The 57,671-nt window shown below is 54.6% G+C and carries 58 protein-coding genes and 1 pseudogene (1 of these 59 running past the window's edge); 30 read left to right on the forward strand and 29 right to left on the reverse strand.

Features of this window, described 5'->3' with window-relative positions:
• The 5 genes from fliD to TX82_RS12375 form a co-directional block, all read left to right on the forward strand.
• On the forward strand, positions 1-1,599 hold a 1,599-nt coding region (gene fliD / locus TX82_RS12355), incomplete at its 5' end, for a flagellar filament capping protein FliD (RefSeq protein WP_042251229.1).
• A 46-nt stretch (positions 1,600-1,645) separates the two neighbouring features.
• Positions 1,646-2,077 (forward strand): flagellar export chaperone FliS, encoded by a 432-nt coding sequence (gene fliS, locus TX82_RS12360; protein WP_005011347.1) that lies wholly within the window; start codon positions 1,646-1,648, stop codon positions 2,075-2,077.
• 236 nt (positions 2,078-2,313) lie between these two features.
• Positions 2,314-3,474, forward strand: a complete 1,161-nt coding sequence (sucC, locus tag TX82_RS12365) for an ADP-forming succinate--CoA ligase subunit beta (protein WP_005011349.1) — start codon at positions 2,314-2,316, stop codon at positions 3,472-3,474.
• Complete coding sequence (gene sucD / locus TX82_RS12370; protein ID WP_005011351.1) at positions 3,471-4,340, forward strand: succinate--CoA ligase subunit alpha; 870 nt, start codon at positions 3,471-3,473, stop codon at positions 4,338-4,340. Before sucC ends, sucD begins: the two co-directional genes overlap by 4 nt.
• A gap of 80 nt (positions 4,341-4,420) precedes the next feature.
• Positions 4,421-4,624, forward strand: a complete 204-nt coding sequence (locus tag TX82_RS12375) for a zinc ribbon domain-containing protein (protein ID WP_042251233.1) — start codon at positions 4,421-4,423, stop codon at positions 4,622-4,624.
• A 3-nt stretch (positions 4,625-4,627) separates the two neighbouring features.
• Here the strand turns inward: TX82_RS12375 and TX82_RS12380 are convergent, their stop codons facing one another.
• Both TX82_RS12380 and TX82_RS12385 read right to left on the reverse strand, forming a co-directional pair.
• Entirely contained in the window at positions 4,628-5,074 is a 447-nt protein-coding gene (locus TX82_RS12380) for a DUF1841 family protein (protein ID WP_005011357.1), read from the reverse strand.
• A gap of 57 nt (positions 5,075-5,131) precedes the next feature.
• Positions 5,132-5,416, reverse strand: a complete 285-nt coding sequence (locus TX82_RS12385) for a hypothetical protein (RefSeq protein WP_005011359.1) — start codon at positions 5,414-5,416, stop codon at positions 5,132-5,134.
• Positions 5,417-5,644: 228 nt separating this feature from the next.
• Here TX82_RS12385 and TX82_RS12390 point away from each other — a divergent pair, with 228 nt between their 5' ends.
• From TX82_RS12390 to TX82_RS12425, 8 genes are all read left to right on the forward strand, one after another.
• Positions 5,645-5,959 (forward strand): hypothetical protein, encoded by a 315-nt coding sequence (locus tag TX82_RS12390; protein WP_005011360.1) that lies wholly within the window; start codon positions 5,645-5,647, stop codon positions 5,957-5,959.
• Positions 5,960-6,361: 402 nt separating this feature from the next.
• On the forward strand, positions 6,362-7,576 hold the full coding sequence (locus TX82_RS12395; protein ID WP_005011361.1) for a 2-oxoglutarate ferredoxin oxidoreductase subunit alpha: 1,215 nt from the start codon (positions 6,362-6,364) through the stop codon (positions 7,574-7,576).
• Positions 7,577-7,734: 158 nt separating this feature from the next.
• Positions 7,735-8,604: a thiamine pyrophosphate-dependent enzyme gene (locus TX82_RS12400; RefSeq protein WP_005011362.1), complete on the forward strand. Its 870-nt coding sequence runs from the start codon at positions 7,735-7,737 to the stop codon at positions 8,602-8,604.
• Between the two features lie 25 nt (positions 8,605-8,629).
• Positions 8,630-9,343: a 2-oxoacid:ferredoxin oxidoreductase subunit gamma family protein gene (locus tag TX82_RS12405; RefSeq protein WP_005011363.1), complete on the forward strand. Its 714-nt coding sequence runs from the start codon at positions 8,630-8,632 to the stop codon at positions 9,341-9,343.
• Positions 9,344-9,374: 31 nt separating this feature from the next.
• Positions 9,375-9,638, forward strand: a complete 264-nt coding sequence (locus TX82_RS12410) for a hypothetical protein (RefSeq protein WP_005011364.1) — start codon at positions 9,375-9,377, stop codon at positions 9,636-9,638.
• Between the two features lie 122 nt (positions 9,639-9,760).
• Complete coding sequence (gene ndk, locus TX82_RS12415; RefSeq protein ID WP_005011366.1) at positions 9,761-10,180, forward strand: nucleoside-diphosphate kinase; 420 nt, start codon at positions 9,761-9,763, stop codon at positions 10,178-10,180.
• 22 nt (positions 10,181-10,202) lie between these two features.
• Positions 10,203-10,712 (forward strand): hypothetical protein, encoded by a 510-nt coding sequence (locus tag TX82_RS12420; protein ID WP_005011368.1) that lies wholly within the window; start codon positions 10,203-10,205, stop codon positions 10,710-10,712.
• A 57-nt stretch (positions 10,713-10,769) separates the two neighbouring features.
• On the forward strand, positions 10,770-10,961 hold the full coding sequence (locus tag TX82_RS12425; protein WP_042251237.1) for an FmdB family zinc ribbon protein: 192 nt from the start codon (positions 10,770-10,772) through the stop codon (positions 10,959-10,961).
• A gap of 6 nt (positions 10,962-10,967) precedes the next feature.
• On the opposite strand, the gene TX82_RS12430 is transcribed toward TX82_RS12425, so the two are convergent.
• Positions 10,968-11,924, reverse strand: coding sequence for a glycosyltransferase family 9 protein (locus TX82_RS12430; RefSeq protein ID WP_005011369.1), 957 nt, complete (start codon positions 11,922-11,924; stop codon positions 10,968-10,970).
• An 81-nt stretch (positions 11,925-12,005) separates the two neighbouring features.
• On the opposite strand from TX82_RS12430, the gene TX82_RS12435 reads away from it, so the two are divergent.
• From TX82_RS12435 to TX82_RS12480, 11 genes and pseudogenes are all read left to right on the forward strand, one after another.
• Complete coding sequence (locus tag TX82_RS12435) at positions 12,006-12,431, forward strand: 6-carboxytetrahydropterin synthase (RefSeq protein ID WP_005011370.1); 426 nt, start codon at positions 12,006-12,008, stop codon at positions 12,429-12,431.
• A complete protein-coding gene (gene folE, locus TX82_RS12440) occupies positions 12,415-12,978 on the forward strand; it encodes a GTP cyclohydrolase I FolE (protein ID WP_005011372.1) in 564 nt (187 codons plus the stop codon). The genes TX82_RS12435 and folE overlap by 17 nt, the downstream gene beginning before the upstream one ends.
• A gap of 132 nt (positions 12,979-13,110) precedes the next feature.
• Complete coding sequence (locus TX82_RS12445) at positions 13,111-14,091, forward strand: PhoH family protein (RefSeq protein ID WP_005011376.1); 981 nt, start codon at positions 13,111-13,113, stop codon at positions 14,089-14,091.
• Positions 14,092-14,154: 63 nt separating this feature from the next.
• Positions 14,155-14,622, forward strand: a complete 468-nt coding sequence (gene ybeY / locus TX82_RS12450) for an rRNA maturation RNase YbeY (protein WP_005011378.1) — start codon at positions 14,155-14,157, stop codon at positions 14,620-14,622.
• A 29-nt stretch (positions 14,623-14,651) separates the two neighbouring features.
• On the forward strand, positions 14,652-15,140 hold the full coding sequence (locus TX82_RS12455) for an HIT family protein (protein WP_005011380.1): 489 nt from the start codon (positions 14,652-14,654) through the stop codon (positions 15,138-15,140).
• 12 nt (positions 15,141-15,152) lie between these two features.
• On the forward strand, positions 15,153-17,801 hold the full coding sequence (gene mutS / locus TX82_RS12460; protein WP_005011382.1) for a DNA mismatch repair protein MutS: 2,649 nt from the start codon (positions 15,153-15,155) through the stop codon (positions 17,799-17,801).
• 290 nt (positions 17,802-18,091) lie between these two features.
• A complete protein-coding gene (locus TX82_RS12465; protein WP_005011384.1) occupies positions 18,092-18,778 on the forward strand; it encodes a DUF4390 domain-containing protein in 687 nt (228 codons plus the stop codon).
• A pseudogene (locus tag TX82_RS12470) lies at positions 18,753-20,537 on the forward strand (sensor histidine kinase); the annotation flags it as partial. The gene TX82_RS12465 and the pseudogene TX82_RS12470, both read left to right, overlap by 26 nt.
• 98 nt (positions 20,538-20,635) lie before the next feature.
• Positions 20,636-21,064 (forward strand): sensor histidine kinase, encoded by a 429-nt coding sequence (locus TX82_RS16860; RefSeq protein ID WP_244875033.1) that lies wholly within the window; start codon positions 20,636-20,638, stop codon positions 21,062-21,064.
• Positions 21,065-21,219: 155 nt separating this feature from the next.
• Positions 21,220-22,584, forward strand: a complete 1,365-nt coding sequence (locus tag TX82_RS12475) for an aldehyde dehydrogenase family protein (protein ID WP_244875034.1) — start codon at positions 21,220-21,222, stop codon at positions 22,582-22,584.
• Positions 22,585-22,608: 24 nt separating this feature from the next.
• Entirely contained in the window at positions 22,609-23,031 is a 423-nt protein-coding gene (locus TX82_RS12480) for an Lcl domain-containing protein (protein WP_005011386.1), read from the forward strand.
• Here TX82_RS12480 and TX82_RS12485 read toward each other — a convergent pair.
• The 19 genes from TX82_RS12485 to TX82_RS12575 form a co-directional block, all read right to left on the reverse strand.
• Positions 23,024-24,658 carry a hypothetical protein gene (locus TX82_RS12485; protein WP_005011387.1) on the reverse strand — a complete coding sequence of 545 codons (1,635 nt, stop codon included), beginning with the start codon at positions 24,656-24,658 and terminating at the stop codon, positions 23,024-23,026. The genes TX82_RS12480 and TX82_RS12485 overlap by 8 nt on opposite strands.
• A gap of 54 nt (positions 24,659-24,712) precedes the next feature.
• A complete protein-coding gene (locus TX82_RS12490) occupies positions 24,713-26,818 on the reverse strand; it encodes a TonB-dependent receptor family protein (protein ID WP_222823018.1) in 2,106 nt (701 codons plus the stop codon).
• A gap of 40 nt (positions 26,819-26,858) precedes the next feature.
• On the reverse strand, positions 26,859-27,215 hold the full coding sequence (locus tag TX82_RS12495) for a MerR family transcriptional regulator (protein ID WP_005011389.1): 357 nt from the start codon (positions 27,213-27,215) through the stop codon (positions 26,859-26,861).
• Positions 27,196-27,495, reverse strand: a complete 300-nt coding sequence (locus tag TX82_RS12500) for an integration host factor subunit alpha (RefSeq protein ID WP_042252625.1) — start codon at positions 27,493-27,495, stop codon at positions 27,196-27,198. The genes TX82_RS12495 and TX82_RS12500 overlap by 20 nt, the downstream gene beginning before the upstream one ends.
• Before the next feature lie 55 nt (positions 27,496-27,550).
• Positions 27,551-29,641 carry an elongation factor G gene (gene fusA / locus TX82_RS12505; RefSeq protein ID WP_005011391.1) on the reverse strand — a complete coding sequence of 697 codons (2,091 nt, stop codon included), beginning with the start codon at positions 29,639-29,641 and terminating at the stop codon, positions 27,551-27,553.
• A 124-nt stretch (positions 29,642-29,765) separates the two neighbouring features.
• Complete coding sequence (locus TX82_RS12510) at positions 29,766-32,183, reverse strand: cyclic nucleotide-binding domain-containing protein (protein ID WP_005011392.1); 2,418 nt, start codon at positions 32,181-32,183, stop codon at positions 29,766-29,768.
• A 10-nt stretch (positions 32,184-32,193) separates the two neighbouring features.
• Positions 32,194-33,525 carry a ribosome biogenesis GTPase Der gene (gene der, locus TX82_RS12515; RefSeq protein ID WP_005011394.1) on the reverse strand — a complete coding sequence of 444 codons (1,332 nt, stop codon included), beginning with the start codon at positions 33,523-33,525 and terminating at the stop codon, positions 32,194-32,196.
• A gap of 9 nt (positions 33,526-33,534) precedes the next feature.
• Positions 33,535-34,902 carry an N-acetylmuramoyl-L-alanine amidase gene (locus tag TX82_RS15400; RefSeq protein WP_005011395.1) on the reverse strand — a complete coding sequence of 456 codons (1,368 nt, stop codon included), beginning with the start codon at positions 34,900-34,902 and terminating at the stop codon, positions 33,535-33,537.
• A 152-nt stretch (positions 34,903-35,054) separates the two neighbouring features.
• A complete protein-coding gene (locus TX82_RS12525; RefSeq protein WP_005011397.1) occupies positions 35,055-35,783 on the reverse strand; it encodes a metallophosphoesterase family protein in 729 nt (242 codons plus the stop codon).
• A gap of 18 nt (positions 35,784-35,801) precedes the next feature.
• On the reverse strand, positions 35,802-36,233 hold the full coding sequence (gene nusB, locus TX82_RS12530) for a transcription antitermination factor NusB (protein ID WP_005011398.1): 432 nt from the start codon (positions 36,231-36,233) through the stop codon (positions 35,802-35,804).
• Position 36,234: 1 nt separating this feature from the next.
• A complete protein-coding gene (gene ribH / locus TX82_RS12535; protein WP_005011400.1) occupies positions 36,235-36,699 on the reverse strand; it encodes a 6,7-dimethyl-8-ribityllumazine synthase in 465 nt (154 codons plus the stop codon).
• Between the two features lie 9 nt (positions 36,700-36,708).
• On the reverse strand, positions 36,709-37,944 hold the full coding sequence (locus TX82_RS12540) for a bifunctional 3,4-dihydroxy-2-butanone-4-phosphate synthase/GTP cyclohydrolase II (RefSeq protein ID WP_005011402.1): 1,236 nt from the start codon (positions 37,942-37,944) through the stop codon (positions 36,709-36,711).
• Between the two features lies 1 nt (position 37,945).
• Entirely contained in the window at positions 37,946-38,599 is a 654-nt protein-coding gene (locus TX82_RS12545) for a riboflavin synthase (protein ID WP_005011403.1), read from the reverse strand.
• Between the two features lie 2 nt (positions 38,600-38,601).
• On the reverse strand, positions 38,602-39,702 hold the full coding sequence (gene ribD, locus TX82_RS12550; RefSeq protein ID WP_005011405.1) for a bifunctional diaminohydroxyphosphoribosylaminopyrimidine deaminase/5-amino-6-(5-phosphoribosylamino)uracil reductase RibD: 1,101 nt from the start codon (positions 39,700-39,702) through the stop codon (positions 38,602-38,604).
• Positions 39,703-39,848: 146 nt separating this feature from the next.
• Positions 39,849-40,670: an OmpA/MotB family protein gene (locus tag TX82_RS12555; RefSeq protein ID WP_005011408.1), complete on the reverse strand. Its 822-nt coding sequence runs from the start codon at positions 40,668-40,670 to the stop codon at positions 39,849-39,851.
• Positions 40,671-40,679: 9 nt separating this feature from the next.
• On the reverse strand, positions 40,680-41,552 hold the full coding sequence (locus TX82_RS12560; protein WP_005011409.1) for a motility protein A: 873 nt from the start codon (positions 41,550-41,552) through the stop codon (positions 40,680-40,682).
• A gap of 3 nt (positions 41,553-41,555) precedes the next feature.
• Positions 41,556-42,458, reverse strand: a complete 903-nt coding sequence (locus tag TX82_RS12565) for an HD-GYP domain-containing protein (RefSeq protein ID WP_005011411.1) — start codon at positions 42,456-42,458, stop codon at positions 41,556-41,558.
• Entirely contained in the window at positions 42,374-42,904 is a 531-nt protein-coding gene (locus tag TX82_RS12570; RefSeq protein WP_005011412.1) for a response regulator, read from the reverse strand. The genes TX82_RS12565 and TX82_RS12570 overlap by 85 nt, the downstream gene beginning before the upstream one ends.
• 304 nt (positions 42,905-43,208) lie before the next feature.
• Positions 43,209-45,617, reverse strand: a complete 2,409-nt coding sequence (locus TX82_RS12575; protein ID WP_005011414.1) for an SUMF1/EgtB/PvdO family nonheme iron enzyme — start codon at positions 45,615-45,617, stop codon at positions 43,209-43,211.
• Positions 45,618-45,715: 98 nt separating this feature from the next.
• Between TX82_RS12575 and TX82_RS12580 the strand changes: the two genes are divergently transcribed.
• A complete protein-coding gene (locus tag TX82_RS12580) occupies positions 45,716-46,366 on the forward strand; it encodes a rhomboid family intramembrane serine protease (RefSeq protein WP_005011416.1) in 651 nt (216 codons plus the stop codon).
• Between the two features lie 270 nt (positions 46,367-46,636).
• Here TX82_RS12580 and TX82_RS12585 read toward each other — a convergent pair whose 3' ends face one another.
• On the reverse strand, positions 46,637-47,896 hold the full coding sequence (locus tag TX82_RS12585; RefSeq protein ID WP_042252643.1) for a competence/damage-inducible protein A: 1,260 nt from the start codon (positions 47,894-47,896) through the stop codon (positions 46,637-46,639).
• 158 nt (positions 47,897-48,054) lie between these two features.
• Between TX82_RS12585 and TX82_RS12590 the strand changes: the two genes are divergently transcribed.
• From TX82_RS12590 to TX82_RS12610, 5 genes are all read left to right on the forward strand, one after another.
• Positions 48,055-48,519 (forward strand): tetratricopeptide repeat protein, encoded by a 465-nt coding sequence (locus TX82_RS12590; protein WP_005011421.1) that lies wholly within the window; start codon positions 48,055-48,057, stop codon positions 48,517-48,519.
• A gap of 112 nt (positions 48,520-48,631) precedes the next feature.
• On the forward strand, positions 48,632-49,915 hold the full coding sequence (locus TX82_RS12595) for an MFS transporter (RefSeq protein ID WP_005011422.1): 1,284 nt from the start codon (positions 48,632-48,634) through the stop codon (positions 49,913-49,915).
• Between the two features lie 139 nt (positions 49,916-50,054).
• Positions 50,055-50,705 (forward strand): L-threonylcarbamoyladenylate synthase, encoded by a 651-nt coding sequence (locus TX82_RS12600; RefSeq protein WP_005011423.1) that lies wholly within the window; start codon positions 50,055-50,057, stop codon positions 50,703-50,705.
• A 74-nt stretch (positions 50,706-50,779) separates the two neighbouring features.
• Positions 50,780-51,160, forward strand: coding sequence for a holo-ACP synthase (gene acpS, locus TX82_RS12605; RefSeq protein WP_005011426.1), 381 nt, complete (start codon positions 50,780-50,782; stop codon positions 51,158-51,160).
• A 55-nt stretch (positions 51,161-51,215) separates the two neighbouring features.
• Positions 51,216-52,157: a lysophospholipid acyltransferase family protein gene (locus TX82_RS12610; RefSeq protein ID WP_005011430.1), complete on the forward strand. Its 942-nt coding sequence runs from the start codon at positions 51,216-51,218 to the stop codon at positions 52,155-52,157.
• A gap of 34 nt (positions 52,158-52,191) precedes the next feature.
• On the opposite strand, the gene TX82_RS12615 is transcribed toward TX82_RS12610, so the two are convergent.
• The 6 genes from TX82_RS12615 to flhA form a co-directional block, all read right to left on the reverse strand.
• Positions 52,192-52,602, reverse strand: a complete 411-nt coding sequence (locus TX82_RS12615; RefSeq protein ID WP_005011432.1) for a DoxX family protein — start codon at positions 52,600-52,602, stop codon at positions 52,192-52,194.
• Between the two features lies 1 nt (position 52,603).
• Complete coding sequence (locus TX82_RS12620; RefSeq protein ID WP_005011434.1) at positions 52,604-53,365, reverse strand: FliA/WhiG family RNA polymerase sigma factor; 762 nt, start codon at positions 53,363-53,365, stop codon at positions 52,604-52,606.
• Positions 53,366-53,378: 13 nt separating this feature from the next.
• On the reverse strand, positions 53,379-53,630 hold the full coding sequence (locus TX82_RS12625; RefSeq protein ID WP_005011436.1) for a hypothetical protein: 252 nt from the start codon (positions 53,628-53,630) through the stop codon (positions 53,379-53,381).
• Positions 53,627-54,451, reverse strand: a complete 825-nt coding sequence (locus TX82_RS12630; protein ID WP_237100788.1) for a MinD/ParA family protein — start codon at positions 54,449-54,451, stop codon at positions 53,627-53,629. Before TX82_RS12630 ends, TX82_RS12625 begins: the two co-directional genes overlap by 4 nt.
• Positions 54,452-54,539: 88 nt before the next feature.
• Positions 54,540-55,643, reverse strand: coding sequence for a flagellar biosynthesis GTPase FlhF (flhF, locus tag TX82_RS12635; protein ID WP_005011438.1), 1,104 nt, complete (start codon positions 55,641-55,643; stop codon positions 54,540-54,542).
• Positions 55,633-57,671 carry the 3' portion of a flagellar biosynthesis protein FlhA gene (gene flhA, locus TX82_RS12640; protein WP_042251255.1) on the reverse strand. It continues 52 nt past the right edge of the window, so 2,039 of the gene's 2,091 nt are visible here — the last part of the coding sequence; its start codon lies off the right edge, out of view; it ends in the stop codon at positions 55,633-55,635. Before flhA ends, flhF begins: the two co-directional genes overlap by 11 nt.

The following is a 57,671-nucleotide window of genomic DNA, read 5'->3' on the forward strand; positions in this document are numbered from 1 at the left end:
TTCAACACCTCGGAAGTGGTCGAGAAACTGATCGCACTGCAACAGCGACCCCTTGAAGCCAAGGTCTCCGACCGCGAGCTGGAGGTGGAAAAGCTCGACCTGCTGAAGGAACTCCGCGGTCTGCTCAACACCTTCAAGAGCACGGTGCGGCTGATGAACGTGCGCGACCGGTTGGTGTCCATCGATGGGACTTTCATTGCCGACACCACCGGGGGAGAAAACGCCCGCGTCGGGGTCACCACTACCCTCAACTCCCCGATTGGCAATTACAGCATCGATGTCAACCAGCTGGCCCAGAAAGGAATTGTACAATCCGACGACCGGTTCAGTTCGGCGTCCGACATTTACAGCCCAGGGTTTTTCGGTGCAGGTACGTTGGAAATTACGGTGGCCGGAATTCAAACCGACATCTCAATCACCAACACGGATACGGTGCAGCAGGTGGTGGATAAGATCAATGCCTCGGCGGCGGACGTCACAGCAAAAGTGGTGGATGACGGTTCTGGTGCAACTCCCATAAGCATCGTGATTGAAGGAAATAAGACTGGCTCCAGCCAGACCGTTTCCGCCTTTTTCGATGGACCTTTTGGATTCGGCGACAAGTTTTTCACCAGCATTCAATCCTCACAGGACGCCCTTTTCGACTTCGAAGGGGTTTCCTACGCCCGCAGTACCAATATCGTGAGCGATGTCCTGACGGGGACGACCCTGTCGCTCGAGGCTTTGGGACCCGGCACCATTCAAATCACACAGGATACCGAAGCCATTCGCGGCAAGGTGGACGATTTTGTCGAGCAGTACAATGCCATCCGCGCCTTCGTAAACGACAACGCCCAATTCGATCCGGACACGCTGGAAGCGGGTCCCCTGTTCGGAAATGTTTCGGTCCGCAGCCTGGAGCAATCGCTGGCCCGGCTGGTTTCCAGCGAAGTGCAGGGACTCAGCACTTCCTTCAGTTTTCTTTCCCAGGTCGGCATCAAGACCGGGGATGACGGCCTGCTGGAACTGGATGAAGCCAAACTGAGCTCGGCCCTGGCGTCCGATCCCACCGGCGTCGTCAACCTGTTCATCAACAGCGGTTCGGCGTCCAACCCGAACGTCACCTTCGGCAGTGCGGCCACCACCACCGAAGAAGGGACCTTTGAATTGCAGGTCACCGGCGGAGTGCCGGAGTTGCGCAAAGTTGGAGAATCCACCTTCGTCCCGGCTGTAGCCGGACCGGGCGACACCTTCATCGGTGCCGCGGGCACCACCGCGGAAGGCCTGGTGTTCAGCATCACCGCCGCTGAACTGGCCTCGGACGGCAACAAGGGAACGATCGAGGTGTCCCTGGGTGTGGCCGAAAAGTTGAACCGTCTTGTGACCTTCAATACGGACACCACACTGGACAGCCCGCTTCAGGGCGACATCAACACCACCACCGGTACCATTGAGGACCTGAACGAGACCATCCTGAAACTTGATGACCGGCTGGCTTTGTTTGAAGAAAACATCACAAAAGAATTTATCCGGCTGGAACAGCTTTTGGGTGAACTCGACTCCCAAAGAAGGGCCGTCGAGTCGTCTCTTGCAAACCTGCCGAGCCTGTTGAGCAAGTAATAACGGCGAACACGGACATCACGAAGAATTACAGGAGAGTGAATTCATGGCACGAAACCAGGGACCCAATCAATACCAGATCAACGAGGTATCCACCTCCAACCAGGGCAAACTGATTCTCATGATGTATGACGGGGCCATCCGCTTCGTAACCATGGCGATGGAATCGATGGACCAGAACGACGTCGCACACAAAAGCGCGTACATTCAAAGGTCGCGGGATATCGTGAACGAACTCATGGTTGCACTCGATACGGACAAAGGCGGTGAGGTGACCCGCAACCTGGAACGTTTGTACCAGTTCATTCTGCGCCAACTCACGCACGCCAACATCAAAAACGACAAAGACGCCCTGCAGTCGATCCTGCGGGTGATGACTCCGTTGCGCGAAGCCTGGGGTCAGATTCTGCGCCCGGAGACAAATTCGGAGTCCTCCGCTGGAGGCGCCTCCCAATCCGGTTTTGCGGCGCGCTGTTGAACCGCAACAGTTGAAACCATCCGTTCTTTCCTTCTGTTTCTCTCCCAATCTTTAAGAGACGCAACTGTTTGTTCGGTGCTTCCCGGCAAGCAACCCTCCCCTTTGGGGGAATCCCTGCCCGGATTTACAGCCGTCACGTTTTCACCAACTCCGCTTTTTTTTGACAACCTGCGAAAACCTGTGGTACAAAGCGGCTCCCACATTTGGAAACCTATTTAATTCTTTCAATTCAAACCATGAAAATTCACGAATATCAGGGCAAAGAGCTCTTCAGGAAATACAAGGTACCGGTACCGCGCGGCATACTGATTCATGACAAATCGGAAGCCGCAGCGGCAGCCCGGGAGATCGGCACCACGCCCGTTGTGGTGAAGGCGCAGATCCATGCAGGCGGACGCGGCAAGGGCGGCGGCGTGAAACTCGCGAAAAGCCCGGAAGAAGCCGAACAGCACGCCGGCAAAATCATCGGCATGACTTTGGTCACACACCAGACCGGACCGGAAGGACGTCTGGTCAAAAAGGTATTGATCGAAGAAGGCATGGACATCGTTCGCGAGTTGTACCTGAGCCTCATCCTCGACCGCGAGACCAGCCAGGTCATGATCATGGCCAGCGAGGCGGGCGGCATGGAGATCGAGGAAGTCGCCGAGGCCACACCTGAAAAAATCATCATCGAACGCATCGACCCGGTCATTGGCGTGAAGCCTTACCTCGCCCGCAAGATCGCGTTTGCGCTGAACCTGGAAGGCGAGGTGTTCAAGCAGGCCATTCCTTTCATCATCAACCTGTACCAGTGTTTCGTGAAGGAAGACCTGTCGATGCTGGAGATCAATCCGCTCGTCGTCACCGGCGACAATCGCCTGCTGGCGCTCGACGCGAAGATCGACATCGACGACAACGCACTGGGCCGCCACCCGGACCTGCAGGAGATGCGCGATCTCGACGAAGAGGATCCCAACGAGATCGAGGCCTCCAAGTACCGCCTCAACTACATTCAGCTCGACGGCAACATCGGCTGCATGGTGAACGGCGCGGGACTGGCCATGGCGACGATGGACATCGTGAAACACAGCGGAGGCGAGCCGGCCAACTTTCTGGACGTCGGCGGCGGTGCCAACGAGGAGATGATCGAGAACGCGTTCCGTATCCTCCTCTCCGACAACAAAGTCAAAGCGATTTTCATCAACATCTTTGGCGGCATTCTGCGTTGCGACATCCTCGCCGCGGGCGTGGTCGCGGCCGCCAGGAAACTGAGTGTGAAGGTGCCTGTGGTCATCCGTATGGAAGGGACCAACATGGAGGAAGGACACCGCATTCTGAATGAATCCGATATCAACTTCATCGTCGGCAATGGTATGAAAGACGCCGCGAAAAAGGTCGTACAGGCAATAAAATGAGCATTCTCGTAGACGAAAACACAAGGTTGCTGGTTCAGGGCATCACCGGCCGCGAAGGCATGTTCCATGCCGAGCAGTGCCAGAAATACGGAACCCAGCTGGTGGCGGGTGTGACCCCTGGTAAAGGTGGACAGAAAGTTCTGGACAACGTTCCGGTATTCGACACGGTCAAGCAGGCCGTGGACAAAACCAAGGCCAACGCATCGATGATTTTCGTTCCCCCGGCGTTCGCCGCGGACGCCATCCTCGAGGCGGCGGATGCGGGCGTCGAACTGATCATCTGCATCTCGGAAGGCATTCCGGTTTACGACATGGTGGAAGTGTACCGGTACATCCAGGATTCGGACTCACGTCTCGTCGGTCCCAACTGCCCGGGCGTCATTTCCCCCGGCAAGTGCAAAATCGGCATCATGCCCGCGCACATTCACAAAAAAGGGAACGTCGGCATCATCTCCCGAAGCGGTACGCTGACTTACGAAGCCGTGGGCCAGTTGACGGCGATGGGCATCGGCCAGTCCACATGCGTGGGCATCGGCGGCGACCCGATCATCGGCACCCGCTACATCGATGCATTGAAACTGTTCCAGAAAGACCGGGCAACCAAGGCCATCTGCATGATCGGCGAGATCGGTGGATCGGCAGAGGATGAAGCCGCGTATTACATCAAGAAGCACGTCACCAAACCGGTGGTGGGTTTCATTGCGGGACAGACCGCGCCCCCGGGCCGCAGGATGGGCCACGCCGGGGCCATCATCTCCGGTGGCCAGGGCACGGCGGAAGGCAAAATGAAGGTGATGAAAAAGTGCGGGATCAAGGTGGTCAAAAGCCCCGCTGACATTGGCAAAACCATCGCCAAGTGCCTGTAAGCGGCCACCCTCTCCCCACCTTACAAGCGAAACCTGCTCAAAAATAAAAACCCCTTGGGATGGCCTGCATCCCAAGGGGTATGAACTACACTCTCGAATGCCCCAATTGCGGGGCGCCCAATATCAATAAAACCGCGTGGTGCGAAAAGTGCCTGACGCCGTTTGACCCGCCGAAGGCCGAGAACAAGGAGCTGGACTGCCCCGTCTGCCAGCACATCAACGATTACACACTCGATCACTGCGAAGTCTGCCACGAACCCTTGAAGCCGGGTCAGTCGGAGTGACGGTCACCCCTCTTCCATCCCCTCCTTCGCCGCCTGCACCAGTTGCTTGATGCGTTCCTGGTAATCGAGGTTGCTGAAGTTGTCGCCGCGGCGAAACGTGGTGAAATACAAATCGGCGTAGACCGAGATGAGGTGATGCAGAACCTCATGCTGGTCGATGCCCATATCCACCAGGTCCTTGTAGGCCTGGGCCACGAAGTCCGGCGCTTCGTCGCGGATCTGCTGGTCCACGATGACGTGCAGGACGGTGTGGACGAAAGGATTGACCACCTTGCCTTCGATCTCCTGCGGGTACACTGCCATCTCACCCATTTCCCAGGCCTGGTCGAACTCCGGGTGCATGTCCATGATGTAGGCGATACTTTCGTCCACCTCTTCCATGTCCTTTCCCTGGTTTCGGTCGGCCGCAACGCGGAGAATGCGTTCCTGCGTTTCCTTATCGAATTTCATAAGTTCGCTCTCAAATCCGGTGTTTATCCCGACAGGGGACCCGGATGGAATATTAAATCAAGGGGTCTCAGAAAAATGGGAGCGGCGTTCGCGGCCCGCGGCACCGTACACCATAAAGACCCGTTTGCCCTGACGGACATGGTATTTGGCCCAGGCCGGAGACTTGCCATCGTAACTCGCCTCCGGGTCCTCCCCTTCCGCCTTTAAAAAGTCGGGGTAGTCAAGCCCGGCCTCAAACACGTCCCCCAGGAGTGCATCGGAGGTGAAGCCCTTGCCCGTAAGCCGGACTTTACTCAGGAATTGCTGGATCTCTGCTGGGTCGTTCAGTTCAATAGGTTCCATAGACCATTATCAAATCAATTAAGTTTCCGGATTAAGATGTCTCTGAGGAGAAAAGGATTGTGTTAATTTGTATTTCCAAAAAGATGAAGCCTTTACCTGAAGGCTTCATGTCTGGTATGTTGGGTACTCTGGAGTTTCCGGCCAGCCGGAAGCCTATCCTAACACAGGTTTTTGTTGCAGAAAACCGCCTGCAAACCATAAAGAACCGCTAACAGGAGCCTTTCCCTTATGCTGACCGAGGAAAACCTCGTGCTCACTCGTACGGAGCCGAGCGGAAACGGCAGTATTCAGTTTGTTTACCGCATTGGGAATTTGGGGGTCACAGCGGTGAACTTCCCCACAGAGGACATCACCCAACTGGAGTGGACTGTAGACGTGGTCAAGTTTCAGGATGGCGAAACCCTGCGTTACGAACTGTATCACGATACCGACCTGGCCAAAACCACGCTCAAGTTCAGAAATGACAAGGCTGTAAACGAGTTCCTCGAGAAAGCGTTCGCCCATCTGAATGAAATCCATTCGAAGCAGGAACAAAAGGGTTGAGCCCCGGGGACGGCCTGAAGGGACAAAAATTCACCTCTGGTCCTAAAAAACCCTGCAAACTGGCGCAGAGCCTGTCGCTCCGGAAACACCTTCCTCCCTCCTGAATTTAATTCAAATAGTTGAATTTATTGAGGTAAATTATTTCTCGAAACACCCCCCATCCAGAGTGAAATCCGGTGTGTGCGGAGTTTTTTTCAAACCTGTACAAAATTTAATTGAAAACCTTCAATTAAATTGTATTAGAGGGGCAAACATGGTAATTTGAACACCGCAAATCAGGTTGTTCTGATCTTCCCTGGAACAGAATCCCTCTTCCAGTTGCCCTATTAAATACTAAATAATAGCTTTAAAGCTAAGTATATTCAACATTTGGAATAAACATCATTGCGTTGAGGAGTCGTTATGACCGAGCAAACTGCAACCCAGAAAAAAGAAGAATGGGTCCCTAAAGGCGACTTGCAAAAAGTGGTCGACCCGGTGTGGTTGTTGAGAGAAGCGCCCCGTGAAACCGAGTTCATCACCGGGAGTGAGGCGGCCCGCGAGGCCATTCGCCGGGCCAATGTAGACATCGCCATCTCCTATCCTATCACCCCGCAGAGTGAAACCATGCAGCAGGTCGGTTACCTCTATGACGAGGGCTACCTCAAAGACTATTACCGTGCGGAAGAGGAGATCGGGGTCATGACGGCCATCGGCGGTTCTTCGAGGGCCGGTGTGCGTTCCCTGACGGCGACTTCCGGTCCGGGACTCATGCGCGGCATGGAAGCGATCGCTTCCTGGCCGGGTGCGCGGACTCCTCTGGTTCTGCTGAACATGTGCCGTGTCATCAACACCCCTCTGGCCATTCAGCCGGACAACATCGAGATTTCATTTTTGTTGAACACCGGCATCCTCCACGCCCATGCTGAAAATCAGCAGGACTTCTTTGACTATTCCCTGGCGGCGTTCATGGTGTCCGAAGAAGTGGATGTGACTCTTCCCGCGGTGGTATCGGTTGACGGTTTTTTCGTCACCCACGCTCGCGGCAAGGTGTCGATGCCTTCGCAGGAATACAAACTGCCGCCTCGCATCGGCTGGCGTTCGGCCGTACCGGCCATGGACAATGAAAACCCGCCGGCCCGGTTGTCCCGCGATGCTCCCATTCAGAAATCCAACTTCATCAGCTACCACATGCACGCCAGCTGGCAGCAGGAAGTTTTCGCCGCTGTCGAGCGTTCCGCCCGGCATTGGCGTAAATACCTGGGCGACCTGATTGAAGTCGTAAACCCGGACGCCGAAGAGTTCCTCATTGCTTCCGGTTCCGCTGTTTCCCAGTCGCGCGAAGCCGTTCGTCAGGAAGGTGAAGCCGGTCGCAAGGTGGGTCTGGTCAAAGTCAAGACCATTCGCCCGTGGCCCGGCCGGGAAATCATTGAGGCCGTTAAGAACGCCAAGCGAATTCTGATTCCGGAATTCAACCAGGCGGGCTGGCTGCACAAGGAAGTCTGCTCCACACTGTATGGCAATTGTGAAGCCGAAATTGCCTCTGGGCCTCGGGTTTATGGCGGCATGACCATGCCGACCGAGATGATCCTCGAGTGGCTGGATGCGGCCCGCAAAGGTACGGTTGATCGCCTGTAACACTGATGTTGCGTTAGCCGTACGAATCGTGTAGGCTTAGTTTTTTGGGACTTTGGCCCCGAAATTCCTTTTAAAAGACGCGTCAACCCTTGCAGGCTGAGGGTCTGAATAGAACTTAATAAAACTTTCTTAAATATATATAGAAAGGTAAATCAATTATGTCTCTCGAAACCGTTAAACCGTCTCCTGGTTTTGAAGATCTTCTCCCCGTTGAATACCGCGACCTCGTCAAGTACGGTCAGTATGGTCGTGAGGTGAAGGTTAGCGAAATGGGGAAGTTCAAGGAACTTCTGGAAGAGCATCCGATGTGTGCGGGTTGCGCGATGACCCTTTTCATCCGTCTCACCATGCTGGCATTGCCGAATCCTGAGCACACCATCAACGTCGGTACCGCAGGTTGCGGCCGTCTTGCTATTTCCCAGGCAAACATTCCGTTCATCTACGGTAACTACGGTGACACCAACTCCGTGGCATCCGGCCTGAAACGCGGCTTGGAAATTCTTTATCCGGATCAGTATAAAGACGTCATTGTTATGGCCGGTGACGGTGGTCTGATCGATATCGGCTTCCAGGCCCTCATGCATTCCTGGTTCCGTCAGGAAAAATTCACCACCATCATGCTGGACAACGAAGTTTACGGCAACACCGGTGGACAGGAAAGCGGTATGACCATGCAGGGCCAGATTCTGAAGATGGCCCCGCGCGGCAAGAAAACCGGCAAGATCGACGCTCTGGGGCTGGCCCGGGTTTCGAACTGTGCTTACATCGCACGCATCGCGCCGACCAACCCGGCCCGCGTGGTTCGCACCGTTCGTCGCGCCATCCTGATCGCGCGCGAAATCGGCCCGACCTATATTCAGGCCTACACCTCCTGCAACATCGAGTACGCCATTCCCACTCCGGAAGTCATGCAGGATGCCTTCGATGTCGAAAAAGAACGCTATGGTTTCCACGAGGAAATGACGGACGAAGCCAAGGCGTACATCACCGACCTCGAAAAGAAAGAAAAGAAAAGCCAAAGCTGCTAAAAAATAATGAGGAGGTTTTCAATCCATGCCACAAGAAGTCAAACGTTATAACGTCCGCATGGCCGGTATTGGAGGTCAGGGCGTCGTCACCGCATCTCACATCCTGAGCAACGCGGTTGTAATCGGTAAAGGGTACAGTTCCCTCGTCCCCTTTTTCGGTTCCGAAAAACGCAATGCTCCGGTTGAAAGTTATGTGCGGATCTCCAACGATGAGATATTTGAAATCGGGGAAATCGTCTTCCCCAACGTACTGATGATCTTTAGCGCTCAGGTCATCACGCTGGGTAAGTCGTACACCATGCCTTTTTACACGGGCCTGAAAGAGAACGGCATCATCCTGATCAACAACAAAGAGCCGCTCAAACTCATTCCCGATGAGGAGAAGGAGTTGGCAGATAAAAAAGCGAACATCTATTATCTGCCGGCGACCGAACTCGCCAATGATATTGCGGGGACCGACCTGGCCACCAACATGGCCATGTGCGGCGCCATATCCGCCATTTTTGGCATGCCGGACATGGACTCGATTGAGGCATCCGTAAAGGATCGTTTCATCGGTAAAGGTATCGTTACTTCCGGTGGTACCGCCTCTCTGGACAGCGTCATCGAGAAGAAGTTCGCCAAAAAGCAGAAGCTGCTTCAGGCGAACATGGACACCATCAAAGCCGCATACCAGTTCGCGGTGGACAACAAATGGGGTGTTCATGCTGATGCCAAAGAGAAACCGGTTGCCGTCTAAGGTAACTTTTTGAATTGGAGATTGAACAAGCATGTACTATATTGCAGAGGTAGATAAGGATAAATGCGCAGAAACCAATTGCCACCTGTGCACGACTTATTGTCCCGAAGCCAACTGCATCAACTACAGCGAGGAAGACAAATCCGCCTACGTTTCGGTGGACCGCTGTAAGTCTTGCGAAATCTGCGTTTACATCTGCAGAGACGTCGCCAAGCACAATGCCATCCAGATGAAATGGATCGACAATCTGGAAGATCGCTTCGTGATCAAACGGGTGGGAGTGGTTCAGCGCTGAACATCCTTAAACCTGTATTGGTTTCATAAAAGGAAAGGTATTTGGGGCTCCCCAATACCTTTTTTTTTCCCTGATATCCAAATTCCCCGTCAACTCATTCACCTAGAAGAACCGGAGTATCAATGGAAAGAACGTTTGCTATCATCAAGCCTGACGCTGTAGAACGCAACCTGATTGGCAAAATCCTGGAGCGCATCGAATCCAAAGGGTTCCGCATCGCCGCCATGAAACGGGCCAGACTGACCCTGGAGCAGGCCGAAGGGTTTTACCACGTTCACAAGGAGCGTCCCTTTTTTAAAGACCTGACCACCTATATGTCTGCCGGTGGTCCCGTCGTCCTGCTGGTACTGGAAAAAGACAACGCCATCACCGGCTGGCGGGAATTGATGGGTGCGACCAATCCCAAGGATGCCGCCGACGGCACCATCCGCAAGGAGTTCGCCGTGGACATTGAAAAGAACTCCGTGCACGGTTCCGATTCACCCGAAAATGCAGCCTTTGAGATTTCCTATTTTTTCAGTCAGACGGAAATTCTATCCTGAAGGCCCTGAAAGGGGGTAAAGCATGCAACGATCCCGATCCAACCCAGCCTCCCGCCTGTGGGCAGGCGGCCTTCTTATCTGGACCCTGGTTTTTGCGGTTTTATCCCCTTCAACAGCCCAGGCGCAGGACGAGCCGCGGCCGTACGTCCTTTACCAGAACTTTGAAAAGCACGGTATCGTGGCCTGGCCGCGCGACTTCATGCCGCCGGAACTCAAAGAATATATCGCCTCATTGGGCTTCAAGGAAGTCGACCGGGGTCTCGCCGTCATGCGTTTCGGCGAGGTCAACCAGAACGGAACCTTCATGATGCCGAAGGCGGTGCAGGAGAAATTCGGCATCACACGATTTATTATTCTCCAGATATTGAGCGACCGGATCGGTATAATGGTAGGGATATGGGAGCAGGAATTCGGACTGACCCTGCCACAAAAAGTGTTCAATCTGGACGAGGTCAAGGAGAACATTCCAAAAACTCTGGACATTTTCCGGGAACAGGAAGGCACCAAGCCCATCTTCTGGCAACAACCATGAAGCCGGGTGGAACTGCAGCGACACCCTGCCCGTCCCGAATAAGCAGGAGGCCAATTCATGCCCATTTACGAATACGAATGTGAAAAGTGCAAAGATAAAACGGAAGCCCTGCAAAAAGCAGACGACCCGCCTCTCGAAAAATGCGAAAAATGTGGCGGACCGCTTCATAAATGCGTGGGGGGCGGAACCTTTCACCTGTACGGCTCCGGGTTTTACACAACGGACAACAAACGGAAATACCTGAAATGACCTTCCTCAGTGGCGGGTGCGAATGGAAAGCAGCCGGCCCAGTTCCCTACTGACTTCGCCGGCACCGTCTTGGTCCGCCTCACTGGTTTTACGAATATCGACTACCCCTGTGTGCGCTCCCAATGGACGCCACATTTTCGGTTCCGTTTTGACAAACACGGCCAGGGTGGGCAATCCCAGCGCGGCAGCCAGGTGAGTCACCCCTGCATCGTTGCCCAGAAACCCTTCGGATTGGCAAAGCAAGGCCGCGCAACGGGTCAGGGAAAGATTTTCCCAGACCGGGAACCTGCGTTCCCGACAAAACGCATGCACGGTTTCGGAGATGGCCACTTCCGCGGGCCCCAGCAGGAACACCGGTAGCATTCCTTGCGAATTCAGCCAATCCGCCTGTTCACGGAACCGCTTGAGCGGCCAGTTTTTAGAAACCCCGCCGCTTCCGGGTTGAAGTACACAGATTCGAGGTGACGATGAAAGGCAAGCTAAAACCCGTTTTGCCTCCCGGACCTCCTCATCCGGAGCCTTCCAGCCCGGGGGCCATGAGAAGGGTGACGGCAGCCCTAAAAGCGTTTCCAGGTAATACCCGCTGACATGCTTGTCCGGACGGTGAGGGAATGGCGGGCGGAAGATCACTTCACCTGGGAGGCGTTGACGAAGCCGGTCGGCCACGGTACCGCCGTGATCCTGAATGAGAGCCACCACGCAATCGTAATCAGAAAGGAAACGCAGAGGCAGGCTATCGGTGTCATCACCATACACCCGCCACCATTGCAGGTCGTCGGCGGCGAAAGCCCGGTCAATGCAGTCAAAGCCTTCCATCAGGGCTTTCTGCCGGGCTTCGACCACCACATGGAGGCATTCGGGTTGTACAGAATGCACCGCCTGCAACAAGGGCAAAGTCATCAACACGTCGCCCAGCGCACCGGTGCGGACCACCACGATTTTTTTCCCGGACAGGCGATGCATATTACCCCGTCAAAAAGCTTTAAACCCTGAATTCCATTGACAATCCGGCCCCCCTCCAATAACATGAATGGAAGAAAACCCATGATTTATATAACACGAAAAGTAGAATTTTGCGCCAGTCACCGGCTGTTCAACCCAACCTTTTCTGACGAAAAAAACGCCCAGGTGTTTGGCCTTTGCAATAACCCCAACGGTCACGGACACAATTACACCATGGAAGTGACCGTCAAGGGGGACGTCGACCCAGAAACCGGAATGGTTCTGGATCTCAAGTTCCTCAAAAAGCTCGTCACCGAGGAGATCATCGACAAGGTTGATCATAAAAACCTCAACATGGACGTGGAGTTTTTGCAAGGGGTCATCCCCACTGCCGAAAATCTGGCTATCAAGTTCTGGGAGGTGCTGGAACCGAAAATCGGCGGCGGGTTGCTTCACCAAATCAAGTTGTACGAATCTCCGCGCAACTTCGTAACTTACAGAGGACAAGTCAGTGAAAGAGTTGATTGAAAAGCTTTTGCTCGAGCTGGGAGAAGACCCCTCGCGCGAAGGCCTGAAAAATACCCCCGAACGGGTGTCCCGTTCCCTCAAGTTTCTGACCGGCGGCTACTGGGTCAATATCGACGAACTGGTGAACGATGCCCTGTTCACCGATGCCAACACCGATGAGATGGTGATCGTCAAGGACATCGACATGTTCAGTCTTTGCGAACATCACATGCTTCCTTTCTTTGGTAAGGCACACGTGGCCTATTTGCCGGATGGAAAAATCATTGGTCTCAGTAAAATCCCCCGTGTGGTGGACGCATTCAGCCGCCGGTTGCAGGTGCAGGAAAGGCTGACCACTCAAATCGCCGACTGCATCCAACGCGTGCTCAAACCGAAGGGCGTCGCGGTGGTTATCGAAGCTCTTCATCTGTGCATGTCCATGCGCGGCGTGGAAAAACAAAATTCGTACACCACGACGAGCTCCATGCTGGGTTACTTCAAAACCAATCCCAGTACGCGCGGCGAATTCCTGAGCCTGATCAATGGCAGTCAACGATACCGTACCTGACCTTCTCCAGGCCTTGGCTAGGCGTTCCAACTCATTTAAAAATAGTCATTTACTGGATTCGGTATGCTTTGACATCCGCAACCAATCTCCATATAATGGATTCAAGGTCCATTTGATAAAGGTCGCCTTCGCTTGAACCACACCGCCTCCAGGGAATTGCTACTCGAAAGCACGGAATACATTCCTGAAATATTCGGCACCCAGGACACCAACCTCAAACAGATCGAAAAAAAATTCAACGTCCGCATCACCACCCGGGAAAACCAGATACGAATCAGTGGTGAACCCAATGAGGTGGAAGCGGTCGAGCGCCTGCTCGTGCAACTGCACGATATGCTGGCCGCGGGCCAACGTCTGGTCAATGGTGACATCAAGTTTGCCATCCGCCTCATGGCAGAAGACCCGGAAGTCGACCTAAAAGGCCTGTTCGGTGAACGCATTCCCGTATCTCCCAAAAAGGGATTCATCACCCCCAAGGGCAACACCCAGCGCAAAATGATCCAGGCCATCCGCCAGCACGATATCGTGCTCGCCATCGGCCCCGCCGGTACGGGTAAAACGTACCTCGCCGTTGCCATGGCGGTGGAGGGATTTTTGAAACGGCAGTTCCGGCGCATCATCCTCACCCGTCCCGCAGTGGAAGCGGGAGAGAAGCTGGGGTTTCTGCCGGGAGACATCGCTGAGAAAATCCAGCCTTACCTGATGCCGCTTTATGATGCGCTCTACGAGATGGTCGAGTTCAACCAGGTTCAGCAGATGATTGCCGAGGGGTACATCGAAATCGCCCCCCTCGCCTATATGCGTGGACGCACGCTGAACGACTCGTTCATCATCCTCGACGAGGCACAGAACTCGACCCGCGAACAGATGAAGATGTTCCTCACCCGGCTGGGTTTCCGCTCGAAAATGGTCGTCACCGGCGACATCACCCAGGTGGACCTGCCACGCGGCGTGCAGTCCGGTCTCATACACGCAAGAGGAATTTTGCAGGACGTCAACGGCATCGACCTGATCCAATTCGGTCAAAAAGATGTGGTGCGGCACGAACTGGTGAAGAAAATCATCGGTGCCTACGACCGGGCCGAAAGCGAAGAACCACCACCTTCTGAATGAAAACCCGTATTCCCTTCAAGACACCCGTTCCCCCGGTTCCACCCATCCTGATAAAATGACGCCATGCCCGTCCTTGTAAAAAACGACCAATCGGTCCACAAAATCGATATTCGCTGGATTAAAAAAGAAGCGCGGCGCGTGTTAAGTGCTCTGGATCTGGAGAACGAGGAACTCAGTATCCTGCTGACGGACGATGCCCGAATCCACGAGCTCAACCTCCAGTACCGCGACAAGGACCAGGCCACGGATGTGCTTTCGTTCCCACAGGATGAGGACGCTGTCAACGAAACCGGCGACCGCCTGCTGGGCGATGTCGTTCTCTCTGTCGAGACGGCGGACCGGCAGGCACATGACCACCATCTGTCCCTGCAAGAGGAGTTGATCCTCCTCCTCATTCACGGCATACTGCACCTGATGGGTTACGACCACGAAACGTCCCGGAAGGACGCAAGTTTCATGAAGTCCAAAACGCAGGAAATTTTTGGCCACATTTTCCCCGGCCGGCAACCTTCCGGAACCAGCAATTTCTGAATTTCCGGCCATCCGCCGGGAGAGTGAATATGGAAAACCTCTGGGCCCCCTGGCGCATGAATTACATCAAATCCGACAAAACCAAGGAATGCATTTTCTGCACCGGTCCGCAGGCAAATGACGACATGGGACGCAAGCTGCTGTTCCGAGGTGAATTCAGTTTTGTCATCATCAATATTTACCCGTATTCAAATGGGCACCTCATGGTGTCGCCCTACCGCCACCTGTCCTGCCTGACGGATCTGAGCCCGGAGGAGTTGGCGGAGATCGGCCTGCTCACGCAGAAGTCGATGAAGATTTTGCGCGATTCGTACCACCCGGACGGTTTCAACATCGGATACAATATTGGCAAAAGCGGCGGAGCGGGGTTTGAGGAACACATCCATTGCCACATCGTACCTCGGTGGACCGGCGACACCAACTTCATGCCTGTCCTCGCCGATACCAAGGTGCATCCGGAACACATCGAAGCCACATTTCAACGACTGTACCCCGTTTTTCAGGAACTCAAAATTTAGACGAATCCGGTCATGGCCAAAAACGCCAATAAGCAGAACCTGTTGGACGACGACACTCCCATGATGCAGCAGTACCAGAGCATCAAAAAGGAGTTTCCAGACGCCATCCTGTTTTTTCGCATGGGCGATTTTTACGAGATGTTCAACGAGGACGCGAAGGATGCGTCGAAACTACTTGATATCGCCCTCACCTCCCGCAACAAGAACAAACCGAATGCCATTCCCATGTGCGGAGTTCCGCATCACTCCGCCAATATGTATATCAGCCGACTCGTGAAGAGTGGAAAGACCATCGCCATCTGCGAGCAGATGGAAGACCCGAAGCAGACGAAAGGACTGGTACGCCGGGAGGTCGTGCGCGTCATCACACCCGGAACGGTTTTGGATGACAACCTTCTCGATCCTAAAAGCCATCACTTTTTGGTTTCACTTTATTTTGGCAAGGAACAGACGGGCCTTGCGGCACTGGACATGTCAACGGGCCTCTTCAAGGTTACGGAGCTTCCCCCCTCTGCAGAGAATTTACTTCAGGATGAGTTGGCCAAACTTGATCCCAAGGAAATCCTGATTCCGGAAAACACGGCAAACGGCAACGGAGCGGGTCCCCCGGCGCTCTCCGGCACGGGCTATTTCATCCAGCCGGTGGAGGACTGGATGTTCCACCACAGTCAGGCGCACCGCATATTGGTCGAACAGTTCAAAACCAAAACGCTGGACGGCTTCGGGTGCGAAGCCTGGCCCGCGGCTGTGAGCGCTGCAGGCGCCCTGGTCCAGTACCTGAAAGAAACGCAAAAGTCCGCGCTCCAGCACATCACCTCGTTATCCACTTTCAGCACGCAAGACTCCATGATGCTGGATCAGTCCACCATCAACAGCCTGGAACTGGTGCAATCGAGCGACGGCCAGCGCAAGCACTCCCTCCTGGGGCACCTTGACGCCACCTGCACTCCTTTGGGGGCCCGGCGGTTGAGGGAATGGATCTTGAAACCGCTTATCCGGCTGGAAGCCATTGAACAGCGCCTCGATCTGGTCGGCCACTACCGCGAGCACTTGCTGGAAAGAAACGACCTGCGCGAACGCTTGAAACACATTTTCGATCTGGAACGCCTCCTCGGAAAAATTTCCATGGCAACATGCACGCCGCGTGACCTGATCGCGCTAAAAAATTCCCTTCGAGCACTTCCGGAAATTCAAGAGATGATCGGTCGATGCCCCCTGCCTGCCATGAGTGCCATCCGCGATGGGTGGGATAATCTTGATAACTTGTATCAGGGGATCGACGAACAGATCGAGGACGACCCGCCACTCAATATCAAGGACGGCGGACTCATTAAACCCGGCTGCGACCAGGAGCTGGACCGGTTGAAATCCATTATGAAAGACAGCAACCAGGCCATCGCCAACCTGGAGGCCCGGGAAAAAGAACGCACCGGTATTCCGCAGCTCAAAGTCGGTTACAACAAGATTTATGGCTACTATCTGGAAGTTACAAAGAAAAACCTCGACCGCGTACCCGACGACTACATCCGCAAACAATCTTTGGTCAATGCCGAACGCTTCATCTCACCGGAACTCAAACAATATGAATCCGAAATCACCGGTGCCGAAGAAAAAGTGCAGATCATTGAACAAAGGCTGTTTCATGAGGTTCGGCAGTCTGTTGCTGCCGAGGGCGCACGTATACAGGCGATGGCGAAACGGATTGGAGAACTCGACGCCCTTCTCGGTTTTGCGCAAATTGCCCACCAGCAAAACTATTGTCGTCCGCAGATGGACGATGGCGACGCGCTTCGCATTCAAAACGGACGCCATCCGCTGGTCGAGTTAATCGATCCCAACCAACCCTTTATCCCAAATGATACCCATCTCGATTGTGATGAACATCAGGTCGCTATCATCACCGGACCCAACATGGCGGGCAAATCGACCTACCTGCGCCAGGTGGCGCTGATCGTTCTTATGGCTCAGATCGGTTGCTTCGTTCCTGCGGAGGAAGCGGAGATCGGACTGGTGGACCGAATATTTTCCCGGGTCGGCGCACAGGACCATCTGCAAAAGGGACAGTCCACGTTCATGGTGGAGATGAACGAAACTGCAAACATTCTCAACAACGCCACGCGCAGAAGCCTGATCGTTCTTGATGAAATCGGCCGTGGCACAAGCACCTTCGACGGCATCAGCATCGCCTGGGCCATCGTGGAGTTTTTGCAGGGCCCCGGCCATATCGGTGCCAAAACATTATTCGCCACTCACTATCACGAACTCACCGAGCTCGAAAGGTTGTTCCACAGCGTCAAAAATTACAACGTGCAGATCAAGGAGTGGAATGACCAAATCATTTTTCTGAGAAAGATTGTTCCCGGAGGCGCGGACAAAAGTTATGGAATCCACGTCGCGCGCCTCGCCGGCCTGCCGGAGCAGGTACTGCAGCGCGCCAACGAAGTGCTGTTCAATCTCGAAAACAGCGAGTACGATGAGGTTGGAACTCCAAAATTGGCGCAACCCCAACCGCCCGAAACCGGTCCCCAGCAGCTTGGACTGTTCGGGGAAGTGCCTCCCCCCCTGATCCAAATGATCAAACGGCTAGATTTGGATGACTTGACCCCGCGCCAGGCTCTGGAGAAGCTTTACGAGCTTCGCGACCTGCTAAAAAAAAGCTGATCTCCCAACGTTCAGCCCTTAAGCCGGATGTCCTTCAAAAACCCATTCAAATTCAAAGCCCTGAAATGGGGCTCGATTTCCCGCCCGGCACCCTCTTTCCATGACCTGATTCCAGACCTTCAATTCCAATATAAATTCAAATTTTGTAAATATTTACATCTTTTTAAAATCCTTTAAGATATATTACGACTGGGGGAAATTAATCGCTGGCTTACCTGTCACTTTCTGAATCCCCCCTGCTTCAAATTCCTTTATAGAATTAGCGATCCATTTTAAGGACAACTATTAAATTGTTGGCACAAACTGTTTCAGGATGCATCCGGCAGGGCATTTTCATTTTGCTTTGCATCGGCTTCATGGTGATTCCGGCGTGGGCCAATCCGGTTCTGTCGAATGTGACTCTTCGCTCGGATCATGAACAGATTCTGATGGATGGCACGCTTCACGATGCTTTTACAGACAAAATGATGGAAGCCCTGCACAGCGGTGTCCCATTGACATTCCATTATAAAGTCGAGCTTCGGCGTCATTTGAGCTTTTACCCGGACGAAGTGATCAGCCAAAAAACCATCACCCATACGGTACAGTACGATACCCTCAAAAAAACCTACGAGTTTTCTTCGCAGGGTGACAATATGGAACGTAAGGTGGTAACCCGCAAGGCAGATTTGTGCCGGGAATTGATGATGACATTGAAGGATATCCCCCTGTCCTCGATATACCTTCTCGATCCCGATGAATGGTATTATGTCCGCGTTAAGGCGGAGATGATCAACGATGACGGCCTCTGGTTCCCCTTCAACTGGTTGTTGTTTTTTGTACCGATCCACGATTTCGAAACTTCGTGGACTGAATCCAGTCTGATCCAAGTGGAACCCAACAAAGGATTCCCCGCGGATGCGACTCAACCTCTTCGGAGCCCTTCCGGGACGCACGGCGGGGGATTGAATAATGCCGTTCGAGCCTTTAGCAAATAATCCTTACGATTCCCACCTCACCGAAGACCAGCTTCGAAGGAAAAAAAATCGGGCCCGCCGCAATTTGGCGCTGATCATCCTTGCGCTTGGCCTGTTGTCCTATTTTGAGTTTTCCTACCTGCGTCAGCAAAACGCCACCATTTCGGACAACATCCCAGTCCTTCTTCTTTTCAACGTCATAATCATCCTCCTGGTCCTGTTGGTGACGTTGATTGCGCGCAACCTGACGAAGCTGTACAACGAACGTAAAAGCCTTATGATCGGGGCGAAGTTCCAGACAAAACTGATTCTTGCCTTTTTAACCCTGGCGCTTGTACCTTCGGTTCTATTATTTTTCGTAGCGAGCAAATTGTTCAGTTACAGCATTGGAACCTGGTTCAGTGTCCAGGTGGAACAATCCCTTCAGCAGTCCATGGAAGTCGCGCGGGAATACTATTCCCACGTGGAAAAAACCAACCTGTTTTACGCTAAAAAACTGGAGCAATTCATCACCAACAACCAACTCTATCTGGAAGACCGGCGCGACCAGTTGAGGCGGCTTACGGAAATGAAAGTTGAAGAATATCAGCTGGGGGGAATAATCATTTACGACCACGAGGGCCGCGTGGTTGTTTCCTACGCCAGCCGTTCCATGCCCGAAACTTATACAAACAAGGATTACTCAGACCTGATTCAGGAAAGCATGGCCAATGAAACCATCACCGAGCCCCGCTCGTTCACCAAGGGCAATTATATGGTGGTGATCACTCCCCTCATTCAGCGTCTGGAGGACAAGCCAGCCATTTGGGGTTACATTCTGACCCTTTCAAAAATTCCACAAAGCACGCTTTTCAAAATCGAAAGTATCCGTAATGCATTCGAAGAGTATAAAAAGCAGAGTTTTCTCAAGCTACCGGTCAGTGCGAATTATTTTGTCACTTTCATCTTGATGACACTGTTGATCCTGTTTTCCGCCATCTGGCTTGGGTTTTACATGGCGAGGGGTATTACGGTGCCCATTCAGGAACTGGCACAGGGAACACGGCGCATTGCCGAGGGCGACCTCAACTTCAAAGTGGATGTCGCCACCAACGACGAAATTGGCATGCTGGTCAATTCGTTCAACAGCATGACCGAGGAATTAAAACAGAGCCGTGTCAAGATCGACCGGGTACACAAAAACCTGAGCGACACGAATATCGAACTGGAGCGTCGCCGTTACTACACGGAAACCATTCTCGAAAATATCGGTGCGGGGGTGGTTTCCATTGATAAAACAGGCATCATCACCACAATCAATAAAGGAGCAAAACGCCTCCTTAAAATGGGCGATCGCAAGGTTTATGGCCGGAGTTATAAAGAAGCGTTTGACCCGGTTTTTCGAGATGCCATCCGCAACACCATTAAGCAAATCGATGTGAGCCAGCAGGAATCCTTTGAGAAAAAACTGGAATTGACCGTCGGTGACAGCACCCGCACCTTTTTGGTGAACATCAAATTCATGCGTGACAGTTCGGGAAAATACCTGGGGATCCTTCTTGTGTTTGAAGATGTGACGCAACTTATCAAGGCGCAAAAAATTTCCGCCTGGCAGGAAGTGGCGCAGGGCATTGCACATGAGATCAAGAATCCGCTGACACCGATTCAACTCAACACACAGCGCCTTCGTAAAAAATATTACGAAGACAAGAAGTCCTTTGCCAAGGTATTTGACGAGAGCATCCGCATCATCACGCAGGAGGTGGAAGGCATGAAGGACCTGCTGAATGAATTTTTAAGGTTTTCGCGTATGCCCACTCCCCGACCCCGTCCGGCATCCATCCACCAGATTATCGACGACGTTCACAAACTGTACAAAACCCATACAAAAAACCACACGTGGCCAAGGAATTTGATCCGGGAATTTCGCTTCTCAACATCGACCCGGAGCAGATCCGTCGCGTATTTATTAACCTTTTTGACAACGCGCTGGACGCCATTGATACCGGCGGCACCCTGCGGATCGCCACGCGAAAGGACAAACGGTCCGGCACAATCCAGGTTCATTTTTCGGATGACGGCAAGGGTATCAACCCGTCCGACCGCGACAAGTTGTTCTTGCCCCATTTCACCACCAAAAAACGTGGCACCGGTTTGGGCCTAGCCATCGTCACGCGCATCATAAACGAACATAACGGAAGCATTCAGGTGGCCGACAACAACCCGAAGGGCACGGTTTTCATAATCGAACTGCCGGACACTTCCACCCAGGCCGCCTCCCCGGGATCGCGGGAACCCGCCCTGCCCCGCACCGCTCCCCCTGCCTGAGCCCTTTTCCACAACGGATTTACACATCTTTCCAAAATCCGGAATTTTTAATAGAATATAGAATCATAGCCATTGATCATCAGGATGGAAAACCATGACCAAAAACATGATTTTTAATAGGTAAAAAATGGACCGGGGCCGTGGAAACGGTTCCCGTGACCAATCCATATACCCAGGAAGTCATTGCGGATGTTTCGTTGGCCACCCCCCAGGAAATCGATCGGGCCATCGGGCTGGCCGTTGAAACCTTCCAGACCACCCGCAATCTCCCGTCATACATGCGCAGGAACATCTGCAATCAGGTGGCGGAAGGCATCGAAAAACGCAAAGAAGAATTTTCCCGGACCCTTGCGATGGAGTCCGGAAAACCGCTGGTTTACTCCCGTGCCGAAGTAGACCGTTCCATCTCCACATTTCGTATTGCAGCGGAAGAGGCAACCCGGATTCATGGCGAGGTGTTGAACCTGGATGTCACCGAGCCAGCGAAAGATAAAACCGGCATCACCCGGCGTTTTCCCTTGGGAGCCATTTCCGGCATATCGCCATTCAATTTCCCTCTCAACCTGGTGTCGCACAAAGTGGCCCCGGCACTGGCAGTGGGCAATCCCATTGTACTGAAACCAGCCTCATCCACCCCGCTCACAGCCCTGTTGCTGGGTGAAGTGATTCTCGATACCGATGCGCCGGAAGGTGTATTCAGTGTGGTCCCGTGCAAAAGCCGGGACGCCACCGCGCTGGTTGAAGACCCGCGCCTGCAACTCGTTTCCTTCACCGGGAGTCCTCCCATTGGTTGGGACATCAAAAAGCGTGCAGGCAAAAAGCGCGTCATCCTGGAACTGGGCGGAAACGCCGGAGTTATTGTCGAACCGGATGCCGATCTCGATTTCGCAGCCAAACGAGTCTGCTTCGGCGCCTTCTCGTTTTCAGGACAGGTATGCATATCCGTTCAACGTACCTACGTCCATGAATCGGTGTTCGACTCCTTCATCGACAAACTGGCTTCCGAAACCCAAAAACTGAAAAAAGGCGACCCGCTAGACGAATCCACCACTTTCGGGCCCATGATCGATACCGGCAACTCCGAGCGCATTGAATCCTGGGTGAAAGAGGCATTGGATGACGGAGCAAAACTGGTCACCGGTGGCAAGCGCGATGGCGCCTTCTTTGATCCGACCATCCTCACCAACGTCAAGCGCGACAAGAAGGTCGTTTGCGAAGAGGCATTTGGCCCACTTCTTGTAGTCGAGCCCTACAGGGACTTTCAGGAAGCCCTCGATACCATCAACGATTCGGATTTTGGGTTGCAGGCGGGGGTATTCACCAATCACCTGGACCTCTCCATGCGTGCCTTCAATCAACTCCATGTCGGAGGGGTCGTGCTCAACGACGTGCCCACCTTCCGCGTGGACAACATGCCGTATGGCGGCGTGAAAGATTCGGGTTTCGGACGTGAAGGCATCAAGTACACCATTGAGGAAATGACGGAAATCAAACTCCTGGTGATGAACAAATACCTTTAAATTTAATTACTGAAAGTATCCAAAATGACCGAGCAGGCCCGCTTCGTTGACAATGGAAACGGTACCATCACCGACAACAAACTTCAGCTGATGTGGAAAAAAACCGATTCGTTTCAGGACACGAAAAAGTGGCAGAACTGGTTTCGCGGCCACGAATACATGCAAATTGTGAATCTTGAAAAATTCGGGGGCTTTGACGACTGGCGGTTTCCTTACGAAGACGAGGCCTTCAGCCTGCTGGAATTGGACAAAACAAACAAAGACAAGTACGGCGACGACATCTACCTCGACGCCGTTTTCGAGCCCGGGTCCGCCGGAGTCACATGGACGGAAGACGTAAAGGAATCAGCCGCGCTTGTTGTCCAGTACGAGGATGGGGTGAAGGTATGGCCGTCGCAATATGCCAACCTGAACATGGCTGTTCGGCTTTGCAGGAACCTTACCTGACGGGCTCCACATACTTGCCCACAAGGGGCGGATAGACCACATGGGTACTGGGCGGGGTGGGGCCGAAATAATCGAACCACGGTTTTGCCACTACCTGGATTGTATTCACCTCGGATGAAAAAACCTTCGGAAACTTCGGATGCTTGCGCTCGGCCCACACTTCAATCCGCGCCATCCGCTCGGTGGGAAACTGAAAGTCCGGACCGCGCAAGGTCGATTTTTTAAGGCTGACCCGAACCGAACCGTCGGGATCCGTCATGTATTCCGTCTGGCCGCTTGCCGCAAGCCGCCATTGGCGTCCCTGAGCGAGCAACAGCCTCCATTTGTATGAGGTCTCAAATCCCCGCGCCTGCGCCACCAAAAGGGTTGGATCCAGAAACTGAATCCAAGCTTCCTTGTCCTCCAGGTAAAAGTAGAGGTTCATCACAGGCGTTTTCGACAACTGCTCCTGGAATATTTTTTTCTGCATGCCGCCGCAACGTGGAAACTTGAGGATAGTTTCCGGTTCGATGCGCTGATCAGCCCACATCTCCTGTCGAAGAACCAGGGCATCGGGCGATTGAAGGAAACAACTTGCTGCCACCAGCTTGTGATCGACGTCGCGAGGGCGGGGTGTTTCCAGTGCTTTTTTCAATACTTGCATTAATTTTTGATCCGCTTCGGGGTGGATGGTCCTCGCCGCTTCCTGCAGAATATCCAATACCCCCTGCCAGTCTTCCTTATCGACAGCCTTCTGAAAATCCCCTTCGATCAATTCCGCATAAGAACCTGGCCGTTCCGAAAAATATTCCTTACCAAGAAATACCTTTTCCTTCATGAAGCGGTAACGCCCGGGATTGGTGTAACGAAAATACGGGTAATGGATATACCCGGCCACGGAATTGGCGAAATCCTCCATCGCGTTTTCGCGGGAATGGATGGGATGCTGGAGGTCGGACACGGGCGCGTAACGAATGGTGTCGGGATCGTTCAGCAGAGTATAAATGAAATCGCTTCCCGGTTTGGCATCCAGTGCGGGCATGTTGTGGATGCGGAATCCCGCAAGCGTCAGCCAGTCTGGCTGAAGGCTGGGAAATTCGTGAAAAAGATCAAAGATATGCCCCATTTCATGATGGACAATGTTTTGAAACACTTTCTTGTCCAGGTAAAACAGGTCGTTATAAAACTCGATCCGCGGCTGTTCATCCGCAACCATCACCAGATGATGTTTCGCGGCCTGACGGTAAATGGTGGTCAATGGAGGGAACGTGGCAGCGAACACCTCTCCCGGAACCATCGCCTGCTTTCCGGCCTGCAGCTGATTGACACGGTAAAAACCCTTCAGGCCGGGAATCCGGTGAAAAATATCCGGTAACAGGTCAAAGGCTTCATGGAGTTTTCGAATTTCATCCGACGTCCAGCCGCGGTCCAGGTCCATCAGCACATACCCAAAAGCGGACTGGAACTTTTCCTTCAGTTCATTGATCTCGCCGCGATAATCGCCTTTGAATTCGTAGAGGGGCCGTTTTCGGGTTGGTTCGCCCCCCTCCGAATCCAAGTGGCTGGCCCAGACAGGCAGTGTGAGGAGGCAGGTGAACAGAAACGCCGCCAGCAATTTGATTATCCCGGTGGGAGGAAGGCATCTCATGCACTCAGTTTACCTGAGGCAGGTTCGGCAATACAAGCAGATTAAAATCGCGTTTTAAAACGGGAGAATACGGAGTCGCAGACCCCCAAACACGTTGATCGGCGGGCCGGGTTCGAAAAATCGACCGAAGGCGGCGTTGATGCGGACGTTTGCATTGTAGCGGTCGTCGAACAGATTATTGACCCCGGCAAACAGGGAGGCCTCAATACACTCCCACTTCCCTTCCCATCCCAACAGCAGTTGACCCAGACTGTAACCGGCGTTCGAAGAGGTGTTTGCGTTGTCGGCGAAAACCCGCCCGACCCTTTGCACCCGGACCTGGCCGAAGGTTCCGGATGGATGAGTATAACTGACCCGCCCTTCCCAGTGGTGTACGGGGACGCCGGGAAAGGTCTTGCCCTCCAGGCTGACATTGTTGGCCACGAACTCCTCAAACTCGAAATCCGAATACGTATAAGCCGCTTCTGCCTGAAGACCGTGCCACATCGGCGTCGCCAACCGCGTCTCCAGTCCCAGGCGCCGGGACTTCCCGGCGTTCCGGAAAAACGTCCGGCCGGGAAACGCAGGTAGTTCGAATGGTGTGATCTCGTCCCACGAACGGATGTAAAACACCGCCACCTCATACTCCCAGTCTGCGGGCTTGCCGCGCAGACCCAACTCCTGGCTGAGGGAGGTCTGCGACTGGAGGTTGGGATTGAAACCACCTGCACCGGACGGATTGTTGATGAGTTCCGTGGTGGTCGGCGCTTCAAACACGGAAGCCACATTGGCGTAAACCTGGTGCCGGTCAGCCAAGTGATACACCACACCCGCAGTCCCACTCCCCTGGGAAAGGGTCTGGGAACCGGACTGGTCGCCGTCGCCCCCAAATTTATCGTCCACACGATAGTGCAACCAGTCCCAGCGCCCACCAACCACGATGTCCCATTTCTCCGACATCTTCCATTCATTGCGGAAAAACGGTCCAACGCTCTGGACGCGCTCAACCTGGTCAAAAGTCAGTGCCCCTTGCCTGCCATTGTTGTTATCAAACCGCTGGCGGTCATCGTTCTGGATGCCGTAATCGATCCCGGCCAAAAAACGGTTGGCCCGGTCCGCAACCTTTCGGTCGTTTTGCCATTGCACGGCCAATCCACCCACCCAGCGATCGAACCGCACACGCCCCCCGGAGGTGAAAGGGAGGCGGTTTTCAAAATCGCGGCGAAGCAGATGTGCGGTGACGGTCCATTCGTCCTGCGCTGTGGGCAATTTTCGGTAGCGCACGGCCAGTTGTTCTTGGTCCACCTCCTCTCCGGCGTTGAACAACAAGTTGCGCGGAGCGCCCTGACGGGGATTGGCCTCAGCCTGCTGAAGGGTCAACCCGCCGGGGTCTTCCGTGAGCGGCGAGTAAAATTTGCGGAAAAGCACCATCCAGTCAGAATCCGACCCTCCATACAGGTTGACCTTTAACTGAGCAAACAGGTTCTCCATCCTGCTGTGACGGCGCCAGCCGGTCTGACCCAGCCGCGATGCGAACACCCCGTAATCAAAATCAGCTTCCCGCCTGCCGGCCCACATCTCTGTTTTGGAGTACCCGAACGAACCGAAAACCTGACGCGGGGCCAGTTCCAGTCCGTTAGATTGGGGTTCGCGTGTGGTCATGGAGATCATGCCTCCGGAGGCATTGCCGAACAGGGAAGCCGAAGGTCCCCGAAGAACCTCCATTCTCTGGATGAGAGATGTGTCGATGGAATCCAACTGGGTCTGCCCGTCGGGAAGGGTCTGCGGGATTCCGTCCACACGAACCTGGATTCCTCGAACGCCGAACGGCGACCGAGCACCGAAACCGCGGATGGCGATGCGCAAATCCTGAGCGAAATTGAATCGGTTCTGGAAAAACACACCGGGCGCGCCCACCCCAAACTCCTCCAAGGTTGCACCTGGTTGATGATTTTGCCAGGCACCACGATCGATCAGGCGCAGGCTGTTGGGGATGTCGTCGGGGGATTTTTTCGTACGCGTGGCAGTGACTTCAATCGGTTGGAGAACGACCATTTCGGAAGATTCCTCAGGCACCTCCTGCCCCCATCCCAAGGAAGCAAGGCACAGCATCGCGGTAATAACAAAGCCGGTTCCCAGAACAATCAGGCTGGTGGAAGGAAGGGATAAATTGACGGCCACGATCCAAAATTCCCCGTGGCCCCTTCCAACCGCGGAATGTTTATTTTTTTTCAAGTATTTCGAGAAGCGATTCCAACTCTTGCTGAATTCGGTTCTTGAGATCGACGAAAGCACTGCGGTCGAACCCGAAATCGAGTTGGGAAGCCCCCTTACGGCGATGTTTGAGCCGCTGCTTCGCCCCCGCAATGGTGTACTTGTCATGGTAGAGGAGTTGTTTGATTTCGAGGATGCGCTCAATATCTTTTTTCTGGTACAGGCGCTGGCCGGAGCGGTTTTTATCCGGTTTCAATTCTTCGAACTCGTCTTCCCAATAGCGCAGAACATGCTGCTCGACACCAGCGATTTCTGCAACCTCGCCAATCTTGAAAAAAAGTTTATCAGGGAGTTTTAGACTCATCAGATTCACGGTTGGTGGATTGCAATAATTGTTTACTGGGCTTGAAAGAAAGGACCCGCCGGGGTTGAATGACGATGGGCTCTCCGGTGCTGGGGTTTCTCGCTTTGCGGGCTTTCTTGTCGCGCAGATTGAAACTGGCAAAACCAACAATGCGGACGTCCTCACCACGGACCAACGCGTTTTTGATTTCTTCGAACACCACCTCGACCGCCTGAGCGGCCTCTTTACGGGTGAAGCCGACCTTGTCATAAACCTTTTCGACCAGGTCGGCCTTGACCACGGTTCCGATTTCGGGAGAGTTGGGCAAAGGGGCCTCGGTATGATTCAGGTGAACATCAATGGGAAGCTTCCGCTTCCGCCCGGGTTTCTTCCACGATTTTGGCAGTCAGGTGTTCCGGTACCACGTCATAATGATCAAACTCCATCACAAACACCCCGCGGCCCCCTGTCAACGCGCGCAATTCCGGGGCATAATTGAGGATAGACGCCATCGGCACGTGTGCGCGGATTGTCTGATCTTCGTCGCTCGCATCCACACCCAGAATTTTTCCACGTTTGGAATTGAGGTCCCCCATCACGTCACCCACGCACTCACTGGGCACGTTGACCTCCATGGTCATGATGGGTTCCAGCAGGATCGGTTTGCAGTCCTTGACGCCTTTTTTGAAACCGATCGACCCGGCAATTTTAAACGCCATTTCCGACGAGTCAACATCATGGTAGGACCCGTCGTAGAGGACGACCTTCACATCAACCATGGGGTAATTGGCCACCGTCCCGTGCTCCATCGCCTCCTGCACTCCCTTTTCCACGGCCGGGATATAAGTTTTCGGGATGGCACCGCCGACGATTTTATTTTCGAATTCGAATCCGCGCCCACGCGGCAATGGCATGATCTCCAGCCAGCAGTCACCGAACTGGCCCCGTCCACCGCTTTGTTTCTTGTGTTTGCCCTGCACCTTTGTTTTTCCGCGAATGGTTTCCCGGTAGGGCACTTTGGGAGGTTTCGTGTCCACGTCCACGCTGAAACGGCGCTTGAGGCGCTCAATGACCACATCCAGGTGCTCCTGCCCCAGACCTGAAACCAGCAGCTGGTGCGTCTGCGGATCCCGCTCGACATTGAGAGCGGGGTCCTCCTCCACCAGCCGTGCCAGGGCATTGCTGATTTTTTCCTCATCGGCGCGTGTCTTGGGTATCATGGCCCGCGCCAGAACCGGCTTGGGGAACTCAATGGGCTCGAACTTCACACCGGCATCGGCAAGGGTTAGGGTGTCGTTGGTGGTGGTCGATTTCAGCTTGGCCACAACCGCGATGTCCCCCGCAGGCACCTCCGTCACCGGCACCTGTTTCTTCCCCTGAAGGGTCAGGAGCTGGCTCAATTTTTCCGAATTTCCCTGCGTGGCATTGTGTACACTGCTGTCCCCCTTCAGCGTCCCGGAATACACACGGAACAGGGTCAGTTTGCCCGCGTAGGGGTCGACGATGGTTTTGAACACCAGTGCCGCCAGGCCCCCCCCGGGGTCGGGTTTCACTTCCACTTCCTTGTCGTCCTTCAGGGCCCGTGCTTTCATTGGGGGACGCTTGTCCGGCGAGGGCAGGTATTCGAGCATGGCATCCAGCAGGCGGTCGGTACCGATACCCATCGCCCCCGCTCCCAGGAGTACCGGTACAAGCTGTCCCTTCTGGATTCCCACCTGCAGCCCGGTGTGAAATTCCTCGTCCGACAGCTCCCCCTTTTCCAAATATGTCTCGATGAGATCGTCGTCAGCCTCCGCTACCACCTCGACCAGCTCCGCGCGGCTGGTTTCCACCTCGTCCGCCAGCTCCGCGGGCACCTCCGTGGCTTCGCCCACTCCTTTGCCGCCTTTTTCGTATTTGTAATATTTGTTTTCAATCAAATCAACCACACCCTCAAAGGAACTTCCCGAGCCGACCGGGACCTGTAAGAGCATGGGATTGATCTTGAATTTTTTCTTGGCGCCATCCAGGGCGGCTTTGAGGTTGGCTTTGTCGCTGTCCATTTTGTTGATGAAGATTATTTTCTGGAGGCCCTGCTGATCCGCCCATTGCCAGGTTTTTTCAGTGTAATACTGCACCCCCGCCTCGGCGGAAAGGACCACCACGACTCCGTCGACCACGCGGATGCAACCCGGTGTGTCGGTGACAAAATTGTTGGAACCCGGAGTGTCCAGCAGGTTCAGTTTGTGTTTCTGGTATTCGCAGAAGGAAAGCGAGGCGCTGATGGAGTGCCCGCGTTTGACTTCGTCGGGATCGAAGTCCATGACCGAGGAATTGTCGCCGACTTTGCCCAGCCTGTCGGAAACGCCGGTGAGGTAAAGAATGCTTTCAAGGATGGAAGTCTTGCCTGCCCCTCCATGCCCGATGAATCCAACATTGCGGATGTTTTCAGGACTGTACGGCTTCATAGCTCCCCCCTTATCATCATCTGCTGGAGCACGGGCTTCCACCAGGACTCAGGCGGAACCCAATCCTGCAATGAACGCGAGTTTGCGGCTATTTTAGAGACTGTCCCTTAAGCTTTCAAGGGTCTTAGCATAGCACAGTTTGCAGTTTTTTCATGCGCTGATAAACCGTGCCAAAGAAGGAGGGATAGGATTTGAAGATTTTACTCAACTGCTGGGATTTGAGGCGCACGGCGGAAACCCGCTCGCTCGCCGCCAAGGCATTGGAAGTTTTAGGCATATCCGTGCCACAAAGGAGTTTTTGAATGGAACGTTCCTGCGAGGTGATTTCACCCAGGACATCACCGCTGGAAAGAAACACGCCTTCGGACTCCCCGTTTCTTTCGGTGGGAATCTGGACCTGTCCGGAAAGGATGACAAACACATCTCCCTTGCGCATGCCCTTTTCAAATATCTTTTCATTCTTGCTCCACTGCACCAGGTCCCCTTCACCCAGCGAAGCCACCAGGCCTGGCCGGATTGAACTGTTGAAGAAGTTGCCGAGTTTGTAGAAATCGTCAGTGATCTTCGGCATCTTGACCCGGGAGTAGTATTCTTTTGGTACCTGGACCAAGATCAACCGGGACATGGCCTTCACCGTTGCCCGGCGGCGCGGGTTTTCGGTGGAAATGGCAAGTTCGCCGAAAAACATGCCTTTTTCATAGATGATGGATTTTCGCTTGTTCAGGATGATCTCCGCAAACCCATCCAGGATGATATAAAAGGAATCGCCTACATCCCCTTTGGCAAACACCACGTCGTTCGCCTGGAATTCCAATACCTGCGAATGCTGGATGATGTCTTCCAGTTCCTTTTCCGGTGTGTTGCGAAACAGACCTGCATGCTTGAGGTCCTCCACCTTGGGTTTGACCGGAATCGTCTGTCCCTTGATCAGCACCTCGGTCTGGCCCTCGTGTGCGGAGCGCATGTAGGGATGTTCCGGGGGTTCCCTGTCGTGGTGAACCAATATCACTTTACGCGCGAACTCCGGATCCAGGTGCAGGAGCGATTCAAAATCGGTGTGGATGGGACCGCCTCCCACATCATGCATGATGAGGTCCGCATCCCAAAGGAATCCAAGAATCTGCTCCCGCCGGTCCGGGGACAGGTGGCCATGCTCATACCAGGAGTTCACCAGATCCCGATCGTATTTGGTGTCGCCGGAATGGGCGATGGTCCGGGTTTTGCCATTTTCATCCTTGTAGATCAATTTGAAGCGACCGGTGGGGATGGAGTGAAACGCGTAATCGAATTCGATGAATGTGCGCTTGAAACCGGAAAGCTTGGTCTTTTTGTAAGGCTCGAGTTCGATGAAGTCCACCAGGTTTTCCAGCACTTCGGCCGGAAACAGGGTGACCGCCTGGATCTTCCGCAGAAAACTTTCAAAAATAATGCGGCTGCTCAGAACCTTGAGACGCTGTCCGGAAAGAATTTTTTCGATGAATCCCGCATCGTGGTCGGAATGAATGTGCGTCAGGAACATGTAAGGCACATCTTCCCCGGAGATTCCGTTCTGCACGATGGCGCGGTCGTTGTCGCTGAAGGCATCGACCATGATGCCCTTTCCCTCCGACCAGGCAATCATGCAACTGTTGTGACGCTTATGGGTGAAACCGGAACCCACACCGAGAAATGTCACCCCCATGAAGGGTTTTTCAGCTCTTTCAATTCGGGTCGGAACGGAGTGACGGTCCAGGTTGACGATATCGAACCGGCACCGCAGGATGTTGTTCTGGTACACCTCAAACTCCGAGGGGCGAACCTGGTGGATTTTGAGTTTTTTGCGCTTGTCCACATCTCCCTTCACTTCCACCACACCCGTACTGTCGAATACATGGAAGTCCGCCACGTTTTCAAGAAACGCCTCGCGGTCTTCTTCCTTGGCCAGAGCGAACAACTCCATTTCAATTTTCAACTGGGCGCAGCGCGCGTAGTGCTGGGCAAATGCCTGCTCCATATTTTTGATTTTCTTGGAGGCCAGCCAGCGTTCGTTTTCCAGCAGGGTGCCTATGATGTCGGCCAGACGCGCGTGCATGTCCTTATCGGGGACGTGCTTGGCAAGCTGGCTTTCAAATGTGTTCCACAGTTTTTTATTCCTGGAAAGCTTTTCGATGAACCGGAGGAAGTATTCCTTTTCCTCGCCTGAGAACCGGTGCACCCTGCCAAACCTGTGGAATTCCGCCTTAAGCAGGTTGTAAAAATTCGGGCCGAAGAGGGTTTCTTCAAAAATTGCCTTGAAGCGGTTCTTCTGGTCCTCGGTGCAGAAAATGGAAACCTTCTGCCTTCCAGGTTTTATGAACAGGTAGGTGTAAAGGATGAATTCGAAATCGAAGCGATTGGTACCATTCACAAATGTACGCAGCGGAAGAACATACTTGGAAGGCAGGCTTTCTTCGCGCTGGGAAAAATCTTTTACCACCCCCGGCGGGCAGCCGAAGCAGATACGGCCGAAATCATCCGTTTCGAGGATACGAAAATTGTAGCCCTTTTGTACGGTAAAACTCATTCTACAGACCCTACTCATCCTGGTGACGGGACGAAAACAACATTCGCACCGGGGTTCCCGAGAAGCCGAAAGCCTTTCTCAGGCTGTTGATCAGGTAACGCTGGTAAGAAAAGTGAACGCCTTCCGGGAAATTGACAAAGCATTCAAACGTCGGTGGGCAACTGCGTACCTGCGTGGCGTAATAAATTTTGAGAAATTTACCCCTGTACGTGCTCATTGGGTTTTTCTGGATTGCCCTTTGAATACAGTCATTGAGACGTCCCGTAGGAATTTTTCGGGAGAACTCATCAAAGACCGTCCGCACCTGCCCAAAAAAGTTAGGAATTCCGAATCCGCTTTTAGCCGACACTTTTATCATAGGAGCAAATTCGACAAATTTCAATTTCAATCTAACACGGGTCTCAATCTCGTCCTTTTCAAGCTCCTTCTCCATCACCAGGTCCCACTTGTTTACAGCCAGCAAAAGAGCCTTTCCACGCTCAAATGCGTAACCCGCAATGGTCGCATCCTGTTCCGAAACCCCCTCCGCGCCATCGATCACCAGCACAGCCACATCGCACCGTTCGAGTGCTTTCAATGCCATTATTACGCTAAATTTTTCAACGACTTTTCTGGTTTTTCCCTTGCGTCGAATGCCCGCCGTATCCATTAAAACAAAAGAATTTCCCTCGTACTCAAGAGGAAGATCCACCGTGTCGCGTGTGGTACCGGGTATTTCGGATACGATGCAGCGGTCGGAGTTCAAAAGTCTATTGATAATAGAAGACTTTCCTGCGTTGGGTTTGCCCACGATCGCCACCCGGATGGCACCCGTTTCTGAAGATTCGATATCCGGTTCTTCCACGGGAAGGGCCATTTTTTCGGTCACCCTATCCATTAAATCGGAAATACCTATATCATGCTCGGATGAAATCGGAATGGTGAATCTTACACCCAGTTCATAAAAATCGGTGATTCTAACCTCATGCACGGGATCGTCGATTTTATTGACCGCAAGAAACAATGGTTTTCCCGATCGTCGCAGGAGTTCGACCACTTCCTGATCCTGCGGTAAAACCCCCTGCTGACCGTCCACCACAAAGATAATGACGTCGGCTTCCCGAATCGCCAGTTCTCCCTGCTCCCGAACCTGCAACTCGATGGAGTTGTCCCCGGCCAGGTCGATCCCGCCGGTATCTATCACCATAAACGACTTTCCGTTCCACTCGGCCTGACTGTACATGCGGTCACGGGTGACCCCCGGCATATCATACACAATTGCGGACCGACTACGGGTGATGCGGTTGAAGAGGGTGGATTTGCCGACGTTGGCACGACCGACGATGGCGACGTGGGGGAGCATGGTCGCCTCTTAAATGGAAGGGGCTTTTTCTTTCAGAAACTCGTAGATGCCATGAGCGATGGCTTCTGCCAGTGCCTTCTGATAGGCTTTCGATCCCAGCCTTTTTTCTTCTCTCTGGTTGGTGACAAATCCCACCTCCACCAGAATACTGGGCATGTTGGTGTCATGAAGGACGAAAAAGGGACCTTCCTTCACACCGAGATCATGCACATCCCGGTAGCGTTTAACCATGTTGCCGTGAAGAATTTTCTGCACCTTGGATGCCAGCCTGGAGGAATCGTTGATCTTGGTAGTACTGATGAGGCTCGCGAGGATCTGCTGGACTTCGTCGTCGGCAACGGAATAAATCAGGTTGCCGTTTTCACGGGCAGCGGTTTCCCGCGCCTGCTCTGTAGAGCCGCTCCCCAGGTAGTAGGTTTCGATCCCTTGGGCAGCCTTGTGCGGTGCGGCGTTGGCGTGAATCGAGACAAACAGGTCCGCGTTTTTCTGGTTGGCAATCTTACCCCGGTCCGCAAGCTCGATGAAACGGTCGTCGTCACGAGTCAGCACCACGCGAAACTTGTAACGCTTGGTCAGGATCGCCGCAACCTCTTTTGAAATATTGAGGTTGACCTCTTTTTCCTTCAAGCCATGATGGCCGATGGCGCCATGATCCTTACCCCCATGTCCGGCATCGACCACCACCAGGGGCACATGCTTGTTCTTTTCCGTCTCGACCGTTTCGAGCGCCGGGACCAGGTTTTCCGGTTTTTCGGGGGTGAGTGAGTCCTTGTTGCTGACTTCGACCGGGTCATTGGGAGTTTTTTCCGTTGTCGGAGCCTTGGTGAGCAAACGCACCAGCCGCTTCAATTCCTTGCGCGAAGCCTCCACCCTGTCGCCTTCCGGGTACATCTTCAGGAGGCTTTGCAGGCGTTCCCGGGCACCTTGGTAATCCTTCCGGTACATATCAAGATCGGCAAGATGAAACAGGCTGTCGTCATTCAAGTGGCCTTCAGGATACTCCTTGAGCAACAGGGAGTAGTACCGACCCGCCTCCCTGAGATCGGATTCGGAATCCAGCTTTTTACCCAGCTTTTGATACAGGCGACCGACTGTGAACGCGGCCTTGTAAGCCAGTTCGGTCTGCGGGTATGTGACCAGCACCTTTTCAAACAGGCGAATGACAGAAACCCAATCGTCCCGGTTGGGTACCCGCTGGGCGTTTTCCAGCAACTGGTAATAGGCTTTCTTGGCGTTGTCGTAAAGACTGTTGGCGGGCGAAGCGGCGCTGGGTTTGGACAGCGCCGGGCCGGGTAACCACACGATCATGAGGCACACCACCGCCGCAATCTGGAGAACTTTTCCAAGTCTCCCCATCACAAAGGTTTGCCTTGCCATGGCCTGTATTCCCACTCGCAGAGGGGTTGATGATGGCACTAGGTGCCGGAAAGATCCTACCGCTGAAGGGTGTCATTTAAACCCTTCAATTTATTGACGTTTTGACTATACCACCATCGGTAAAACGGGTCAAGGCTATAACTTGCGGATTTTCAGACACCTGCGGCCAGGCGGTCGGCAAGGAAAGTGGGAAGGCCTTCTTCGTGAATTTTTTCCTGAGTGGACTCCACCTCGTAGTCAAAACGATGGAATTCGACGGTTTTGGTTTCGGTATCGTACGACACAAAAGACGCCTGCGGATTACCATCTCGAGGTTGACCCAGACTGCCCACATTGATGATGTAACGACTGTCGGGTTCCAGTTGGTACACATCGGAAAGTCCGGCCTCGATGTTGCCGTCCGGCTCCTGTTTCAGGATCAGCGGCCGGTGGGTGTGGCCGACAAAGCAGAGCTGGGTGTCGAACGCGGGGAAGTTTTCCACCCCGTCGTAGGGGTTGGTGATGTAATGCCACTCCTCCGGTTCGTAGGGGGATGAATGGGCCCAGGTGATGCGGTATTTTTTCTCGATCGCCGGAAGCGTTTGCAGGTATTTGAAATTGTCCATGGTCAACGCTTCGCGGGTCCATTCACAGGCCTTGAGCGCATGGGGATTGAAGTAGCTGGTATCCGTCTTTTCGACCACGGCGTAATCATGGTTGCCGGCAAGAGCCAGGTCCGCGTTCTCGCGCACCCAGTCCACAATTTCGTTCGGGTTGGCGTTGTAGCCCACCAGGTCCCCCAAACAGACTATTTTGTCATGCGGGATTTTTTTGCTGAGACGGGTGAATGCGTTGAGCGATTCGAGATTGCTGTGCAGATCGGACAGTATCAGAAATTTCATAGAGGTACCTGGACGTCATCACCGTTCACTGGTGATTTCGGCAACGGTTGATTTTTCCTTGAGGACTCTATCCAGTATACCATTGATAAAATTGGGCGAGTCTTCACTACCGTATTTTTTCGCGATTTCCACCGCCTCGTCGATCGCGACCTTGGGGGGCACCGAATTGCCATACAGGATTTCACAGGTGGCAAGCCGCAGAAGGTTGCGGTCGATCACAGCCATGCGGGACAACGTCCAGTTATCGCTGTATTTTTCCAGCAGGGTGTCGATTGCTTTTTTGTTGCTGAAGATGGTATTGAGCAGGTCTTCGGCATATTGCTTGATTTCAGGCTGGCAGGTGTTGCGTTCCCAGAACTGTTCGAGCTGCTCGGCCACCGGGCCTTCGTTCATGTCCACGAGGTAGAGAAATTTCACTACCAGTTCGCGCGAATAGCGTCGTTTGCCCATCTTACAATTGCCGGTAAAGGTTGACCATTTCGATGGCGGCAACGGCAGTCTCCCACCCTTTATTGCCACTTTTAACGCCGGCACGTTCCACCGCTTGCTCGATGGTGTTGGTGGTCAGCACCCCAAAGAGTACGGGGATATCCGCTTCCATTGCCAGTGCGCCGACGCCCTTGCTGGCTTCGCCGGCGACAAAATCGAAATGGGGTGTGGCGCCGCGGATCACGGCACCCAGGCAGATCACCCCGTCGTACTTATTGCGGGCCACGAGCTTGCGTGCGCCCATGGGGATTTCAAAAGCGCCGGGCACGCGGAGCACATCAATGTCTCCATCCTGCACACCGTGGCGCACCAGTCCGTCCACCGCACCGTCCATCAAGCGGCCGGTGATGAAATCGTTGAACCGGCTGACCACGATCCCGTACTTGTGGCCCGCTCCGTTGAGATTTCCTTCCAACACGTTCGGCATGCTCGATCCTTAAAATACGTTTTTGATCAGATGACCCATCTTCATCTGCTTGGTCTTGAGGTAACGGATGTTCTGCTTGTTGGGTTGCACCTCGATCGGCACGCGTTCGACCATCTCCAGCCCATACGCCTCCAGCCCGACAATCTTCCTCGGATTGTTGCTCATGATGCGGATCTTGCCCAGTCCCAGCGCCCGCAGAATCTGCGCACCAATGCCGTAGTCGCGCAGGTCGGGTTTGAATCCCAACGACGCGTTGGCCTCCACGGTGTCCTGCCCTTCGTCCTGCAAAGCGTAGGCTTTCAGCTTATTGAGGATGCCGATGCCGCGGCCTTCCTGATAGAGATAAAGCAGAACGCCACGGCCCTCCTTTTCGATCATCTCCAGCGCTTTCGACAACTGCTCACCACAATCGCAACGGAACGAACCGAATACATCGCCGGTGAGGCACTGTGAATGCACCCGCACCAGCGTCGGCTCATCTTCCTGGATATCGCCCTTGATAAGCGCGATGTGCACCTGGTCGATGAGTTTGTTGCGGAACGCCACCGCCTGGAACTCACCGAACTCGGTGGGAAGCAGAGTGGACGCCACTTCCTCGACGAGCGTCTCGCTGTTCAACCGGTACTCCATCAGGTCCTTGATGGTGATCATCTTGAGGTCGTGCTTTTTGCAGAATTTGGTGAGCTCCGGCACGCGCGCCATGGTGCCGTCGTCATTCATGATCTCGCAGATGACGCCGGAAGGAGTGAGTCCCGCCAGCCGCGCCATGTCCACAGAACCTTCCGTCTGCCCGGCACGCACCAGAACGCCGCCTTCGCGCGCGCGCAGGGGAAAGATGTGGCCGGGAATGACCAAATCGTACGGCCGCGTCTTCGGGTCCATCGCCACCTTGATGGTGTGCGCCCGATCGGCGGCGGAGATGCCGGTGGAAATGCCGTTTCTGGCGTCGATGGATACCGTGAACGGCGTTTCGAAGCGCGACTGGTTGTCGCCCGTCATCATTTGCAGACCCAGCTCCTGGGTCCGTTCCTCGGTCATCGCCAGGCAGACCAACCCCCGCCCAAACTTGGCCATGAAATTGATCGCTTCCGGGGTCACGCAGTCGGACGCAATCATGAGGTCGCCTTCGTTTTCCCTGTCCTCGTCATCGACGATGACGATCATTTTGCCCTGACGGACGTCCTCGATGGCGTCCTCGATGGAACTGAATACCGGCTTTTCTTTTTTAGTATTTCCCTTGCTCATTTCAGACAAATCCATGTTGTTTCAAGAATTCTTGCGTCAAATTGCCGCCCCGGATGGGCCCGCCAAAAAGCGATTCACAGGCTTTCAATACGTATTTGCCAATCATATCACATTCGATATTGACCCCATCCCCGATTTTCCGCTCATTCAGGTTGGTGTGTTCCCACGTGAACGGAATGATCGAAACCGAAAATCCGTTGTCGCGGCAATCGAAGACCGTGAGGCTGATGCCGTCCACCGCCGCCGATCCCTTTTCGATGACGAACGGCGCGAGTTCCGGCGGATGCTCGAAGCGAATGCGCACTTCGCCGGGGTTTTCGTCGATACCGGCAACGGTGCCGACCTGATCGACATGGCCGCTCACAAAATGGCCGCTCATTTTTTTGTTTGGTGTCAGCGCCTTTTCCAGGTTGATGCGCGCGCCTTCAACTGATTGTTTGAAGCTGGTGCGGCTCAAGGTCTCCGTGGACAAATCGACGGCGAAACCGGTCTCTATGATTTCCGCGACGGTCAGGCAAACACCGTTGCAGGCGATGCTCTCGCCCAGTTCGAACCCGCGGAAGCTCTCCGGCGTCTCGATGAGGAGACGCGCTTTCTCCGCGCCATGTTCAATGTGCGAAACCGTGCCCAGCGCTTCGATGATTCCGGTAAACATGATTACAGATATCCTTCCACCATCCAGTCCCGTCCCACCGGTGTGAGCGTGGGTTTCTGGATGTGCATGGCGTCCTTGAGTTTCTGGATGCCCGGTCCGCCGATCACGCTGACCGCCCCATTGCCACCGATCAACAACGGAGCAACAAAGAACAACACCTTGTCGACGATGCGGGCTTTCAATGCGGCGGCATTCAAACGCGACCCGCCTTCAATCAACACATGCGTCAGGCCGTTCTCCGCCAGTCGGCGCATGACGCGTTTGAGCGACACGCCTTCCCTCCCCGCGCGTTCGGTCCATACCTCAACGCCCGCTTTCTCCAGTTTGCGGAGGCGCGCCACCGGGGCAAGCCGGGTGGTGACATAAATCACGCGGTCGCGGTCCGTGTTCTCAAACACCCGCGCCTTCATGGGAACCAATCCCTGCGAATCCAGCACCACGCGGACGGGGTTGCGTCCGGCACGTTTGCCGAGACGTGTGGTCAGTTGCGGGTCATCCTTTAGCACGGTCCCGGAACCGGCAACGATGGCATCGACGCGGTTGCGCAGCTGGTGCACCACCTTCCGCGCTTCGGGTCCGGTGATCCATTTCGAGTCGCCGCTGTTGGTGGCGATCTTTCCGTCAAGCGACACCGCCGCTTTCAGTGTGACAAAGGGCAGGCCGGTGCGGATGTATTTCACAAACACTTCGTTCTGCCGCTCGCATTCCTTGCGCAGGATCCCTGTAGTCACTTCGATCCCGGCATTTTTGAGCCGACGCGATCCCTTGCCCTTGACCAGCGGATTGGGGTCCTGCATGCCGACGAAAACACGGCGGATGCCCGCGGCAATCACCGCTTCCGTACAGGGCGGCGTTCTGCCCTGATGGCAACAGGGTTCGAGGGTGACGATCATATCCGCACCACGTGCCCTGTTGCCAGCTTTTTTAAGAGCCTCGATCTCGGCATGGGGTTTGCCTGCGCAATGGTGAAAACCCTCTCCCACCACGGTGTCCCCGCGAACGATCACAGCACCAACCAGAGGGTTGGGCGAAGTACGCCCTTCCGCACGGGCCGCCAGGGCCAGGGCACGTCGCATCCAATGTTGCTGGGTTTCCCGGTCCATTCTCCCGTTCCTGCACAAGCCCAGATCGAAAGGTCCACCCTCATTTCTCAGGATGCCTGACTGTAGCAGAGTGGTCCCCGCTTGTCAAAGCTAACTGCTTGACAAAAAACGGGTTTTGGATTGAATGGGGAACGGGGCGGCCACGATCAGCGGTTCAACAGGTTGACCATGCGTTTACGGATACTGCCGCGCTGGTAAACGATTTCAATCCTGCGGTTGATAGCGCGGTTCTTGGCACTGGTATTAGGGACTTTTGGGCGGTACTCGGCGAAGCCTTCCACGGACAATTTTTCAGGAGGGAACCCCTCGGCGATGAGCATGCGGGCCACCTCCGCCGCCCGGCCGGAAGACAATTCCCAGTTCGAGGGAAAGCGGTCGGTGCGGATCGGCGTGTCGTCGGTGTGGCCTTCGATCTTGACATCGTAGTTGAATTGTTTGAGGAGGTCGAACACGTCTTTAAGCGTCTCGCGTCCTTTATATGTCATGCGTGCCTTGCCCGGCGGAAACAGCACCACATCCGAAATGGTGATGATGGCCCCACGCTCTCCCTGAGAGACCTGCACCTGCCCGGAGAGTTTGTTTTTGTAAATAAAGTCTTCCACCTCGGAAGTGATTTCCTTGATCTCTTTCGACACCATCGCCCCGACTTCATCCACAGCGTGAATGGTTTGGTCGTCCATCTGGGCCGTGGCCAGGTCTTTGATGACGTCCAGTCCTTCACGGGTCCCCAATTCCGGCAACTGCTCCGTACCCAGCGCACTGCGCAGGGACTCGCGAATCTGTCTGAATTTTTCTTCCTCGATGGAGCCCATGGCATAGAGCAGGATGAAAAAGACCATGAGCAGGGTCACCATGTCGGCGAAGGTGATGACCCAGGGAGCGACTCCCGTGGTTTCTTCCATGACCTCTTCTTCATCGTCGAGATGGAGGTCGGGGGTGGGTGGTTGACCGGAGGGTTTGGTTCCCATAACCTTACCTCACTTTGCGGGCCGGGGGGTGGCTCCCGGTGCCTGCCCCGGAGGGCGGGCCGGGCCTCTCGCGGCGCCCGCTTTCTTGGGCGTACCTTTGCGCGCTTCTTCTTCCACTTCTTTCTTGATCTTCTTGCCCGCAGCGTTGTCGATGTAGTTTTCCAAAGTCTCCTTCATGAACCGCGGGTTGACTCCCTTGCGTATATAAGTGATGCCTTCCAGCACCAGGTTCATCTCAAGGGTCTCCGCGGCACTTCGCCGTTTCAATTTCACCGCCATGGGAAGGAAAACGAGGTTGGCCAGCAACGCACCGTAAAAAGTGGTGATGAGTGCCACAGCCATGCGCGGGCCCACGGTGCTTACATCCTCCAGAGAGGCCAGCATCTGAATGAGGCCGATGAGCGTCCCCACCATTCCAAAGGCGGGTGCGAATTTACCCATGTCGTTCAAGATTTCCCAGCCATCCTTGTGCGACTGCTGGATCTGTTTGATCTCCCGCTTCATCAGGGTCACCACCGTATGTTCGTCCTTGCCGTCCACGGTCAGGCGGAGCCCTTTTTTCAGGAAATCGTTTTCGATCATGTTGAGCTTCGACTCGATTGCCAGCACCCCGCCCTTTCGCGCAATACTGCAGATCGAAACCATCGTGTCCATCAATTCATATAAATCCGACTTGCGGGTGATGAACACACGAATAAAATGACCCAGCATGCGGAACAGCTCGTTGACCGGATACGCAACCAGCGTGGCGGCAAAGGTGCCTCCGAGAACAATCATCACCGAAGGCGCGCTGACAAAAAGGTCCAATCCGCTGTTTTGCAGAATGGACACCAGGATCAGCCCAATGCCGATGAAAATTCCGAGTAAGGTCGCAATATCCATAAACTAAACTTTTCTGACTTTAATGGTGCTGACGATGGGATCGAGGTTGTTGAACCGTAGCACGTTGCTCAACGTGCTTTTGTCGATCATGGCTCCCTTGCGCAACACGCTGGTACCGGACCGGGAGTACAAATCCGCCGCCAGTTGCATGCCTTCCTGAAGAGTAAAAACGGTGCACTCAATGGTGTCGATATCTTTAAAAAGAGAGGAGTGAACGAACTCTCCCAGCAATGAAACGATCTCTTCATCGTAACGGGTCCCCTTCTCCTTTTCCAGTAATTTCATGACAGCAGCGGGGGATTCACCGGGGTGACTGACACGTGCATGATCGTAGAAACTGGCGGCGGAAACAATCCGAGATCCTATAGGGATCATTTCTCCACTCAGTCCTTCCGGTATTCCCGAGCCATCCACGTTCTCATACAAATGGCGGATGATTTGAGCGGTCGGATCGAATCCTGGAAACTGGCGCAACAGCATCTCAGCCAGATGAGTGTGGTGAACCCTTGGTGGGCCGGAAGGGTTTTCCTTTTTTGCATGACCGTTGCCGTTGGCGGGCTGGCTTACGATTCCAAGTTCATGCAGGCGGGCCGCGGTGCGTATGTGTTGAATCTGGTGGGGGGACATTTGAAGTTTTTGCGCAACAAAATCGGACATCTTTTCCACTCTCTGCGGATGCCCTCTGTGGCTGGCCTGGTGAAGCTCGATGATGTTGGTCAGCATATTGACCGTAGCGCGGAAGGTACGAATCAGGTCCTCATTCAACGCCTCGATCTGTTCGTTTTTGGCTTCGAGTTGCAGGTTCTTCCTGGAGGCTTCCTTCAAATCCGCTTGCAGCCGTTTATTTTCATTTTGCAACCCCCGCCCGATCCCGATGATCTTTTTCTGGTATTCCTTTGCCTCCAAAACTGTTTTTCCAACTGCTGGTTTTTGTCCTGAAGCTGGCGGCTCACGGTGAGCATCCGCAAAACATAGTTCACGAAAAAATGGACCTCATGGGCCTTCAGGGGTTTCGGTAAAAACGCCTCCGCTCCCACTTTTTGCGCCCCCTGTGTCAGTTCCAGGATTTCTTGTTCCGCGCACCCGGACATCAATACCGCGACGGCGTGCAATCCGAACTGTCGGATGCGGCGGATGACTTCAAATCCATCGGGACCAGGCATGCGCAGGTCGCAGAAAATGAGATCCGGTTTCCACGCCAGTGCTTTTTGCACACCCTCTTCCCCGGACATGGCTTTTTGAACTTGTACTTGTGCCTGTGCGATTGCTTCCTTCAGGTAAGCTTCCACAAGGGCGGATACCGTGGCGTCGTCATCGATCACCAGTAATTTTTTTGCCAGTTCAGTGTTCATTAAACAGAGGCCGCAGGGTCAATGGGTAGAAGGGTCACTTCTATAGATTGACGGATATATGGGTCGATTAGAATACCGGGCCCGGTTTCCCCTGCCTACCGAGACGGGTTTCCACATAACCTAACGGCGTCAACCGCCTATTCTTTAAAAGTTATATGATGAAAATTCAGAAAGAAATGCGTCTCGTCCGGGGAAGCGCAGGCTTTATAAGGTATTGTACGAATTACAATCTAAAACCAACCCGGGGGGTGAAATCAGGGGGACAGGGAGGGAAGTTTGGTAAAGAGAGCCTGAAAGGGAGCGGTCATTCCTCGTCCTCGTCTTCTTCGTCGATTTCGGTAAAAGGAAGCGAGGTGCAGCGAAAGCCCACGGCGGGATAAATATCAGCGGGGTCGAAAGAGTTACGAAAGGTGCATTTGGCCTGCACCATGTAATTCAGCCAGGAGCCGCCACGCACGATTTTCTGTGTGGTGAATTTGGAGGAATGAAACTGCACGCACCATTCCCACACGTTGCCTGCCATGTCGTAGCAACCGTAGGGAGAGCTCCCCTCCTCGTATTGAGTCACCGGCGTGGTGCGCCCCACCACAAAGTCGGCGGTGTTGCAGTACCCCTCCTGATACCCCATCGCTTCTCCCCAGGGGTAATCGAGGCCGTTGGGTCCGCGGGACGCCTTCTCCCATTCCTTTTCGGTGGGAAGGCGCATGCCGAGCCACAGGGCGAACATGGTCGCCTCGTAATAATTGATGCCGATGGCAGGCTGATCGTCGTCCAGAGAATAGGCGGGGAACCGCGGAACGAAGTTGGGATCGAATTGACGGAACAGGGCGTTGGTGACAGGGTATTTCATGAGGGCATACTCGCGCATGCCGATGCGGTCTTCGTCGTCGCGTTCGTCCTGGTAAATGAACGGACCCGCAGGCACGGTCACACACTCACTCCACTTCTGGACCACATTACGGTCCACTATTTGGGGGTCCTTCGATTCGGCAAAGTACGTTTTCAGCTCCGGGAGCAAGCGGACGCGTTCCCAATCCTGTGCATCGACCACTTCGCCCAACGCAATGCCGTGCAGGGAGCACACCAGTTCCAGCACGCTGAACAAGATGCGGGAATCGCGCCGGTCTCGTTGCAACAATCGATCGAGCACCGGCCGCAGGGAATCCGCGCCGTAAGCGTCCACAACCTGTTCCACACGCACCACACGGTTTTTCGCAAACTGCGGGTACGTCTCCCGGCACTGGTACTTCAACAACTGATTCACGAGAAGAAGCCGCGACTCGGAGATGCCTTCGATTTCCGGAAGCACCTGCCCGGCCAGAAACACCGCACCGTGCTCGATGAGCAGGTCGATCAACTCGTCGGTGCCTTCTTTCAACTCGCCACCAAAAAACTGAAACACGTCGTACCATTTAGGGTCGCGGCAGCGTTCTTTCACCAGGTCCCGCCAGTCGGGAAGTTCGGCCAGTTTGCGCCCGGAAAAGTATTCCTGCAACGAAGGATGCCGGAATTCCCACCGCTTGTGGTTCCAGGCCAGCAGACCGTCAAACCCGGGCAGGATATCGTCCTCTTCCAGCAAAACGTTGCGCGCGGGGGCGCAGTCTGAAAGCAGTGCCTTGTCGAATCCCGTGTTCACCGTCTCCTGCCGCTGGTTTTTGCCTTCCTTAATCAGGCGATACGATACCTGCTCCAACTGCCGGAACGCATCTTCAATCCATTCTTTACCTTTCTTCGGAAACCGGCTTTTCAAATGTTGTGTGGTCCAGTAGCGGTACACCTGCGAGCGGTTTCTTACTCCGGCGGACTCATCCGACGCAGCCTCTTTCACCATGTGCAGGACATAAGGCACCTGCAGTGTTTCCGGAAAATACAAAGCCAGGTGTCCCAGATTCTCTTTCCACATCGATTCCGGAAGAAAACCTTTCCGCTGTTTTTCCTCCACCGGCTGGATGCGGACCCGGAAACTTGCGTCCTGGCCGCGCCGCACGATGGAAGTCGTGGCCAGCGGACCGAACCCCACCGGCCGCGTGGCGATCAGAATGAAATTGTCCTTAAGCGCGTCGCCATCGACGATCACATCCATGTAAAACCGGAAGCGGTCTTCAGGAAGCATCTGCTCGAAGCCGTCCAGCAGAAACAGAATCTGTCCCGTCCACACCAGCCGTTCCACGGTGCGGCCCAGAAGCTCCTCCTTGATGACAAGGTCTTCCTGTTCATCCTGTTCGCGCAGAACGACATCCATCACCTCGCGGTAGAACATCGGGTAAAACTGCCCGAACCCGCTCCCGTCCGGCAAACGCGCCAAGTCACAGATCACCGGCACGGGGTATTCCTCCGGCGTTTCCGCTTTCAGCATGCGTTCCTGGTACACTTTCAGGAAGGTGGATTTTCCCATGCCCGAAGGGGCTTCCAGGAAAACCTTGGTCGGGGAGACGTCCAGCAGGTTCTCGGTGATCTCGCGCGGCGTGGGGAACACCTGCTCGTGCAGGCTCTGGCGAAAGCGCACGGGATTGTTGTCGAGCAACACGGGTTCGATGAAGCGGTCGGCTTCCCGCCCTTCTCCCAGGATGCCGTTCAACTCTTCGCTTACCTGACGCAGCATCTGCCTGCGGTACACCTCGATCACCCACTCGGGTGATTCTTCGGGACGCGCGCTGGCTTTCGGCGCTTCGCTTTCGGGGCGAAGTATGGGTGTGTCTTCACTTTCACTCAAGGCGGTTTTCCCATATAATCGGTGGAACCTTCTCATTGTATCTGAATCGTCCCTGAAAGCGTAGCATACAGGAATCCGGCCATCCGGTTCAAACCGCCATGATCCCACTCCACGACGAAAACCCGACCCGCACCTTTCCTATCTTCACCATCGGCCTCATCGCCGCCAATACTCTGGTATTTTTCTGGGAGTTGTCGCTCGCCCGGGAGGGGACACAATTCATAACCGAATACGGGCTGGTACCGTACCAGTTGACAAACCGGCCGCTGGAGAATTACCCAAACATTTTTTCATCGATGTTCATGCATGCCGGCCTGGGGCACTTGGCGGGAAACATGCTGTACCTGTGGATCTTCGGCAATAATATTGAAGACCAGCTGGGAAAACTGAGGTTCGTTCTTTTTTACCTGACCTGCGGGGCGCTGGCGGCGGCGGCACATGTTTCCGCCGAATTGGACTCAACCATTCCCATGGTGGGTGCCAGCGGAGCCATCTCTGGAATCCTCGGCGCGTACCTGATGCTGTTTCCCTTTTCCCGCGTAAAGACGCTGGTATTCCTGGGGTTCTTCATCACCATCGTGCGCATCCCGGCAATCTTTCTGTTGCTGCTGTGGATTGGGTTGCAGGTGTTGAACAACATGGCGGCCGGACCGGACGGTGGAGGCGTGGCGTGGCTCGCACACATCGGCGGGTTCATCGTCGGAGCGGTGCTCATCCATCCCTTCCGAATGAGCGCCCGCACCGGATGAACCTCCGGATCAAAATGTCATCAACGAATAAAACAATATCGACGCAAGCACCGCAAACAAAACAAGGATCGCACCGAACATCCAGTTGGGCACACGGGGGTAATGCGCTCCGCTCGCTCCGTACGGAGCACCGCAGTACGGGCAAATCTGGAAACCATCTTCAAATTCTTTTTGACACTGGTGGCACTGTATAAAAGTCACGTTCCCTTCCTTCGTCACACTCTTCCATCCCTCAGGCAGGGCGCCTGAATTAATACCGATTCTCGGGGATTATTTTAACCCGATTAAGTGCAAACGTAGAAGGTTCAATGCGGCTTGTGCGGCACGTTCTTTATTTCGCAAGCGGTCTTGCGGAAATACAAATTTCTGACATGAGGTAAGCGTTTTACCCGCGACGGCGATATAGGTGAGACCCACGGGTTTGGTTGCCGTACCGCCATCCGGACCGGCGATCCCCGTCACCGACACCGCCCAGTCCGTGCCGGCACATTGGCGGGCTCCTTCCGCCATGGCACGCGCAACCTCTTCACTGACGGCACCATGGCGTTCCACCAGGGCGGCATCCACACCCAGGCTTTTGACCTTCGCCTCGTTGCTGTACGTCAACCATCCCTGCAAAAAATAACGGGAACTGCCGGGAATATTTGTCAGACGATGACCGATCAATCCGCCTGTGCAGGACTCCGCAACAGCGACGGTTTCGCCCCGATCGACCAAAAGTTGCCCCAGCACACTTTCCATTGTTTGTTCATCCCGGGCGTAGATATATGAGGAAAGGACCTTCTCCAAAAGCGTTTCCGCCTGTTCGATTTTGGCGGAGGTTTCCTCTACATTTTCACCGTAAGCGGTGAGATGGATGCGCACACCGAGGTGGGAGGGTAACGACGCCACCTGCACCAGGTTCTCCAACTCGTCAACAGGCCCGAACATTTCCCACAGGGCGGACTCGACCAGGCCCGTGGTCCACAACATGCGTTGTTGCAGGCACAGGTTGCCGGCGGGGGCGACATCGGGAAGAATGTACTGCCGGGTCAAGTGCTCGGCCTCGCGTGGCACCCCGGGAAGAACATAGACGCGCTGCTCTCCGCGCTCGAACATCAATCCGGGCGCGGTGCCCTGGTCGTTGTACAGCGGACGTCCGTCCTTCGGAACCTCCGCCTGGCGAAGCGCCGCATCGGGAACCGGCCTTTGCCGCTTTTCAAAGAATACGCGGATCATCTCCTCCACTTTCGGGTCCCGCACCAGCGGAGTTCCAAAGTAATCGGCCAGCACGTCCTTGGTGATGTCATCGTGCGTCGCCCCGAGGCCGCCGGTCACGATAACCAAATCGACCCGTGAAAGAGCCTGGTCCAGTGCCGAACGGATCGCGTCGGCGTCGTCGCCTACGACGGAAATGCGTCCCACCTGCAATCCGTGCATGCGCAACTGGCCACAAATGAAGGTCGAGTTGGTGTCTGAAACAAGGCCATTCAGCAATTCGTTGCCAACGGCGACGATTTCGGCCTGGGGTATATCGTATTTATTCTTCATGGAATCGATAACACTTGCCGGAGCACCCGGGGCCGGGGTCCGGTTTTTCGCGAAATCCTGCTTGTATTGAACCGGGGCGATCAAGTAGGCTTGATTGGACCACATTCGCCGGCGAAACTCAACGACGAGCCCCGGCCCTGCCCTCTTCCATTGGCATTATGAACGATATCGAACGGCTTTTGAACGACCTGAAAAAAGTGGACCCGAAGATCCGCAAACAGGCCACGCAATCCCTCTGGATGCGCTGGTACCAGGAGTGTGGTGAGGCGGCGGAGAGAAAGCTCTATGCAGGCATCCGCTTCATGGATTTGGGAGAACTTTCGCGGGCCCGCCTTCACTTTGCGGACCTGGTCGATCAGTTTCCCGAGTATACAGAAGCCCACAACAAGCTCGCCACGGTGCTTTACCTGGAAGGAAACTACGAAGCAGCCATAGCCGAATGCCGGAAGGTGGTTGAAAGAATCCCGCATCACTTCGGGGCCTGGAACGGAATGGGCATGTGCCTGTTTCACCTTGGCCGCCTCAACGAAGCCATTCACAGCTTTCAGAAAGCGCTGGAAATCCAGCCCTACGCCGAGGACAACCGCCACTACATCGGCCTCTGCCGCGGCAAGTTGAATTGAACCGCGAAGTGTTTTAGTCTTTTAAACAACCGATTGACACCGCCTCCCTGGGAACATCATTTCCAAAGCGCAGTGCTTTCCATCACGATCAACACCATCGTAAGGAGTTGCCTTGTTCGGATTTCGCGCCCGCTGGTCCGAGGACACCAGCGCCGGGTTGGATGCGGAAACGCGCACCCGCCGGACGTTTCGTCTCGATCTCGCCCGCGGTGTGTGCCGCGGCATCCTGACCTCCGGCACGCAGACGTTTGGGCTGTTCATCGCCATCCGCGTGTTTCAGGCGGGAGACATGTCCAAGGCATTGATCGGTTCCGCCCCGTTCATCGGCATGCTGGTGTCCCTGCTTCTCGTCCATTACGCTTCAAAATCGGGGTTCCGCAAATCCGTACTGGGCGCGCTTCCCGCCGCCGTGTGCGGCGTGCTGCTGTTCGCAGCGGCATTCGCCAACACGCTGACCACCTACACCGTGTGCCTGGTGCTGGCGTTCATGGCGCTCACCAGCCTGGTGCCGTTTCTCACCGCAATCTACAACGACAACTATCCGGAAGACCAACGCGGCAAATACTTTTCCCGCTCGGTGCTGGCGCTGGTGCTGGTTTCTGTGATTGCGGGGTTCCTGGGATCCGCCGCCATGGATGCGGACCTCGACAACTACCGCTGGATTCTGGTCACTCTGGGGATGGCCGCCCTTGGCAAGGCCTGCGTGGTGTACGCCATGCCCTCCGGCATCATCGAAAACGGCGAGCATAAAAACCCGCTCGGCAACCTGAAGCTGGTTTTTGAGGACCGCAACTTCGGCTATGTTCTTTTGACGTGGTTCATCATGGGTTTCGCCAACCTGTGGACCCTGCCGCTCCGCGTGGATTACATCACCTCCAGCAAGTACGGCATCGAGGGTTCCGCGTTGTTCGTGGCGCTCATCATCACCGTCATCCCGGACCTCATGCGCGCTCTGTCCACGCCGTTTCTGGCGCGGCTGTTCGACAAGATGAATTTCATCGTCCTGCGCATGATTTTGAACTTGCTGTTCGCCATTGGCGTGGGCCTGTTTTTCCTGACGAAGGACCCTTACCTCATCGCCACCGCCTCGGCGTTCATCGGCATGGCTTTCGGCGGCGGCGCCATTGCGTGGAGCCTGTGGGTCACCAAATACGCCCCGCCTGGGAAAGTAGCGGCGTACATGTCGGTCCACGTCGGGCTCACCGGCGTGCGCGGCACCATCGGCCCGATGCTCGGGTTCTGGATGGTGAACCAGGTCGGTCCCGTGAACATCGGCCTCATTTCGTTCAGCATGATGATCATCGCCACCGTCATGCTGATCCCGGAGATCAAGCACGGCAGGCGCAAGCGCGGGCCCATTCCGGCGGAGGATTTCGAGCCCATCGAGCCGAAATGAACCGTTTCTCCCGGCCCTCTTGAACTGCCATGGGAATCTTGCTATAAACGCAGGACTTCGATTTAAATTTCCGCGCCCGTTCCGTTGAAGGATCAGACCAAGCAGGTCGAACGCAAAAACAATAACCTCAAGACACCGTATGGCGAATCGTCTTCAAGTTGACCCGCAGTTTCCGCAGACGCTTCAGGCGGTGATCACACCCATCAAACGGTCACTGGCGGAGGGCGGCTCGATCGCATTCCCGACCGACACGTTTTATGGATTGGGAGTGGACCCCGCCAACGCCGAGGCGGTGGAAAAGATTTTCACCATCAAGGAACGTCCGGCGGACAAACCCATTCTGGTCCTCATCGACGACCGGGAACAGTTGAAGGACTGGGCGGCGAAGGTGCCGGAACTTGCGGTGAAAGCAATGGATGCGTTCTGGCCCGGCCCTCTGACCCTGCTGTTTCCGGCGCGCGACGACATTCCCAAAGCCCTGACGGCGGGAACGGGGAAGATCGGTATCCGGCTGCCGGACTCGGCGATTGCGCGGCAACTGGTACGCGACCTGGGTCACGCCCTCACCGCCCCCAGCGCCAACAAAAGCGAAACGGAAAATCCGGTCAATGCGGACGACGTGAACCAGTCGATCGGAAGCGCCATTGATTGGATCATCGATGCAGGACCCGCGCCAGGGAATGCCCCATCGACCGTTCTGGACGTAACTTCGACTCCCCCCGTCATCGTGCGGGAAGGAGCCATTGCCCGGGCCGATATCGAAGCGGCCCTCGGTCTCTCGCCGGCCTGACGCTTTGCAGGCAAAACGGGCTTACCATTTACTTGTTCCTGCCCTATAATTATTACAATTTTTCAAGGGCGTTTATGATCCACGGCACGGGCATTGACATCATCCAGATTTCCCGAATTCAAAAATCTCTGGAAAATCATGCGGAACGGTTTGAAGAACGTGTGTTCACGCCTCGCGAAATCGAATATTGTCGTTCGCGTCCGGAACCGTTCAAACATTATGCGGCGCGGTTTGCCGCCAAGGAAGCGGTTTTGAAATCGCTCGGCACAGGAATGGCCGGTGGCATCACCTGGCGCGACCTGGAAATCCTGAACCGGGAGTCGGGGCAACCCGCGTTGAACATCACGGGCAAGTGCCTCGAGATTTGCGAATCCCTCAAGCTGAAGGATATTCATATTTCGATGTCCCACGACAACGTATACGCCATTGCGCAGGCCGTTGCGGAAATTGCTTGATCCCACTACACCTCCCGCAGGACCTGCCCCATTGAATCCGAATTGAGAATCAAGATTGAGTTCACGCAACACACTTTCCAGAAGAATCCGCTACCGCATTGAGTACGCGCTGTTTCGTCCCGTAGTCGGCGTGATCATGAGTCTTTCCTCCACCACCCTGTACCGGTTGTCAGGAGGGATCGCAGCGCTCTGGTTCCTCGTGTCCCGAAAGCGGCGGCGTATCGCGCGCATCAATCTCGACATCGCCTACGGTGACCTTAAAACCCCGGAAGAAAAAGACCGCATCACCAAAGCCTCCATGCGGCAAATGATCCTGTCCGCCCTGCAATGCATCTGGATTTGCCGCGACACGAAAAACCGCGTGCATCAATTGATCGGAATGGAGGTGGAGGGCCGCGAATACCTGGATCAATGTGAAAACGGCGATACCGGATTTCTGGTATTGATGGCGCATTACGGCAACTGGGAAATCCTGGGGCTGTACCACGGGTTCATGAACACGACCCAGCATTATGCCGTGGCCCGGCGGCTGGACAATCCTTACCTGGAAAAATTTTTCATGGACATGCGGCTGACCTCCGGCAACCGCATCCTGCACAAGGACACGTCCCTCATCCGCATCGTGCGTGCGCTGAAAGAAAAAAGCAGCATCACCGTGCTGATGGACCAGAACGGTGGCGATTTCGCGCTATTCGTGGATTTTTTCGGGAAGAAAGCGGCCACGGCGCGGTCCCTGGCCGCGCTCAGTTACAGCACCGGGGCGCCCATCCTGCCTATATTCAGCGTTCCCATCGGCAAGGGACGGTACAAGGTCGTGTACAAGCCCCCGCTCCAACTGGAAAAAACGGATGACAAGGAGAGGGACATTTACCGCTGGACCGAGCAGTGTGAAAAAGTACTTGAAGAGGTCATCCGCGATTATCCGGAACCGTGGATGTGGTTTCACAGAAGATGGAAATCGCGTCCGCCTGAGGAGCGGCACCTGCCGGTTTACTGACCGGGTTAGTTAAAGGAGGAATAGAGCGGCACAGTCATTGCTTGATGTGCCATTTCTCCGACCGGGTGAGGAAAATGGCGGCAAGCGCCGCGATCAAAGTGAACTGGTACTCGAACCCGTTGTTCCTCATGCTGAAACCGTTCGGTCCGTGTACAGTGAGGATGGCAACCAGCATGACAAAGATCAACGGCAAGGTTGCCCATCTGGCATACACTCCGAAAATGAGGGCCATTCCGCCCAGAAACTCCGCCAGGGTTGCCAGCCACGCATTGATTCCGGGAGTGGGAACTCCCAGTTGAGCCAGTGTACCGGCAAACCCGCTCACACCTCCCGGGCCAAACAATTTCATCGAGCCGTGATACACAAACACAACGCCGACGGCTACGCGTAGAATCAACAGCCCGATTTCGGGATACGAAAAAGGAATCTTTGGAATGAGCTTCACGTCACACCTCGTCAGCCAGAATGGATTTCAATTTGGTCCTAAGTCGAAAGACCGCTTTGGAATGAATCTGTGATACGCGTGATTCAGTGATATTCAGCACCTCTCCGATCTCTTTCATCGTCAGCTCTTCGTAATAATACAGCGAAATCATGAGCCGTTCCTTTTCCGGAAGGGCGTCGATGGCTTCGGCAATGATTTTTTTCAGTTCATTGAGACGGATCTGGGTTTGCGGATCCGCTTCCATGTCGCCTATCAGACAATCGAGCAGATTCTGCTGTTCCCCCGTTTCCTTGTTGATGCCCAGGTCTTCCAGGCTGAGGATGGGAACACTTCGGGTCTCGTGCATTGCCGTGAAGAACTCTTCCATGCTGACGCCCATCTCCTCGGCAATCTCCTCATCCTCCGGGGGCCGGCCGAACTTGCCCTGCAAACGGTTTGTGAGTGCGTCCATTTCCGATGCCTTTTGACGCACCGACCGGGGTACCCAGTCAAGATTGCGCAACTCGTCGAGTATGGAACCGCGCACACGGAACTCCGCATAGGTTTTGAATTTGGCCCCACGGTTGGGATCGTATTTCTCGATGGCATCGATCAGCCCCAGCACGCCGACGCTGATGAGGTCGTCCACCTCAATGTGGGATGGAAGCCGCATGGCAATCCGGTTCGCCACGTACTTGATCATGGGAGAATACTCCAGGATGATCTGTTCCGTGTTCTCCGGAGAGATGGAAATTTCTTCTGCCGGTTGCGGCTTACCTGCCATAATCATTCACCCTTCACACCGTTTGATCCAGGTTCTGCCCCTTCTGGGGCCGTTTCTTTTTCTTCTTTTTATCCTGGGGCTCGTTGGTAGACACAAGCGCACATACAGCCCAGGCCAGCCCGCCAAATATAAAGAACCCTTCAACGCCCCGCACCACGGCCGCCAATACCCGCGCACCTGATATCCAACTTCCCAGCGACAGCAGGATAAAGGCAAACAATGCAAACACCAGTGCGGCTTTCTTTGCCTGAAACGGGGTCATCATATCTGTAATACACTCCTCCACGCAAAGGGCCGGTCAGAGTCTGGCGAAAACCGGTCGCGTTCCTTCAAAATCCGTTGCGTCACCAGCTCGATACACTGAGTCACCTTCGAGTGCGGATACAATTCAATAAACGGCTTCTGCTGGCGCACTGCTTTAGAAACATTGGCATCGTGTACGACGTAGCCCATGTATTCCAGGGTCACACCGCCAAGAAAGCGGTCCAGGACCGTAGACAGCCGCTTGTACACTTCCAGTGCTTCCCGTTCGTTCTTCACCGCATTGACGATGAGACGAAATCGTTTCTGGTGATGCTGCTGGAACAACACCTTCATCAGCGCATACACATCCGTATGCGAAGTCGGTTCCGTGGTGGCGACGAGCAAGATATCATGCGCCGCACTGCAGAAATACGTCACGTTGGATGAGATGCCGGCACCCGTATCGAACAGCAGGTAATCGAAGTCCCCGCTGATCCGGTCCAGTTCTTCCATCAATAACAGTTTTTTCTCCGAGTCCAACAAAGTCAATTCCTGCCATCCGTTGCTCGCCGGGAGCACCTTGATTCCACGCGGCCCGTCCACCAGCACATCTTCGATTTTCTTCTCGCCGGAGAACACGTGCCCAATGTGAAAGGGAGATGCGAGCCCGAGAAGAATGTCGATGTTGTTGAGTCCCATGTCCGCATCGAAAATCAACACTTTTTTGCCTTTTCGCGACAACGCACACGCCACGTTGGCCACCACGTTGGTCTTGCCGACGCCACCCTTGCCGCTGCTGATGGCGAGAACTTTGGGAGGGAGTTTGCTGGAATCGTTTTGCATGATGCGCCTCAAGGTGTTGGCCTGGCGGCCCGTTCTTTCGGTTAGGCCTGAAAAAACCATAGGTTAGCCTTTTTAATTTAAGATGAATTCAGCCAAAAATCAAACGAATTACCCCTTCGAGTGCAGCCACTTCAATGTCTTCGGGTACCCGCTGGCCATTTGTAAAATACGAAAATGGAACGGAGTGGCGGCTCGCAATGTTGTACAAATGGCCGAATTGCATCCCCTCATCGATCTTGGTCATCACAATGCGGTCCACACCCAACGGTTGAAATTGTTTCAAAGAATGCTCGAACACGCTTTCCTGCGCCGTTGCGCTTTGTACCAGATGCGTTTCCAGATTGGGCGCGGCGCTGAAAATCTGTTTCAATTCCTCTACATACTGTTCGTCCCGCGGGTTGCGCCCCATTGTATCGATGAGAATCAGGTCCGCATCCTGATGACGATTGAGTATCTGCAGAAATTCGTTTCGGTCGGTCGCCATCTCCACCGGCACGCGCATGAGGTCCCCGTAAATCTGCAACTGCTCCAGTGCACCCAGGCGAAACGTATCGAGGGAAACCAGCACTACCTTCTTGCGTTCCAATAGAGCAAACCGTGCAGCGAGTTTCGCCACGGTGGTGGTCTTGCCGGAACCGGTGGGACCCAGCAACGCGACGATTTTGGGTCCGACCGCGTCCAACCGGATAGGCCCGGAAAAGTGGAACGATTCCCCCACACGATCCGCCACCCGGGTCATGTCCAGGCCCCTGTCGGGTGAATTTTCGTTGAGAGTTTCAAATACGCGCGCCGCCAGGTGTTCGTCGATCCCGCATTCGACGAGATGCTGATAGGTGTGAAGTTGTTCCCCGTGCAGCCCCATGGATTTCGCACGATCGGTTTGGGACAACAGGGTATAAATGAGGGAACGCATTTCGCGATCGTCATTACTCGAGTTTAAAAACTTCCGGTTGGCACCCAGGGGTTTTGAACCTTCGGCCCCGGGTTCTTCCGCAATCGTCATCACGGAGGAGGGATGCGAAGCGTCCTCCATGGCGGCAGTGATCTCCACCATGGAGGCGCCCTGGCCCCCTCCTTCCTGGCCAAACTTGATGGAACGGGTCTTCAACACCAGAGCGTCCTCGCCCAGTTCTTCTTTCACACGCGTCAGGGCTTCAGGATAACTGTTCGCCAGAATTTTTTTAATTCGCATCGAGGGTCACCACTCTCAGGGTTTTGATTTGTGCGGTGGACATGATTTCATTGTGCGACAGCACCACGAGGTCCGGGATGAACCGCTCCGTCAACCGCCGCACATGCATGCGGATTGCCGGCGAGGTCAACAGGACCGGCGCCGTCTCCGCCATCGGTGTCGCTTCCTCCACAGCTTCTTTGAGTCGTCTCAAAATCTGTTCCGCCACCGTCGGGTCCAGTGCAAGGAAGGACGTCAATTCGGTGCGCTGAATCGATTGCTGAATGGCTTCTTCAATGTTGCGGTCGAATGTGATGACCGACAAAGTTTCCCCTTCACCCGCGTACTGCTTGGTGATGGGCCGCGCCATAGCCTGGCGCACGTATTCGGTAAGCAGGTCGGGATCGTCCACCTTCGGAGCATAGTCTGCCAGGGTTTCCAGAATAGTACGGAGATCCCGGATCGAAACCTGCTCGCGAAGCAGGTTTTGCAGAACCTTTTGCACCTTGCCCACGTTCATCAGGTTGGGGATCAACTCCTCGATCACCTTCGGATTGGTTTCCTTGAACTTTTCGATGAGGGCCTGGGTTTCCTGGCGACCCAGCAACTCTGCCGCGTACCGTTTGATGGTTTCCTTGATGTGCGTGGTGATGACGGTGGCCGGATCTACTACGGTGTATCCAGCCATCTGGGCTTCCTGTTTTGCACGAGCCTGGATCCAGACTGCCGGCAGGCCAAACGTCGGCTCCTTGGTATGAACGCCCTCGATTTCCTTTTCCGTATGGCCGGGATTCATCGCCAGCAGCCGGCCCATCATCACCGAACCACGCACCACCTCAACTCCCTTGATCAAAACGGCGTAATCATTCGATTTGAGCTGCAGGTTGTCGCGAATGTGAAGCGGCGGTACTATGAAACCCATTTCCAACGCAAACTGACGGCGGATGGACTTGATGCGGTCGAGAAGTTCGCCGTTGCGGTTGGCGTCAACCAACGGGATCAACTCATACCCAACTTCGAGCTCCATCACATCCAGGGGAAGGATAGATTCCACCTTCTCCGGTATGGGGGCGCTCTGAACTTCCTCGATTCGTTTCATTTCCATGGCTTCCTGTTTCAACCGCTCCTGGTATAGCCGGTAGCTGATATAACCGGTGGCGGCCGCCAGGAAGAAAAATGGAATGTGGGGCAGGCCGGGAATGAGGCCGAAGAAAAACAGCACGAAGGAAGAGATGGAAAACGCCGCCGGATTTTTGATCACCTGTTGCACCAGTTCGGCGGGCAGGTTGCGTTCCGTTGTAGCGCGGGTCACCACAAGGCCTGCGGCGGTGGAAACGACCAGTGCCGGAAGTTGCGTGACCAGGCCGTCACCGATGGTCAAAAGCGTGTACACCCGCGCCGCCTCACCCACACCCATGTCCTGCTGGAACACGCCGATGGCAAAACCACCCATAACGTTGATGAGCGTGATCAGGATCCCCGCTACCGCGTCTCCACGCACAAAACGGATGGCACCGTCCATCGCACCGTAAAAATCCGCTTCCCGCTCCAGGTTGCGCCGCCGTGTTCGCGCTTCTTCCTCGGTGATGAGGCCGGCGTTCAGATCGGCGTCGATGCTCATCTGTTTCCCAGGGATGGCGTCCAAAGTGAACCGCGCCGCCACTTCCGACGTGCGCACCGAACCCTTGGTGATGACGATGAAGTTGATAAGGACAAGAATGATGAAAATGACCGCACCGACGACATAATTGCCGCCAACGACAAACGAGCCGAACGACTCAATCACCTGCCCCGCCGCGTGCGGGCCTTCGTCACCATGCAGAAGGATGATGCGGGTCGAGGCCACGTTCAGGGAAAGCCGGACCAGCGTGACCATCAGCAAAAGGGACGGAAACACGGAAAAGTCCAGCGCCGAGATCATGAAGATGGCGACCAGCAGAATGACGAGCGAAAAGGTGAGGCTGAATGAAAGAAGCAGGTCGAGGAGGAAAGTTGGTATGGGAATCACCATCACCACAAGCACGGAAATCATCCCGAGGGCAATGCCGA

Source organism: Nitrospina gracilis 3/211 (assembly GCF_000341545.2).
Taxonomy (GTDB): domain Bacteria; phylum Nitrospinota; class Nitrospinia; order Nitrospinales; family Nitrospinaceae; genus Nitrospina; species Nitrospina gracilis.

What these genes read in the sequence shown, in the direction of transcription:
- fliS (WP_005011347.1), top strand. Translation starts at nt 1,646, where the DNA reads ATGGCACGAAACCAGGGACCCAATCAATACCAGATCAACGAGGTATCC.
- sucC (WP_005011349.1), top strand. Translation starts at nt 2,314, where the DNA reads ATGAAAATTCACGAATATCAGGGCAAAGAGCTCTTCAGGAAATACAAG.
- sucD (WP_005011351.1), top strand. Translation starts at nt 3,471, where the DNA reads ATGAGCATTCTCGTAGACGAAAACACAAGGTTGCTGGTTCAGGGCATC.
- TX82_RS12375 (WP_042251233.1), top strand. Translation starts at nt 4,421, where the DNA reads ATGAACTACACTCTCGAATGCCCCAATTGCGGGGCGCCCAATATCAAT.
- TX82_RS12380 (WP_005011357.1), bottom strand. Translation starts at nt 5,074, where the DNA reads ATGAAATTCGATAAGGAAACGCAGGAACGCATTCTCCGCGTTGCGGCC.
- TX82_RS12385 (WP_005011359.1), bottom strand. Translation starts at nt 5,416, where the DNA reads ATGGAACCTATTGAACTGAACGACCCAGCAGAGATCCAGCAATTCCTG.
- TX82_RS12390 (WP_005011360.1), top strand. Translation starts at nt 5,645, where the DNA reads ATGCTGACCGAGGAAAACCTCGTGCTCACTCGTACGGAGCCGAGCGGA.
- TX82_RS12395 (WP_005011361.1), top strand. Translation starts at nt 6,362, where the DNA reads ATGACCGAGCAAACTGCAACCCAGAAAAAAGAAGAATGGGTCCCTAAA.
- TX82_RS12400 (WP_005011362.1), top strand. Translation starts at nt 7,735, where the DNA reads ATGTCTCTCGAAACCGTTAAACCGTCTCCTGGTTTTGAAGATCTTCTC.
- TX82_RS12405 (WP_005011363.1), top strand. Translation starts at nt 8,630, where the DNA reads ATGCCACAAGAAGTCAAACGTTATAACGTCCGCATGGCCGGTATTGGA.
- TX82_RS12410 (WP_005011364.1), top strand. Translation starts at nt 9,375, where the DNA reads ATGTACTATATTGCAGAGGTAGATAAGGATAAATGCGCAGAAACCAAT.
- ndk (WP_005011366.1), top strand. Translation starts at nt 9,761, where the DNA reads ATGGAAAGAACGTTTGCTATCATCAAGCCTGACGCTGTAGAACGCAAC.
- TX82_RS12420 (WP_005011368.1), top strand. Translation starts at nt 10,203, where the DNA reads ATGCAACGATCCCGATCCAACCCAGCCTCCCGCCTGTGGGCAGGCGGC.
- TX82_RS12425 (WP_042251237.1), top strand. Translation starts at nt 10,770, where the DNA reads ATGCCCATTTACGAATACGAATGTGAAAAGTGCAAAGATAAAACGGAA.
- TX82_RS12430 (WP_005011369.1), bottom strand. Translation starts at nt 11,924, where the DNA reads ATGCATCGCCTGTCCGGGAAAAAAATCGTGGTGGTCCGCACCGGTGCG.
- TX82_RS12435 (WP_005011370.1), top strand. Translation starts at nt 12,006, where the DNA reads ATGATTTATATAACACGAAAAGTAGAATTTTGCGCCAGTCACCGGCTG.
- ybeY (WP_005011378.1), top strand. Translation starts at nt 14,155, where the DNA reads ATGCCCGTCCTTGTAAAAAACGACCAATCGGTCCACAAAATCGATATT.
- TX82_RS12455 (WP_005011380.1), top strand. Translation starts at nt 14,652, where the DNA reads ATGGAAAACCTCTGGGCCCCCTGGCGCATGAATTACATCAAATCCGAC.
- mutS (WP_005011382.1), top strand. Translation starts at nt 15,153, where the DNA reads ATGGCCAAAAACGCCAATAAGCAGAACCTGTTGGACGACGACACTCCC.
- TX82_RS12480 (WP_005011386.1), top strand. Translation starts at nt 22,609, where the DNA reads ATGACCGAGCAGGCCCGCTTCGTTGACAATGGAAACGGTACCATCACC.
- TX82_RS12485 (WP_005011387.1), bottom strand. Translation starts at nt 24,658, where the DNA reads ATGAGATGCCTTCCTCCCACCGGGATAATCAAATTGCTGGCGGCGTTT.
- TX82_RS12495 (WP_005011389.1), bottom strand. Translation starts at nt 27,215, where the DNA reads ATGAGTCTAAAACTCCCTGATAAACTTTTTTTCAAGATTGGCGAGGTT.
- fusA (WP_005011391.1), bottom strand. Translation starts at nt 29,641, where the DNA reads ATGAAGCCGTACAGTCCTGAAAACATCCGCAATGTTGGATTCATCGGG.
- TX82_RS12510 (WP_005011392.1), bottom strand. Translation starts at nt 32,183, where the DNA reads ATGAGTTTTACCGTACAAAAGGGCTACAATTTTCGTATCCTCGAAACG.
- der (WP_005011394.1), bottom strand. Translation starts at nt 33,525, where the DNA reads ATGCTCCCCCACGTCGCCATCGTCGGTCGTGCCAACGTCGGCAAATCC.
- TX82_RS15400 (WP_005011395.1), bottom strand. Translation starts at nt 34,902, where the DNA reads ATGGCAAGGCAAACCTTTGTGATGGGGAGACTTGGAAAAGTTCTCCAG.
- TX82_RS12525 (WP_005011397.1), bottom strand. Translation starts at nt 35,783, where the DNA reads ATGAAATTTCTGATACTGTCCGATCTGCACAGCAATCTCGAATCGCTC.
- nusB (WP_005011398.1), bottom strand. Translation starts at nt 36,233, where the DNA reads ATGGGCAAACGACGCTATTCGCGCGAACTGGTAGTGAAATTTCTCTAC.
- ribH (WP_005011400.1), bottom strand. Translation starts at nt 36,699, where the DNA reads ATGCCGAACGTGTTGGAAGGAAATCTCAACGGAGCGGGCCACAAGTAC.
- TX82_RS12540 (WP_005011402.1), bottom strand. Translation starts at nt 37,944, where the DNA reads ATGAGCAAGGGAAATACTAAAAAAGAAAAGCCGGTATTCAGTTCCATC.
- TX82_RS12545 (WP_005011403.1), bottom strand. Translation starts at nt 38,599, where the DNA reads ATGTTTACCGGAATCATCGAAGCGCTGGGCACGGTTTCGCACATTGAA.
- ribD (WP_005011405.1), bottom strand. Translation starts at nt 39,702, where the DNA reads ATGGACCGGGAAACCCAGCAACATTGGATGCGACGTGCCCTGGCCCTG.
- TX82_RS12555 (WP_005011408.1), bottom strand. Translation starts at nt 40,670, where the DNA reads ATGGGAACCAAACCCTCCGGTCAACCACCCACCCCCGACCTCCATCTC.
- TX82_RS12560 (WP_005011409.1), bottom strand. Translation starts at nt 41,552, where the DNA reads ATGGATATTGCGACCTTACTCGGAATTTTCATCGGCATTGGGCTGATC.
- TX82_RS12570 (WP_005011412.1), bottom strand. Translation starts at nt 42,904, where the DNA reads ATGAACACTGAACTGGCAAAAAAATTACTGGTGATCGATGACGACGCC.
- TX82_RS12580 (WP_005011416.1), top strand. Translation starts at nt 45,716, where the DNA reads ATGATCCCACTCCACGACGAAAACCCGACCCGCACCTTTCCTATCTTC.
- TX82_RS12585 (WP_042252643.1), bottom strand. Translation starts at nt 47,896, where the DNA reads ATGAAGAATAAATACGATATACCCCAGGCCGAAATCGTCGCCGTTGGC.
- TX82_RS12590 (WP_005011421.1), top strand. Translation starts at nt 48,055, where the DNA reads ATGAACGATATCGAACGGCTTTTGAACGACCTGAAAAAAGTGGACCCG.
- TX82_RS12600 (WP_005011423.1), top strand. Translation starts at nt 50,055, where the DNA reads ATGGCGAATCGTCTTCAAGTTGACCCGCAGTTTCCGCAGACGCTTCAG.
- acpS (WP_005011426.1), top strand. Translation starts at nt 50,780, where the DNA reads ATGATCCACGGCACGGGCATTGACATCATCCAGATTTCCCGAATTCAA.
- TX82_RS12620 (WP_005011434.1), bottom strand. Translation starts at nt 53,365, where the DNA reads ATGGCAGGTAAGCCGCAACCGGCAGAAGAAATTTCCATCTCTCCGGAG.
- TX82_RS12625 (WP_005011436.1), bottom strand. Translation starts at nt 53,630, where the DNA reads ATGATGACCCCGTTTCAGGCAAAGAAAGCCGCACTGGTGTTTGCATTG.
- TX82_RS12630 (WP_237100788.1), bottom strand. Translation starts at nt 54,451, where the DNA reads ATGCAAAACGATTCCAGCAAACTCCCTCCCAAAGTTCTCGCCATCAGC.
- flhF (WP_005011438.1), bottom strand. Translation starts at nt 55,643, where the DNA reads ATGCGAATTAAAAAAATTCTGGCGAACAGTTATCCTGAAGCCCTGACG.